54 protein-coding genes (1 of these 54 cut by a window edge) are annotated in these 55873 nt (G+C 62.9%); 30 read left to right on the forward strand and 24 right to left on the reverse strand.

What is annotated here, in order from left to right; all coding sequences use genetic code 11:
* A partial coding sequence (locus BQ8482_RS33940) for a co-chaperone GroES (protein WP_133254887.1) occupies positions 1–214 on the reverse strand: 214 nt, incomplete at its 3' end.
* A 267-nt stretch (positions 215–481) separates the two neighbouring features.
* Positions 482–1546: a hypothetical protein gene (locus tag BQ8482_RS33945; RefSeq protein WP_123151541.1), complete on the reverse strand. Its 1065-nt coding sequence runs from the start codon at positions 1544–1546 to the stop codon at positions 482–484.
* Between the two features lie 359 nt (positions 1547–1905).
* Here BQ8482_RS33945 and BQ8482_RS33950 point away from each other — a divergent pair, with 359 nt between their 5' ends.
* Complete coding sequence (locus BQ8482_RS33950) at positions 1906–2841, forward strand: bifunctional helix-turn-helix transcriptional regulator/GNAT family N-acetyltransferase (RefSeq protein WP_123151542.1); 936 nt, start codon at positions 1906–1908, stop codon at positions 2839–2841.
* 213 nt (positions 2842–3054) lie between these two features.
* Here the strand turns inward: BQ8482_RS33950 and BQ8482_RS33955 are convergent, their stop codons facing one another.
* Together BQ8482_RS33955 and BQ8482_RS33960 are read right to left on the reverse strand one after the other, a co-directional pair.
* On the reverse strand, positions 3055–3888 hold the full coding sequence (locus BQ8482_RS33955) for an AraC family transcriptional regulator (RefSeq protein WP_123151543.1): 834 nt from the start codon (positions 3886–3888) through the stop codon (positions 3055–3057).
* A 237-nt stretch (positions 3889–4125) separates the two neighbouring features.
* Positions 4126–5571, reverse strand: a complete 1446-nt coding sequence (locus BQ8482_RS33960) for an FAD-binding oxidoreductase (RefSeq protein WP_342211008.1) — start codon at positions 5569–5571, stop codon at positions 4126–4128.
* A 69-nt stretch (positions 5572–5640) separates the two neighbouring features.
* Between BQ8482_RS33960 and BQ8482_RS33965 the strand changes: the two genes are divergently transcribed.
* The 4 genes from BQ8482_RS33965 to BQ8482_RS33980 all read left to right on the forward strand — a co-directional run bounded on the left by BQ8482_RS33965 (position 5641) and on the right by BQ8482_RS33980 (position 10419).
* Positions 5641–6549, forward strand: coding sequence for a LysR substrate-binding domain-containing protein (locus BQ8482_RS33965; protein WP_123151545.1), 909 nt, complete (start codon positions 5641–5643; stop codon positions 6547–6549).
* A gap of 201 nt (positions 6550–6750) precedes the next feature.
* Positions 6751–7230 (forward strand): MarR family winged helix-turn-helix transcriptional regulator, encoded by a 480-nt coding sequence (locus tag BQ8482_RS33970; RefSeq protein ID WP_123151607.1) that lies wholly within the window; start codon positions 6751–6753, stop codon positions 7228–7230.
* Positions 7227–8405, forward strand: coding sequence for an HlyD family secretion protein (locus BQ8482_RS33975; protein ID WP_123151546.1), 1179 nt, complete (start codon positions 7227–7229; stop codon positions 8403–8405). The genes BQ8482_RS33970 and BQ8482_RS33975 overlap by 4 nt, the downstream gene beginning before the upstream one ends.
* Before the next feature lie 478 nt (positions 8406–8883).
* Complete coding sequence (locus tag BQ8482_RS33980; protein WP_123151547.1) at positions 8884–10419, forward strand: DHA2 family efflux MFS transporter permease subunit; 1536 nt, start codon at positions 8884–8886, stop codon at positions 10417–10419.
* Positions 10420–10453: 34 nt separating this feature from the next.
* Here the strand turns inward: BQ8482_RS33980 and BQ8482_RS33985 are convergent, their stop codons facing one another.
* Both BQ8482_RS33985 and BQ8482_RS33990 read right to left on the reverse strand, forming a co-directional pair.
* Complete coding sequence (locus BQ8482_RS33985) at positions 10454–10969, reverse strand: CAP domain-containing protein (protein ID WP_123151548.1); 516 nt, start codon at positions 10967–10969, stop codon at positions 10454–10456.
* Between the two features lie 187 nt (positions 10970–11156).
* Positions 11157–11720, reverse strand: coding sequence for a TetR/AcrR family transcriptional regulator (locus tag BQ8482_RS33990; protein ID WP_123151609.1), 564 nt, complete (start codon positions 11718–11720; stop codon positions 11157–11159).
* A gap of 110 nt (positions 11721–11830) precedes the next feature.
* On the opposite strand from BQ8482_RS33990, the gene BQ8482_RS33995 reads away from it, so the two are divergent.
* From BQ8482_RS33995 to BQ8482_RS34005, 3 genes are all read left to right on the forward strand, one after another.
* Positions 11831–12619 (forward strand): SDR family NAD(P)-dependent oxidoreductase, encoded by a 789-nt coding sequence (locus BQ8482_RS33995; RefSeq protein WP_123151608.1) that lies wholly within the window; start codon positions 11831–11833, stop codon positions 12617–12619.
* A gap of 60 nt (positions 12620–12679) precedes the next feature.
* Positions 12680–13774, forward strand: a complete 1095-nt coding sequence (locus BQ8482_RS34000) for an alkene reductase (RefSeq protein WP_123151549.1) — start codon at positions 12680–12682, stop codon at positions 13772–13774.
* Between the two features lie 76 nt (positions 13775–13850).
* Positions 13851–14300 (forward strand): DUF2147 domain-containing protein, encoded by a 450-nt coding sequence (locus BQ8482_RS34005; protein WP_123151550.1) that lies wholly within the window; start codon positions 13851–13853, stop codon positions 14298–14300.
* A gap of 247 nt (positions 14301–14547) precedes the next feature.
* On the opposite strand, the gene BQ8482_RS34010 is transcribed toward BQ8482_RS34005, so the two are convergent.
* Complete coding sequence (locus BQ8482_RS34010) at positions 14548–15183, reverse strand: TetR/AcrR family transcriptional regulator (RefSeq protein ID WP_123151551.1); 636 nt, start codon at positions 15181–15183, stop codon at positions 14548–14550.
* 71 nt (positions 15184–15254) lie between these two features.
* Between BQ8482_RS34010 and BQ8482_RS34015 the strand changes: the two genes are divergently transcribed.
* Positions 15255–15665, forward strand: a complete 411-nt coding sequence (locus tag BQ8482_RS34015; RefSeq protein WP_123151552.1) for a DUF1761 domain-containing protein — start codon at positions 15255–15257, stop codon at positions 15663–15665.
* A gap of 232 nt (positions 15666–15897) precedes the next feature.
* On the opposite strand, the gene BQ8482_RS34020 is transcribed toward BQ8482_RS34015, so the two are convergent.
* Positions 15898–16263 (reverse strand): winged helix-turn-helix transcriptional regulator, encoded by a 366-nt coding sequence (locus tag BQ8482_RS34020; protein ID WP_123151553.1) that lies wholly within the window; start codon positions 16261–16263, stop codon positions 15898–15900.
* A 107-nt stretch (positions 16264–16370) separates the two neighbouring features.
* Between BQ8482_RS34020 and BQ8482_RS34025 the strand changes: the two genes are divergently transcribed.
* Together BQ8482_RS34025 and BQ8482_RS34030 are read left to right on the forward strand one after the other, a co-directional pair.
* Positions 16371–17075, forward strand: a complete 705-nt coding sequence (locus BQ8482_RS34025; protein WP_123151554.1) for a glutathione S-transferase family protein — start codon at positions 16371–16373, stop codon at positions 17073–17075.
* 171 nt (positions 17076–17246) lie between these two features.
* Entirely contained in the window at positions 17247–18071 is an 825-nt protein-coding gene (locus BQ8482_RS34030; protein WP_123151610.1) for a DUF2189 domain-containing protein, read from the forward strand.
* Positions 18072–18159: 88 nt separating this feature from the next.
* Here BQ8482_RS34030 and BQ8482_RS34035 read toward each other — a convergent pair whose 3' ends face one another.
* Together BQ8482_RS34035 and BQ8482_RS34040 are read right to left on the reverse strand one after the other, a co-directional pair.
* Positions 18160–18792 (reverse strand): LysE family translocator, encoded by a 633-nt coding sequence (locus BQ8482_RS34035; protein ID WP_123151555.1) that lies wholly within the window; start codon positions 18790–18792, stop codon positions 18160–18162.
* A gap of 339 nt (positions 18793–19131) precedes the next feature.
* The gene (locus tag BQ8482_RS34040) at positions 19132–21090 is read right to left on the reverse strand and encodes a pilus assembly protein (protein WP_123151611.1); all 1959 of its coding nucleotides are present in this window, start codon (positions 21088–21090) and stop codon (positions 19132–19134) included.
* Between the two features lie 340 nt (positions 21091–21430).
* Here BQ8482_RS34040 and BQ8482_RS34045 point away from each other — a divergent pair, with 340 nt between their 5' ends.
* Positions 21431–22291, forward strand: coding sequence for a TIGR01459 family HAD-type hydrolase (locus tag BQ8482_RS34045; RefSeq protein WP_123151612.1), 861 nt, complete (start codon positions 21431–21433; stop codon positions 22289–22291).
* Positions 22292–22300: 9 nt separating this feature from the next.
* The gene (locus BQ8482_RS34050; RefSeq protein ID WP_123151556.1) at positions 22301–23284 is read left to right on the forward strand and encodes a bifunctional riboflavin kinase/FAD synthetase; all 984 of its coding nucleotides are present in this window, start codon (positions 22301–22303) and stop codon (positions 23282–23284) included.
* A 58-nt stretch (positions 23285–23342) separates the two neighbouring features.
* Here BQ8482_RS34050 and BQ8482_RS34055 read toward each other — a convergent pair whose 3' ends face one another.
* On the reverse strand, positions 23343–23897 hold the full coding sequence (locus tag BQ8482_RS34055; protein ID WP_123151613.1) for an HdeD family acid-resistance protein: 555 nt from the start codon (positions 23895–23897) through the stop codon (positions 23343–23345).
* A gap of 207 nt (positions 23898–24104) precedes the next feature.
* On the opposite strand from BQ8482_RS34055, the gene BQ8482_RS34060 reads away from it, so the two are divergent.
* Entirely contained in the window at positions 24105–24917 is an 813-nt protein-coding gene (locus tag BQ8482_RS34060; protein WP_123151557.1) for a MipA/OmpV family protein, read from the forward strand.
* A gap of 3 nt (positions 24918–24920) precedes the next feature.
* Here the strand turns inward: BQ8482_RS34060 and BQ8482_RS34065 are convergent, their stop codons facing one another.
* From BQ8482_RS34065 to BQ8482_RS37915, 3 genes are read right to left on the reverse strand one after another with little or no spacing between them, the layout of a single operon-like run.
* Positions 24921–25355, reverse strand: a complete 435-nt coding sequence (locus tag BQ8482_RS34065; protein WP_123151558.1) for an RES family NAD+ phosphorylase — start codon at positions 25353–25355, stop codon at positions 24921–24923.
* 3 nt (positions 25356–25358) lie between these two features.
* Positions 25359–25781 carry a type II RES/Xre toxin-antitoxin system antitoxin gene (parS, locus tag BQ8482_RS34070; protein WP_123151559.1) on the reverse strand — a complete coding sequence of 141 codons (423 nt, stop codon included), beginning with the start codon at positions 25779–25781 and terminating at the stop codon, positions 25359–25361.
* Positions 25782–25784: 3 nt separating this feature from the next.
* Complete coding sequence (locus BQ8482_RS37915; RefSeq protein ID WP_133254888.1) at positions 25785–26033, reverse strand: hypothetical protein; 249 nt, start codon at positions 26031–26033, stop codon at positions 25785–25787.
* A 58-nt stretch (positions 26034–26091) separates the two neighbouring features.
* On the opposite strand from BQ8482_RS37915, the gene ileS reads away from it, so the two are divergent.
* Together ileS and BQ8482_RS34080 are read left to right on the forward strand one after the other, a co-directional pair.
* Positions 26092–29076, forward strand: a complete 2985-nt coding sequence (gene ileS / locus BQ8482_RS34075; protein WP_123151560.1) for an isoleucine--tRNA ligase — start codon at positions 26092–26094, stop codon at positions 29074–29076.
* Positions 29077–29267: 191 nt separating this feature from the next.
* The gene (locus tag BQ8482_RS34080) at positions 29268–29945 is read left to right on the forward strand and encodes a hypothetical protein (protein WP_123151561.1); all 678 of its coding nucleotides are present in this window, start codon (positions 29268–29270) and stop codon (positions 29943–29945) included.
* A 133-nt stretch (positions 29946–30078) separates the two neighbouring features.
* Here BQ8482_RS34080 and BQ8482_RS34085 read toward each other — a convergent pair whose 3' ends face one another.
* On the reverse strand, positions 30079–30531 hold the full coding sequence (locus BQ8482_RS34085; RefSeq protein ID WP_123151562.1) for a nucleoside deaminase: 453 nt from the start codon (positions 30529–30531) through the stop codon (positions 30079–30081).
* A 176-nt stretch (positions 30532–30707) separates the two neighbouring features.
* Here BQ8482_RS34085 and BQ8482_RS34090 point away from each other — a divergent pair, with 176 nt between their 5' ends.
* The 5 genes from BQ8482_RS34090 to BQ8482_RS34110 all read left to right on the forward strand — a co-directional run bounded on the left by BQ8482_RS34090 (position 30708) and on the right by BQ8482_RS34110 (position 37482).
* Positions 30708–32855 carry a pseudouridine synthase gene (locus BQ8482_RS34090; RefSeq protein WP_123151563.1) on the forward strand — a complete coding sequence of 716 codons (2148 nt, stop codon included), beginning with the start codon at positions 30708–30710 and terminating at the stop codon, positions 32853–32855.
* Positions 32836–33390 (forward strand): 16S rRNA (guanine(966)-N(2))-methyltransferase RsmD, encoded by a 555-nt coding sequence (rsmD, locus tag BQ8482_RS34095; RefSeq protein WP_123151564.1) that lies wholly within the window; start codon positions 32836–32838, stop codon positions 33388–33390. Before BQ8482_RS34090 ends, rsmD begins: the two co-directional genes overlap by 20 nt.
* 285 nt (positions 33391–33675) lie before the next feature.
* The gene (locus BQ8482_RS34100; RefSeq protein ID WP_123151565.1) at positions 33676–35040 is read left to right on the forward strand and encodes a M16 family metallopeptidase; all 1365 of its coding nucleotides are present in this window, start codon (positions 33676–33678) and stop codon (positions 35038–35040) included.
* Between the two features lie 301 nt (positions 35041–35341).
* Positions 35342–36592, forward strand: coding sequence for a M16 family metallopeptidase (locus tag BQ8482_RS34105; protein ID WP_425294163.1), 1251 nt, complete (start codon positions 35342–35344; stop codon positions 36590–36592).
* A 20-nt stretch (positions 36593–36612) separates the two neighbouring features.
* Positions 36613–37482: a patatin-like phospholipase family protein gene (locus tag BQ8482_RS34110; RefSeq protein ID WP_123151567.1), complete on the forward strand. Its 870-nt coding sequence runs from the start codon at positions 36613–36615 to the stop codon at positions 37480–37482.
* 196 nt (positions 37483–37678) lie between these two features.
* Here BQ8482_RS34110 and BQ8482_RS37920 read toward each other — a convergent pair whose 3' ends face one another.
* The gene (locus tag BQ8482_RS37920) at positions 37679–37876 is read right to left on the reverse strand and encodes a hypothetical protein (RefSeq protein WP_133254889.1); all 198 of its coding nucleotides are present in this window, start codon (positions 37874–37876) and stop codon (positions 37679–37681) included.
* A gap of 43 nt (positions 37877–37919) precedes the next feature.
* Between BQ8482_RS37920 and BQ8482_RS34115 the strand changes: the two genes are divergently transcribed.
* Entirely contained in the window at positions 37920–38618 is a 699-nt protein-coding gene (locus tag BQ8482_RS34115) for a cation diffusion facilitator family transporter (protein WP_123151568.1), read from the forward strand.
* A 242-nt stretch (positions 38619–38860) separates the two neighbouring features.
* Here the strand turns inward: BQ8482_RS34115 and BQ8482_RS34120 are convergent, their stop codons facing one another.
* Both BQ8482_RS34120 and BQ8482_RS34125 read right to left on the reverse strand, forming a co-directional pair.
* Positions 38861–39574 carry a response regulator gene (locus tag BQ8482_RS34120; protein ID WP_123151569.1) on the reverse strand — a complete coding sequence of 238 codons (714 nt, stop codon included), beginning with the start codon at positions 39572–39574 and terminating at the stop codon, positions 38861–38863.
* Positions 39571–42225: a hybrid sensor histidine kinase/response regulator gene (locus BQ8482_RS34125; RefSeq protein WP_123151570.1), complete on the reverse strand. Its 2655-nt coding sequence runs from the start codon at positions 42223–42225 to the stop codon at positions 39571–39573. The genes BQ8482_RS34120 and BQ8482_RS34125 overlap by 4 nt, the downstream gene beginning before the upstream one ends.
* Before the next feature lie 286 nt (positions 42226–42511).
* Between BQ8482_RS34125 and BQ8482_RS34130 the strand changes: the two genes are divergently transcribed.
* Positions 42512–43213, forward strand: a complete 702-nt coding sequence (locus BQ8482_RS34130; RefSeq protein WP_123151571.1) for a response regulator transcription factor — start codon at positions 42512–42514, stop codon at positions 43211–43213.
* An 11-nt stretch (positions 43214–43224) separates the two neighbouring features.
* Here BQ8482_RS34130 and BQ8482_RS34135 read toward each other — a convergent pair whose 3' ends face one another.
* Complete coding sequence (locus BQ8482_RS34135) at positions 43225–44376, reverse strand: helix-turn-helix transcriptional regulator (RefSeq protein WP_123151572.1); 1152 nt, start codon at positions 44374–44376, stop codon at positions 43225–43227.
* A gap of 374 nt (positions 44377–44750) precedes the next feature.
* On the opposite strand from BQ8482_RS34135, the gene BQ8482_RS34140 reads away from it, so the two are divergent.
* Both BQ8482_RS34140 and BQ8482_RS34145 read left to right on the forward strand, forming a co-directional pair.
* On the forward strand, positions 44751–45110 hold the full coding sequence (locus tag BQ8482_RS34140; RefSeq protein ID WP_123151614.1) for a hypothetical protein: 360 nt from the start codon (positions 44751–44753) through the stop codon (positions 45108–45110).
* Positions 45111–45197: 87 nt separating this feature from the next.
* On the forward strand, positions 45198–45605 hold the full coding sequence (locus BQ8482_RS34145; RefSeq protein WP_244603104.1) for a c-type cytochrome: 408 nt from the start codon (positions 45198–45200) through the stop codon (positions 45603–45605).
* Between the two features lie 27 nt (positions 45606–45632).
* On the opposite strand, the gene BQ8482_RS34150 is transcribed toward BQ8482_RS34145, so the two are convergent.
* On the reverse strand, positions 45633–46784 hold the full coding sequence (locus tag BQ8482_RS34150; protein WP_123151573.1) for a CapA family protein: 1152 nt from the start codon (positions 46782–46784) through the stop codon (positions 45633–45635).
* Positions 46785–46899: 115 nt separating this feature from the next.
* Between BQ8482_RS34150 and BQ8482_RS34155 the strand changes: the two genes are divergently transcribed.
* Positions 46900–47718: a phosphosulfolactate synthase gene (locus BQ8482_RS34155; RefSeq protein ID WP_123151616.1), complete on the forward strand. Its 819-nt coding sequence runs from the start codon at positions 46900–46902 to the stop codon at positions 47716–47718.
* 404 nt (positions 47719–48122) lie between these two features.
* On the opposite strand, the gene BQ8482_RS34160 is transcribed toward BQ8482_RS34155, so the two are convergent.
* A complete protein-coding gene (locus BQ8482_RS34160; protein ID WP_208867950.1) occupies positions 48123–49019 on the reverse strand; it encodes an MBL fold metallo-hydrolase in 897 nt (298 codons plus the stop codon).
* A 176-nt stretch (positions 49020–49195) separates the two neighbouring features.
* On the opposite strand from BQ8482_RS34160, the gene BQ8482_RS34165 reads away from it, so the two are divergent.
* Complete coding sequence (locus tag BQ8482_RS34165; RefSeq protein WP_123151574.1) at positions 49196–50083, forward strand: LysR family transcriptional regulator; 888 nt, start codon at positions 49196–49198, stop codon at positions 50081–50083.
* 406 nt (positions 50084–50489) lie between these two features.
* On the opposite strand, the gene BQ8482_RS34170 is transcribed toward BQ8482_RS34165, so the two are convergent.
* Positions 50490–51032 carry a dihydrofolate reductase family protein gene (locus BQ8482_RS34170; RefSeq protein ID WP_123151575.1) on the reverse strand — a complete coding sequence of 181 codons (543 nt, stop codon included), beginning with the start codon at positions 51030–51032 and terminating at the stop codon, positions 50490–50492.
* A 205-nt stretch (positions 51033–51237) separates the two neighbouring features.
* Here BQ8482_RS34170 and BQ8482_RS34175 point away from each other — a divergent pair, with 205 nt between their 5' ends.
* Positions 51238–52137, forward strand: a complete 900-nt coding sequence (locus BQ8482_RS34175; RefSeq protein ID WP_123151576.1) for an HNH endonuclease — start codon at positions 51238–51240, stop codon at positions 52135–52137.
* 218 nt (positions 52138–52355) lie between these two features.
* On the opposite strand, the gene BQ8482_RS34180 is transcribed toward BQ8482_RS34175, so the two are convergent.
* Complete coding sequence (locus BQ8482_RS34180) at positions 52356–53219, reverse strand: alpha/beta fold hydrolase (protein WP_123151577.1); 864 nt, start codon at positions 53217–53219, stop codon at positions 52356–52358.
* Entirely contained in the window at positions 53216–53860 is a 645-nt protein-coding gene (locus BQ8482_RS34185; protein WP_244603105.1) for a glutathione S-transferase N-terminal domain-containing protein, read from the reverse strand. Before BQ8482_RS34185 ends, BQ8482_RS34180 begins: the two co-directional genes overlap by 4 nt.
* A gap of 526 nt (positions 53861–54386) precedes the next feature.
* On the opposite strand from BQ8482_RS34185, the gene BQ8482_RS34190 reads away from it, so the two are divergent.
* Positions 54387–55427, forward strand: a complete 1041-nt coding sequence (locus BQ8482_RS34190) for a LacI family DNA-binding transcriptional regulator (RefSeq protein WP_123151579.1) — start codon at positions 54387–54389, stop codon at positions 55425–55427.
* A gap of 123 nt (positions 55428–55550) precedes the next feature.
* On the forward strand, positions 55551–55873 hold the 5' end (the start) of the coding sequence (locus BQ8482_RS34195) for an ABC transporter substrate-binding protein (RefSeq protein ID WP_123151580.1). It continues 934 nt past the right edge of the window; 323 of the gene's 1257 nt are visible here — the first part of the coding sequence; its start codon is at positions 55551–55553; its stop codon lies off the right edge, out of view.

Below are 55873 nucleotides of genomic sequence, written 5' to 3' on the forward strand. Positions count from 1 at the left end.
TGCCGAACAGGATGCGGTCGCCGGCCTTGACGTCCAGCGGGACGAGCTTGCCGGCTTCGTCGCGGGCGCCGGAACCGACGGCGATGATCTCGCCTTCCTGCGGCTTTTCCTTCGCCGTGTCGGGAATGATGATCCCGCCGGCAGTCTTGGATTCGGATTCAACCCGGCGTACGACCACGCGGTCATGAAGCGGGCGGAACTTCGACTTTGCCATTTTTTATTCCTCGATGAGAATGGTGAGAACAGTTCCTCCGTCCGGCGGCGCCGGACAACCTATAAGCCCGGCGACGCCGGACCTACGCTTAGCACTCACCAATGGCGAGTGCTAACGTGGCGGTGAGATAAGCTGATGGCTGGCGAGAGTCAAGGCGAGAGAGAGGGTACCGCCGCGCGAAATTATTTCCATCCCGCAACGCGATTGTGGAAAATCTCAATTGCCACCTGAGATCTGGTCGAATCTTACTGACAGTTAGAACGGAAGTCAGTGTCCGAGACGCAAGCCGATCTCCCGAGTTTCAAAATCAAACAGCAGGCTGTTCTTCTCGAAATATCGGATGCCGACAATGTTGTGCTCGAGCCCAGGAACGATCTCTACCTCAGGATTGTATGTGGTCGTGAAGTTCCAATCCTCCTGGCCGTCAGTTTTTACCAAGACCTTCGTGCCGGTCTTCAATGACGTGCGAGGCTTCGAGGCGTCGGTTACGACCATAATCGTTGAGTTGCCTGTGTCGTAGAGCGTTGGCCGGCAAATGGGTTCAGATCCCCAAGAGAGACAGGAGTCGAGGGTGGGAAAATTGTATCGCCAATTGGTCTGTTTCCACCTTTGCACCCTGAAGTCTTTTTTAACATCTTTCGGCACGCCGATGTGGAGCGCCTCTACTTGCGGACAGTTGCCGTCCTCGTTCGTGCAGACCGTCCACTTGGTGCCGATCGGAGAGAGATAATAGCCCCTGTGCAGGCCGGGCCCAACGCTGACGTACGCCATCGGGGACTTGATCATCTGGTCTGGTCCGCCTCCGCCAACAGGAGAGATACCGAAATTGCCCTTGGGCCAAAGCGGGCCGCCAACGATTTCTCCGGTACTCCGATTGACTGTTTTGTAGCGGATGAGGAATGGGATCGAGGTGATGGTGGAGACCGGGGAGTCCGGCGAACCAAAAGTCACGCGAGCGTAGGCAACGTTGCCGTACTCATCGTAAGTTCCATAGTTCATGACCGCTGCTTCTGTGGTCACCATTATCCCGTCTATCTGCTGATCCTGCGTAATCTTTATTCCTGTGTCTGAACAGGTTTCGGCGGGCAGCACCGATTTGCAATCGATCGTCATTCCGCTCGATCCGGTATCGAGCAGCAACGGTTGGTTGACCGTCCGATTGCCCAACGAAAGAATTTTCACATAGAGCATGCGAATGTTCTTTGGCTTTCCTGGGTATTCCAATTTGATTAAGGGCACCTTAGTTGGAAGCCCTTCGGCGTCGACTGAGGCAGGTAAAAAGCACGACTGGACTGCAAAAATTAGCAGTAATGTCGTCAAAAAATTCTTCATTACCCCCGCCCGTGTTACTGGCCAGCGCAGTTCCAACAATCCGGAATGCGCGGACACGATGATCTTTGCGATTGGATCGCCTCACCCGATGAAGCTAAATTCAAGATCTCCGGGTCGTGCGAACGTGTCTATGCTCTTCTCCTCAGCGCCCCCTGCGAACCAAGCACCAAAGTGAGCATCCGCGCCAGCGGATAGGAGCCGCTCGCCCGACGCGCACTTCGTCGAAACTGAGCATGCCAAGTGTCGCGAAGCAATAAGTCGTTCGAAGGCTCATCCGCCGAATTGGACAATGCCCTGCTTCGAACAGATACTTGACTGAGTCAAATAAGTGGTTGATCTTGTGCGGGCAGGAGGATGCCATGACGATTCATCATCAACCCGGCAAGGAGCGGATCGATGCGGTGCGGGGCTTCAACCGCTTCTACACCCGCCAGATCGGCCTGCTCGACGAAGGACTGCTGAACAGCGCCTTCTCGCTGACTGAGGCTCGGGTGCTTTACGAACTGGCGCATCGCGATGGCCTGACCGCCACCGATCTTGCGCGCCATCTCGGTCTCGACCCCGGCTACCTCAGCCGGTTGTTGAAAAAGTTCGAGGAGCGCGGCCTGGTCGAGCGCGCCGCGACGCAAGCCGATGCGCGGCGCTCGTCGATCGCGCTGACGCCGGCGGGAAGGGCGGCCTTCGCGCCGCTGAACCAGGGTTCGCACGATCAGGTCGCGGCCTTGCTCGACCGGCTTCCCGCTCAAGAACAGGACAGGCTGGTCAACGCCATGCAGACGGTGCAGCGCCTGCTGGGCGAGAGTGCAGAGCCCAAGGTTCCCTACATGCTGCGGCCTTTGCAGGTCGGCGACATCGGCTGGATCATCCATCGCCAGGGCCTGCTCTACGCGCAGGAATATGGCTGGGACGAAACCTACGAGGCTCTGGTCGCCGAAATCCTCGGCGCCTTCGTCAAATCCTTCGATCCGAAATGGGAACGCAGCTGGATCGCCGAGCGGGAAGGGGATGTCGTCGGCTCGGTCTTTGTCGTGCGCCAGTCGGACGCGGTGGCGAAGCTGCGCCTGCTCTATGTCGAACCCTCGGCGCGCGGTTTCGGCATCGGCAGGCGGCTGGTCGAGGAATGCATCGGCTTTGCCCGTGCCAAGGGCTACAAGACGTTGACGCTGTGGACCAACGACGTGCTCACCTCAGCGCGCCGCATCTACGAGGCGGCCGGTTTCAAGCTGGCCGACGAAGAGCGCCACCACGCCTTCGGCAAGGATCTGGTCGGCCAGAACTGGAACCTGGAGCTGTAGTGCTCTTCCCTTCTCCCCCTTGTGGGAGAAGATGGATCGGCGCGCAGCGCCGAGACGGAAGAGGGGTGTTGGACGGAGTGGTGCCGCTGCCAAGCTGGAGCCCCCCTCATCCGTCGCCTTCGGCGACACCTTCTCCCACAAGGGGAGAAGGCAAGATAAGGCGGAGCCGGCTTCGACACTAATCTCCAACACAAGTTGAAAACTGGCCCTTCCTCATGCCTTGACCGGTATCCAGATTTCCAACCCGCCATTGCCGCTGCGCGGATCGAATTCGGGGCCGTAGCGCTCGAATTCGGGCGCATCGGCGACTTCGTGCCCGGAGGCCGGCAGCCATTTGTTCCAGATCGTGTTGACCGTGCGGCGGATGGTCGAGATGTGGTCACGATGGGCGAACACGGCGTATTTCTGCGCCGGCACGCGCACGCGCGAAAACTCCCTCGGCAGGTCCGAAAAATCGGACACCTCGACGCCGGCGATATAGTCGAAATTGCCTGCATCGTCGCCGTTGACGCAGACGCCATAGGCGACGTCGCCGACCTCGCCCGGAATATTGCCGATATAGGGGCCGAACCGCTGCCATTGCATCGGGATGCCGGCGCTGGTTTCGCAGCTGTAGCGTTCGCCGAGACCGGCGATGAGAAACGGCCGGCTGGTCTCAAAACGCGGCGGCTCGAGATTGGTGAGGAAGGACTGGTCCATCAGGATCGGCTCCACGAGATCGAGATTGTCGAGCGAGCCTTGCGCGCGCACCAGTTCCGGCGTGGTGCCGAACTGGTCGCGGAAGGCGCGGGTGAAGGCCTCATGCGAGGCGTAGCCGACGTCGAGCGCGACCGAGAGGATGTCGGGTGCGCCGGCGGCGAGCCTGCGAGCCGCTTCGGTCAGCCGGCGAGAACGCACGTAGCCCATCACCGAACGGCCGGTCGCCGCACCGAAAGCCCGCGTCACGTGAAAGCGCGACACGCCGCTGCTCTTGGCGACATCGTCGAGGGAGACGGATTCCGGCAAATGGCTTTCGACGAACCATAGCGCTTTCTCGGTCGGGTTCATGTCTCTCCGCGTCTCGCGATTGGCGCAGCCATGGTGCCGCTTCCTTGCAGGACCAGTTTGATCGAAATTGCGCCCGGCGCAAAATTGAAACGATGATGATCGTCAGCGCTGCCGGCGTTGAATTGAAGTTGTAGTTGATGAAGTCGGGCGTGTTGCCAAAGCGTGTCGCCTTGTCGATCGGGTTACCAATCGACGTGCTAAGTCCGCTTTCGGACCCGAAGCCGCGGCGGAAATCGCTCAGATCGTCGGCCTGATGTTCTGATTCAAACGGAAGAAATTGGTAGGATCATATTTGTTTTTTAAAGCAACCAATCTCGGGTAGTTCTCGCCATAAGCTGCCAGAACCCGGTCCGTGCCCTCTTCGCCGAGATTGTTGGCATAGACGCCGCCGGTCGAGAACGGTCTCATTGCATCCCATAGGTCACGCGCCCATCGGATGTGCATTTTGTCATCAGCCGGATTATCCCAGATCGATATCGGGAAGCAATCGTAAAGCGCATCTCTGTTGGCGTAGGGAGTTTCGCCTATTGGCACACGCGAGATTGCGCCGCCAACCTGCTGCAGGACAAGAAGCGACTCGCTGGGTGCGGTCGCGTAAGCTGAGAGCACTGTGTCGATTGCCTGGTCTGAAATTTCGCGCATGAACTGCGCCTTCCAGTAGTAGCGCCGCCCGCGCGGAAAGATGCTGTCTCCGGCCGACTGGATTTGAAGATACGGGACGGGAGCAATCCGGTCTTCAACCGGCGTGCCGTATTCTCTCAACGGTTGGACGATTTGCTCGCCCTCGCCGAGCGGGCCGATGTAACACGCCGAGATGCTGAAGAAACGTTCACCTGAGGGCGCAGTCACAAGCGCCGCGTCCAGGCTCAGCTCATCGGGAGCCTTGCTCGAAAACGTGCGGTAGAACCGCATTGCTTCGCGCGCATGTTCGTAGCGGTGCAGAACTGACCCCGCGATGAGAAGGGGACCCACGGGATGAAGCCTGTATTCGAAAGCTGTAACGATTCCGAAATTGCCGCCGCCGCCCCGAATGCCCCAGAAAAGATCCGCGTTTTCAGCCGCGTTTGCCTTGAGCAGCCGGCCGTCCGCCGTCACGATTTCGACTGCTATGAGATTGTCGCAGCTCAGTCCATGTTTGCGGCCAAGCTTGCCGAACCCACCACCGAGTGTCAGTCCGGCAATGCCGGTATCGGCGTTGACGCCCATCGTCGTCGCGAGACCATGAGCCTGCGTGGCGGTGTCGAACTCTCCCAGGTTCAAGCCAGCCTCGGCGCGCGCAACCCGGCGGACCGGGTCGACCTCGATCCGCTTCATGCGCGACACATCAATGACCACGCCGCCATCGCAAACCGAACTGCCGGCGACGTTGTGACCACCGCCGCGAACGGCGACCAGAAGGTTTTGCGATTTGGCAAAGCTGACAGCTGTGACGACGTCGCGGGATTCGGCGCAATAGATCACCGCTGCTGGTCGCTTGTCGACCATTCCGTTCCAGACTCTGCGTGCCTGGGCATAGCCAGGATCGTCCGGGAGGACCAAATCCCCGCGAATTGCCTGCCTGAGCCGCGCAATATCCGACGCCTTCAGGGCTGACCCGGTTCCGGGATCCTCCGCAAGCTTGAGCGTGCTCATCGAGGGGGTTCCCTTCGTGATCCGAGGACAGGCTGTATGCAATAATCTCATGGGCCTTCATTCGCCGCAAAGTCGAATATCTCAGTCGCTAGATGAGTTGGATTCATCTAAACTGCGTGAATGAGAAAACTTCCGCCGCTCGGATCCCTCCGCGCCTTCGAGGCTGCTGCCAGGCGCATGAGTTTCAGGGAGGCCGCGATCGAACTCGGCGTGACGCCCACGGCCATCAGCCACCAGATTCGGTTGCTCGAGGGCATCTGCGGACAACCCCTGTTTCGGCGGCGCCCACGGCCGCTTGTGCTTACGGACGTGGGCGAACGGCTGTTCCCGGTCATTCGCAACGGCTTCGACGCCTTTGCCACCGCAATTGCGTCAGCTTCGGCCGGCGTCGGCCAACGCCCGCTACGGGTGACAAGCCCGAATGCATTTGCCAGCCGGTGGCTGGTACCGCGTCTGCCAAAATGGCGGGAAGAGCACGCGAAGATTCCTCTGGAGATTATCGGAACCGACTCGGTGCTGGACCTGCGCGCCGGCAATGCCGATGTCGCGATCCGCTACGCGCGCAGGATGCCTCAGGACCTTGCCGCCCAGGAAATTTTTCGGGACACGTTCTTTCCGGTGTGCAGCCCTGATTTGCTCGCCAAGGGCACCCGACAGATCGAGCGGGCCGCCGATGTGCTGCAATATCCGCTCATCCATTTTGATTGGATGAACCGTGATCGCGAAGCGCCTACCTGGTCGCGATGGCTGGCGGCGGCACGCTCTGTCGATCCTGGCATCCCGGATACCAACAAAGCGTGGGACCTAAGCTTTCGCGAAGAATTGCATGCGATCGACGCGGTCGTGGCAGGCCAGGGTATCGCTATCTGCAGCGACGTGGTCGTCAGCCGCGAACTCAAAAGTGGAGCGCTGGTCAAGGCACACGATCTCTCTCTGCCAGGCTACGGCTTCTATCTCGTCTACGTCCCTAACCACCCCTTGCAGCCGCACATCGAGGCCTTTTCTGCCTGGATGGGATCGTTGGTGTAGAATTAGCTCAAGCATGATTATCAGGTTCGATGGGTGGTCCGGTGTCGGTGCAAGGCAGAAGCCGATGGGAACGCGGCTTCCTTCATTGCCATTCAGCAATCGCTAACCATGACCGCATTGCATAACTGCCATGCAGCTTTGCCGGCTTCTGGCATAATGCCGCGTCTTGAATAGTAAGCACGCTTATAATATATGCAGCTCATGGTTTCCGACGGCATCGACAGATTGGGCTTTTTGATCCACGACGTGCAGCGCCTGATGCGCAAGCGCTTCGAGGCGAGGGCCGGCGGGCTCGGCCTTTCCTCGGCGCAATGGCGGCTTATGGTCCGCGTCGCCAAGGAAGAAGGCATCACCCAAGCGCGGCTCGCCGAACTTCTCGAGATCGAGCCGATCAGCGTGTCGCGCCTGGTCGACCGCATGGAGGAGAGCGGCTGGATCGAGCGCCGTTCCGACGCCGCCGACCGCCGCGTTCGCATGATCTTCCCGACCGCCAAGGCGAGCGAGGCCTACGCCGAGATCAAGAGCCTCGCCGGCGAAGTCTATGAAGAATCGCTGACCGGCGTGTCGCCGCAAGATCGCCGCATCCTGATCAAGGCACTGGAGGCGATGGCCAGGAACCTGGCGGACGGCGAGACGGCGTCCTCCGAAAAAGTCGAGAGTGCAGAAGGCGCAGCAGCATGAACGCGGTAGCCAAGGTAGATGAGAATGCGACCAAGCTGGAGATGGAAGCTCCCGTGCAGCCGGCGGCAGCCCCGGTTACGGACGCTCCGCAGGTAGAACCGGCGGCGGTGGCGCCGAAGAAGAAGCGCCGTGCCGGCCGCTTCCTTTTGATGTTTGCGCTCCCCGTGGCACTGATCGCTGGCGGCAGCTACGTCTGGGTGACCGGCGGCCGTTACCAGGAGACCGAGAATGCCAATCTGCAGCAGGCCAAGGTCTCGATCGCCGCCGATACGGCAGGTCGCATCGTTCAGGTCGACATTTTCGACAATCAGTCCGTCAAGCAGGGCGACGTGTTGTTCGCCATCGATTCCGAGCCCTACCGGATCGCACTGGCCCAGGCCGATGCGACGGTGGCCGGCGCGCGCCTCAATGTCGAGCAGTTGCGTGCGGCCTACAGCCAGGCGGTAGCGCAGGAGAAGTCCGACGCCAGCCAGGTCGACTACGCGCAGTCGCAATACGACCGGGCCGCCGACCTTGCCCGCAAGGGCATCAACGCCGAGTCGTCGCTGGACGAGGCCAGGAACGATCTCGACAAGGCCAAGCAGCAAATGGCGGTGGCTCAGCAGGGCATCCTCAGCGCCAAGGCGGCACTCGGCGGCAATCCCGATATCGAGACCGACAAGCATCCGACCGTGATGGCGGCGCTCGCCGCGCGCGACAAGGCTGCCTACGATTTGGCGCAGACCACGGTCACGGCGCCGGCCGACGGCATCATTAGCCAGGCTGCCTCGTTCAAGGTCGGCCAATATGTCGGCTCCGGTACGCCGCTGTTTTCGCTGGTCGAGACCGGCGATACCTGGATCGATGCCAATTTCAAGGAAACCCAGCTCACCCATATGAAGCCCGGCCAGAAGGCTGAAATTGTCGTCGACACCTATCCGGGCAAGACGTTCGAAGCCACGGTCGAGGCGATCGGCGCCGGCACCGGAGCCGAGTTCTCGCTGTTGCCAGCCCAGAACGCCACCGGCAACTGGGTCAAGGTCACCCAGCGCATTCCGGTGCGCCTGCAGCTGGCCGATGCCGACGCCAAGATGGTGCTGCGCACCGGCATGAGCGCGACCGTCACGGTGGACACCGGCGTTTCCCGCGGGCTTCCGAGCATATTCGGCCACGCCACGGCGGGTGAGGCGCAATAGAGCAATTCCAGGAAAAGTGTGAAACGGTTTTCCGTCCGGAATTGCGCAAAAACAAAGAGATAGAGCGGTTCGGCGTTTCCGTGAAACGATGAACCGCTCTAGACCACCTCGTTCCATTGGATGATGAGGTCTGAGACGCAACAAGTAGAATGCAGGCCGCGCAGGGAGAGGAATGCAGCTGACAGGATTGGTTCGATCGGGGATGCGGTGAGGGTTGGGGTTCGGACCAGGCTGCGTCGCAGCCAGATCGAAGCCTGGACAACCCGACGCAGGCCCCTTCGGTCCTCAGGTTTCCGGGCGGCAGGCGCCCGTCATCGAGACGCTCGGTCGATGTAACCCCCACATCGATTTCGCGTCCCACCGCGATGAGGGTCTCTCCACACGGAAGGCCTCGCCGCCCGGAAGCTACTTTGTGCGTCCAAATGGACGCACGTCGCTCTGGTTACACGTTTTTCTTACCTGCCGGAAGTTCCACATCATGAGCACGCCAGAATCCTTTCGCGAAGTGCCGCATCGCGGCCTGATCACCGTGGCACTCATGCTGGCGACGATCATGCAGGCGCTCGACACCACGATCGCCAACGTCGCGCTGCCGACCATGACCGGCGACCTCGGCGCCTCCCCCGACAACATCAACTGGGTGCTGACCTCCTACATCGTTGCCGCGGCGATCATGACGCCGGTGACCGGCTGGCTGGCCGACCGCTTCGGCCGCAAGGAGCTGTTCCTGACGGCGGTGGTCGGTTTTACCATCTTTTCCATGCTGTGCGGTCTGGCATGGAGCCTTGAGACCATGGTGCTGTTCCGCCTCATGCAAGGCGTGTTCGGCGCGGCGATCGTGCCGCTGTCGCAGACCTTCCTGCTCGACATCAATCCGAGGGAACGCCACGGCCAGGCGATGGCTATCTGGGGCGCCGGCATCATGCTGGGACCGATCCTTGGCCCGACTCTGGGTGGCTGGTTGACCGAAAATTTCAGCTGGCGCTGGGTGTTCTTCATCAACCTGCCGGTCGGCATCATCGCCTTCCTCGGCATGGCCGCCTACTTGCCGGCCGTTGCAAGGCGGATACGCAGCTTCGATTTCTTCGGCTTCGCCATGCTCTCGCTTGGTGTCGGCGCGCTTCAGCTGATGCTTGATCGCGGCGGCGAGGTCGACTGGTTTTCCTCGGTCGAGATATGGATCGAACTCGGTCTGTCCATCACCGGCTTCTGGGTGTTCCTCATTCACACCTTGACGGCGGAGCAGCCCTTCATCGACCCGAAGATATTCCTCGACCGCAATTTTGTCACCGGACTGGCGTTCATCTTTGTCATGGGCGTGCTCATTCTGGCGAGCATGGCGCTGCTGCCGCCAATGCTGTCGACCATCTTCGGCTATCCGACCCTCACCATCGGCATTGTCTTAGGACCACGCGGCGTCGGCACGATGATTGCCATGCTCGTCGTCGGCCGCATCATGCACAAGGTCGATGCCCGAATCCTCGTCGTCATCGGCTTCCTGCTGACCGCGCAATCGCTCTACACCATGTCTAGCTTTTCACCGCAGATGGACAACTGGCTCATCCTCAGCTCCGGGGTCATCCAGGGCCTTGGAATGGGAATGGTGTTCGTGCCGCTGTCGACCGTGGCCTTCGCCACGCTGGACGCACGCTTCCGCACCGATGCCACGGCGTTGTTCAGCCTGGTGCGCAATCTTGGCTCGTCGATCGGCGTATCGGTGGTGACGGTTCTGCTGGTACGCAACACGCAGGTCAATCATGCCGAGCTCTCGGCCTACATCAATCCGTTCAATCCCAACCTCTGGGCGGCGTCACCGGCAGCGGCGGGCGGCGATCCGACGGCGCTTTCCCAAGTGGACGGCATGGTCAATATCCAAGCGATGATGATCTCTTACGTTAATGACTTCAAGCTGCTGATGATGATGACGCTGATTGCCATCCCGTTCGTGTTTCTGCTGCGCAAGCCAAAGGCCGGTCCGACCGCCGGCGGGGCGCCTGCCGCGCATATGGATTGATGAGTAGGGATCGGTCGACGTGCCGGTCACCCTTCTATTTGCCGAGAACAAGGCTCCAGTAGCGCAGCGAGCTGTCGCGGCCGTCCCGCACATAGGCCAGGCCAAAGCGGGTGAAGCGCGGGTCGAGCATGTTGCGGCGGTGGCCGGCCGAGTGCATCCAGATGTCGAACAGCTTCTGCTGATCGAAACGGCCCTCGGCGATGTTTTCGGCGGCAGCACCGGCAATACCGTTGCCCTTGACGCGCGAGGCAAATCCCTTGCCCCAGCCGGTGGAGTGGGTCATGCGGCCGCCGCGCGCCATATAGCCGGACTGCTGCAGGGCTGCCTGTTCGAGCTGAGGGTCGGGGACAAGCGATTCGAGACCGGCTGAGGCGCGGATGCCCGCCAGTGTGCCGACGGCGGAGGCGGAGACCCCGGCGCCTTCGCCGGTGGGCAGCACAGTGGCGCAAGCGGCAAGCCCGGCCAGCGCGGCAAGGCCGGCAGCTCTAAGCAGCATTCGCCTGTTAAAGTTTGATCGGGCATCGGAATTTTCGATTTTGGCAACGGTCATGCCCGCCTGAGATAGCGGTGATGATGGCTTTTGCCGGGCAGGTGCTCAAGAATCTCGCTCGCTGCGCCCCTAGCCGTCCGCGAGCCCCGCTGATTGCACGCTACGGCGCGATATTCTCCAAGATAGTCACCCAACCACCGCCGATGGCCGCATTGCTCTCGACAAGAGCATTCCTGCCGCAGACCGCCTATCTGGCAGACACTTGGCTGATCCCGGTATCGATCCAGGCACGCGTCTGTTCCAGAACTTCATCCGAAAGCGCGGGATCGTCGATGGCCCGGGCGAGGATCACTGCCCCCACCATCGCTGCCCAGCATCCGATCGCCGCGCGGCGTCTGTCTGCCGGGGCCAACTCCGGGAGCGCCTTGCCGATACGGTCGATTTGCGAGCGAAGGCCTTCGGTCATGGCCGAGCGTGCGGCCGGGGTCTGATGGCGGATGGCCGCGGCAAGGCCTGCTGTCGGGCAACCACCGGCGGCGTTGTCGCGATGCCGGGGCGCAAGATAGGCATCCATGTAAGCGCGAAGATCGCCGCCTCCGCCTGAGTCCGCGGCGAGGACATGGGCAAGGGTCTGCGCGATCAGGTCGTCCTTTGAGCTGAAATGGCCATAGAAGCCGCCATGGGTGAGCCCGGCGGCTTTCATCACCTCCGCCACGCTGACCGCGTCAAAACCCTTGTCGCGAAACAGCCGGCTGGCAACATCCAGAATTCGGCGACGGTTCTCCGCCATCTGTTCTCGACTGACCTTCATTTCAAAATTCTCCGCCGGCGCCGTTGACATTTACATGATGGTTATCATATTTAGGCACAATCATGATGATCGTCATGAATATAGGTTCCATCAGAGAAAAGAGCAATGCCATGACCACCATTCCGTCAGTCCTCATAACCGGCGCCTCCACCGGCATCGGAGCCGCCTATGCCGAGCGCTTCGCGCGCCGCGGGCACGACCTCGTGCTGGTTGCCCGTGACATGGCACGAATGGAGACCCTGGCGGCCCGTCTGCGTCAGGAAAACGGCGTGGCGATCGACATCATCCAGGCTGATCTTACGCAGCCTGCCGAGCTTGCAGCGGTAGAGACGAGGCTGCGCGATGACGCCCGCATCGGGATCCTCGTCAACAATGCCGGAACGGCCATCGGCGGAAGCTTTATCGAGCAGAGCACCGATGACGTCGCGCGGCTGGTGGCGCTCAACACGACCGCGCTTCTGCGGCTTGCCAGCGCCATCGCCCCACGTCTTGCGGCGGCCAGCGAAGGGGCAATCGTCAACATCGGCTCCGTGGTCGGCCTGGCGCCGGAGTTCGGCATGACGGTCTACGGCGCAACCAAAGCCTTCGTGCTGTTTCTGTCGCAGGGACTCAGCCTCGAGCTCGCGCCGAAGGGTGTCTACGTCCAGGCCGTGCTTCCCGCCACGACGCGAACGGAGATCTGGGGACATGTCGGCGCCGACGTCAACACGCTTTCCAACGTGATGGAGGTGGGCGATCTGGTTGATGCGGCGCTGGTCGGCTTCGACCGCCGCGAACCGGTGACCATCCCGCCGCTACCCGATGCCGGGCAGTGGGACGCGCTTCAGGCCGCACGCCAGGCCATGCTTCCGAACTATCGGAACGAACATCCCGCCGAGCGGTACCGCACGGTCGCCTGAGCACCAACGAAGCCGTTTCGATAAACGACCCGCCGCGGCGGGGACAAACAAAGGTGACCCATGACGAGCACAACGCTGTTTGAGCCCTATACTCTCGGCTCGCTGACCCTCTCCAATCGTATCGTGATGGCGCCGCTGACGCGCAATCGCGCTGGCCCGGGCTTCGTTCCAGGCGACCTCGCCGTGGAGTACTACGGCCAGCGCGCGTCGGCCGGCCTGCTGATTTCCGAGGCCACGCAGATCTCGCAGCAGGGACAGGGTTACCAGGACACGCCCGGCATCTACTCCCAGCCGCAGATCGACGGCTGGCGCAAGGTCACGACCGCCGTGCACGCCAAGGGCGGGCGGATATTCCTGCAGCTCTGGCATGTCGGCCGCGTCTCGCACGTCGACCTGCAGGAGAACGGCGCCGCCCCCGTCGCGCCCTCGGCGATCCGGGCCGCGACCAAGACCTTCGTCAGCAACGGCTTTGTCGACGTTTCGAAGCCCCGCGCGCTCGAGCTCGACGAGCTTCCGGGGATCGTCAACGATTTCAGGCAAGCGGCCGCGAACGCCATCGAGGCCGGCTTTGATGGCGTCGAGATTCACGGAGCCAACGGCTATCTGCTGGACCAGTTCGCCAAGGACAGCGCTAATGTCCGCACCGATGCTTATGGCGGATCGGTCGAGAACCGCGCCCGGCTGATGCTGGAGGTTGCGACTGCGGTGGTCGAGGAGATCGGCGCTGAGCGCACCGGCATCCGGATTTCGCCCATTTCGCCCGCCAACGGTGTCTCGAGCGGCGCCCCCCAGGCGCAGTTCGACTACATCGTCGACCAACTCGACGCCTTGGGCATCGTCTACATCCATGTCGTCGAGGGCGCCACGGGCGGACCGCGCGATGTCGCGCCCTTCGACTTCGGATCGCTCCGCCGGCGCTTCAACAACACCTATATCGCCAACAACGGCTATGACCTCGAACTCGCGGCGTCGCAGCTCGCCGACGGCAAGGCGGACCTGTTCGCCTTCGGACGCCCATTCATCGCCAATCCCGACTTTGTGGAACGGCTGAAGACGCGCGCGCCGCTGGCGGAGTTCAACCCGGCGACGCTCTATGGCGGCGGCTCCGCCGGCTATACCGACTATCCCGCGATCACCGCCTCAAGCCACCCATGAGCCATCGGAGGGCCGCGCCTGCGAGGCAGCCATCCCACATCGGCAGCAGCGCCTCGTACTCTCGGAGATCATCGCCATGCGTATACTGAAACAATCGGCCGTTTTCGCGCTCACCGTGGTGGCGTCACTCTCCTCGGCAGCGTGGGCGGACAATGCCTCGCCAGTTGGCTTGTGGAGGAACATTGACGACGTCAGCGGCAAGCCAAGGGCGTTGATCCGCATCACGGAATCGAACGGCACTTTGCAGGGCAAGATCGAAAAAGTCTTCCTTGCCCCGAACGAAAGCCCGACCTGTACGAAGTGCGACGGCGCCTTGAAGAATGCACCCGTCATCGGCCTGGTGATCCTATCCGGCCTGAAGAAGGACGGCGCCGAATATACAGGCGGCCGGATCCTCGATCCCGACAGCGGTAAGGTCTACAGCAGCAAAATCCAACCGACGAAAGGCGGCAACAAGCTCAACGTGCGCGACTACATTGGTGTCTCAATGCTGGGTCGCTCGCAGATTTGGGTGCGTCAGGAATAAGCTGCCTGGCATCGACAGGAAATCTGTCGATGCAGAGACAATCATCTGGGAAGGAAAACCTGTTCAAGCCGCTGTCATGCGGCCGCCACGCGCCATATAGCCGGCCTGCTGCATGGCTGCATGTTCGAGCCGGGGATCAGGGAGAAGCGGTCCAGACCGGCTGAGGCGCGAGCTGACGTTTGGAGCGGTGTGAGATGAGCGCCGCCGGGCCATGAAATTGATCTCCACGCACTGATCAGAGCGCAATTTAGTCTCGCCCCATCAGCGTTTTGATCAGCGTCTCGGCGAGCCAGCTTTCATATTCGTCCGAAGACCAACCCCGCTCCAACACGAGCATGCGATAGACGTCGCGGCCAGTATACATCCACAAGATGTCGCGCACCCGGGCCAAGCCGAGTTGGCGCGCCACAGTGACGGATGCAACGAGAAGCTTGGCACGCGCTTCCTGGAGCTTGAAGCGGACGGTCTCCAACTCCGTCTCGATCGCCTTCAGCTCGGGAGACAGGGCTGAGACGCCGCGCATAAGGCCGATCTCCTCGCGTTCCGCATCAAGGATGACCCGAGAGATCGAGGCAGTAATACGCAGAATCTCCTCGGCGTCTCTCGCGTTCTCGGCCTGCCTGGCTATTTCCGCATAGCGCGGGCCGAAGAAGGAACGCTCGACCACGGCCCTTAGAATGCCGGTCTTCGACTGGAACAGGGCATAGACGGTCGATGCCGAAACACCGGCGGCTGATGAGATGTCATTGATCGTGACCTTTTCCACTCCGCGCGCAGTAAAGAGCTCTTTCGCCACATCGAGAATGCGTTGGCGCGTGCCGGAAGCGCGCTCCGACCGCAGCCGTACGTCGTAGCGCCTGCGGGTCTTTGAATTGTCATTCATATTGGATATAGTAAGCTATACCCAATATAACCGCCAGATCATTGAATCAGTAGGCTGGAAGGAGGAGCAGCATGATCGAGTTTGTGCCGATAAACCTCTGGGGGATTGGAACTGCGGTCCTGGCGGCCTGGGTTGTCGCTGGGCTTTGGTATTCGCCGCTGCTCTTCATCCGACCGTGGGCCGAGATGTCGGGCGTCGACGGCGCGAAATTCGCCGCCGGCCTGCGGCGGGCGATTGCGGTCGACCTTGCCTCGTTTGCGGTCATGGCGTTTATCCTCGATCAGGTACTTCACGCCTGGGGCGCGCTGACGATCGTCTCGACTGTCCTCTGCACTTTCCTGCTCTGGCTCGGCTTCGTCGCTGTCACGCTGTTGCATTCGGTGACCTATGAGCACCGGCCTCTGCGCTTTTATGCGATCAATGCCGGCTATCGCTTGGTCAGCATGGTGGCAATGGGCGTGATCCTGACCGTGTTGCGGTAACAAAGGTGCCTCACCCGGCAGGACGCGGAGCGCCGCAAAGCTTGCCGCCGTCACTCGGCGGCCGCTCGAATGTCCGCTCGTTGAATATTCACAGCCCGAATCTGCCGGTCTGCACCACATGACCCGCACTCGACTGGCCGTCTCCGGCGCGCATCCGGTATCCGGCCCGGACGGCAGATCCAACCCAAGGCGGTTGTCCAGCCTCGGGCAAGCGTCGGATTTTCCCCACTGTTTATTCCGCCGCCACGAGCCTTGTTTCCGCCGTCGATGAGACCCCGCCGGCCCGATCGTCCTCGGTATCTTGCCACCAGTCGCCCAGGGCGTCGATGAGCGGCACAAGCTTGAGACCCGCTGCCGTGAGATCATAGTCCACGCGTAGCGGATAGCCGGCATACGCCGTTCGACGCACGATCCCGGCTTCCTCCAGCTTGCGCAGTTCCAGCGCCAGAATGCGGTGCGACACGGTCGGGTTATCACGCCTCAGGTCGCTGAAGCGCTTGGTCCCGTCCTTGAGATAGTAGAGCAGCAAGGTAGGCCAGCGACCGCTGAGCACACGCATGGTCTCTTCGATCGGGCAGCTTGAGACGACATCTTTCATGGCGGGTCCCTGGTTACAGAATAGTGCGTAATTTACATGGGACGACCAGCGTTTAGGGTCAAGCTTCGCTGCGCAGCGTGATCCCTAAACATGGAAGAGACAAAGAAATGGAACCTATCCTCCTTTACGGCGTCCCGGCGGGAAGTTCGATGGGGCTTGTCGCTGCTTTTGAACGCGTCGGACAGCCCTACCGCCTGTGTCGCGTCGACATGCTCACCGAAATGAAGAACGACGCCTATGCCCGCATCAACGGCCGTCAGGAAACGCCGGTGTTGATCACGGACGAAGGCAGAGTGCTCACCGAGACCATGGCGATTGGCGCCTGGCTCGAAGCCCGCGACACGCAACGTCGCATCAGCTTCGATCCTCGCTCGCCGGAAGCTGACCGGGTGCATCAGCTGATGGCTTTCGTGAACACTGGTTTCACCGCCGCTTTCACCCCGCTCTGGGCTGCATATGAAATGGAATCGGCCGAGCCGGTCCTGCTGGCGACCTTGCGCGACTTCGGCCGCAAGGCCGTTACTGAGCGCCATGACCGGCTTGAGGCGATGATCGTCAACACCGCCTTTCTGGTCGGCGATCGACTGACGCTTGCCGACACCACGCTGATTGGCGTGGCGCGCTGGGCGGAATTCCACCAGGCGGTCGACGGGGCGGCTTACCCCAAACTGGCCGCCTTGCGCCGCCGGATCGAAAGCGATCCGGACGTGCGATATGCGCAGGCCATCGAGGACGGCGAAAAGCCGGCGGGTTCGGGCGCCTGCCTTGGCCATATTCCGCTGGCCGGGGTCCTTGAACGATTTGGTGCCTAGCCTCTTTTCAGCCGCGCGGCACGAACACGCCCTATGCCGCGCGGCGTTCGCTTCAACACCACCCGATTCGCGACAAGCACATCAAATTCGGCTATCATGCCATCGCTCTTGAAGTGGCAGCTACGGGCGGCCATCCTGGCGGTGGCCGCCCCCGGATACGGGAGAATGGTTATGGCCAGCTTTCATGTCATGTCGGACGCGCGTGGGATGCACGTGCAGCCCAGGGTGCGGCGCATCACCACGGCGGATCTGATGGATGTGCTGCGGCTCGGCGTCGAGGATTTCTGGGCAAAGCCATCGCATTACGTGTTCCTATGCCTGATCTATCCGGTGGTCGGATTGATCTTGGCGCAATGGACATCCGGCGCCAACGCCATCCAGCTCATCTATCCCTTGATGTCCGGCTTCGCCCTGCTTGGACCGTTCGCCGCGATTGGTCTCTACGAGATCAGCCGCCGCCGCGAACTCGGCATGGACACGTCCTGGTGGCACGCGCTCGACGTGCGCCACTCGCCGGCGCTGCCGGCGATCGCGGTCATCGGCGCTATGCTGGTGGCACTGTTCCTGCTCTGGCTGTACACCGCGCAATCGATTTACACCGGCCTGTTCGGCAATCAGCCGCCGGCCTCGATCGGCGGCTTTGTGCGCGAGGTGCTGACAACGCCCAAAGGCTGGACGCTGATCCTGCTCGGCAATGCGGCCGGTTTCGTCTTCGCCGCGATCGTGCTGGCGACCACAGTCGTCGCTTTCCCACTGCTGCTCGACCGCGATGTCGGCGCGGTCTCGGCAATCGAGACATCGGCAAGGGCGGTGATGACAAACCCGCTGCAGATGGCGCTGTGGGGCCTGATCGTCGCGGTGCTGCTGGTCATCGGCTCGATCCCGGTGTTTGCCGGGCTCGCCGTCGTCATGCCGGTGCTTGGCCATGCCACGTGGCATCTCTATCGCAGGGTGGTCGAACCGGAGCGGGCGCAGCAGGACCGGCGGCCGATGTAGGCTAGCGCGGCGGTGCCGCCGCCTTATCTTTTTGTTTGAGCATCGGATTTTCCCAAAACCGTACCCACTTTTGGGTCCGATGCTCTGGTTAACGCTGCGCGTCGGTCGCCATCTTTAGGGCCAGTGCGGTCAGCACCGTGCCCATCATCCAGCGCTGGATCACCAGCCATAGCGGCCGGCCGGCAAGGAAGACGGCGATCGAGCCGGCCGTAACCGCGATGATCGCGTTGACGGTGAGGCTGATCGCGATCTGCGTGGTGCCGAGCACCAGAAGCTGCGACAGCACGTGACCCTTGCCGGGGCTGATGAACTGCGGCAGCAGCGACAGATAAAGCACCGCCACCTTCGGGTTGAGCAGATTGGTCATCAGGCCCATGGCGAACAATTTGCGCGGCCCGTCCTTCGGCAGTTCCCGGACCCGGAACGGCGAGCGTCCGCCTGGCCTCACTGCTTGCCAGGCAAGCCACAAAAGGTAGAGCGCGCCGGCAAAGCGCAGCGCATCATAGGCGTAAGGCACGGCAAGCAGCAGCGCGGTGATGCCGAATGCCGCCGACAACACGTAGAAGACAAAGCCGAGCGCCACGCCACCGAGCGAGATCAGGCCGGCCTTCGGTCCCTGTGACAGCGACCGCGAGATCAAATAGATCATGTTCGGGCCAGGCGTCAGCACCATGCCGAAGCAGACCAGCGCGAAGGCGAGATGGTTGGTGGCTTCGGGCACAGGTGCATCTCCGGATGGCGGTGGGGACACTCACCATGTCCGTTCGACCGCCGCAAGGGCAAGGTGGCGATAGCCTTTGCGCCAGCGTTGACAATTGGCGAAAGCGGCGACGTTGCCAATCTCCCCCCGTGCGGGCCTGTGCGGGGGAGATGCCCGGTAGGGCAGAGGGGGGTGCTGTCCCGCCGGCCTATCAGACAATCGCATCAACGCCACAAGGCCGGTTTCCAGTTGGAAATGGATCCCACAAAAAGTCTGCGATCCTTCCCACCCCCTCTGGCCTGCCGGCCATCTCCCCCCTTGTGGGCAAGGGGGAGATCGGCAGCTTCGGCGAGGTCATCCTCAGCCGACGATGCGCAGGTTCGACAATTCGTTGGCGATTTCCTTGAAATTGTCCGACAGCGTCGCCCCGGTCGCGTTCCAGAACAGCTTGGCCGGTTTGGTCGGATCGGTGGGATCCATGCGGAAGCGAGAGTCCGACGAGCATGCCTTCAGCGCGTCGAGTGCTTTCTTGTCGCCGGCATCGCTGGTCGACAGGTCGAGCGCGACGGTCATGACGAGAATGTTCGAATTCTTCGTGTTGGCGCAAAGGGTCTGCATCTGCTCGTCCAGCGCGGCGGTGTAGTTGGCGCCGGTGTAGGTGATCTTGCCGATGTCGGTGCTCGTGTTCATGAACAGGCGCGTCAGGCTTCCAGACCCCGGATATGTCAGACCGGTGTAGCCGTAAGCGGCGTAGGTCGACCTGTTGTTGGCATAGCCGCTGTCGCTGACGGCGCTGTAGGTATTGGCGCCGTCAGTCAGCACGATCACCACTTTGTCGTTGCCCCTTTCGGTGTTCGGCCGGCCCTCGGTGAAAGGTTCGTTGCTCGATACCGTCCGCCAGCCCCAGGCAAGGCCTTCCGGCACGTTGGTGTTGCCGTTCGGCGCCATGGCGTCGATGGCGTTCTTGATCTCCTCTTTCTCGGCAAGCTGGCTCACGTCCTTGAGCGTCGTGATCGGGTTGGTCGTGCAGGACGCATTCGGGCCATCGCCCGAGGCGGCCGACGTCGAGCCGTAGGGCTTGACCAGGAAATATTTGCGCATGTCCGACTGCCGCTGGGAAGCGGTCGGATCTGCGGCGAAGGGCCAGTCAGCCCACCAGTTGTTGCCGTAATTATACAACGTGCTGCCGACGTCGTTGACACCGTCGTGGTTGAAATCGAGCCAGAGCGTGCCAGGCTCGTCCGGTGCAAACATCGGCACGAACAGCGTCGCAGGCGTGGCGGTGTTCGGGGTGGTGTCGTCGTTGTTATACGGGTGCGGCCTCGCCTCGACGCAACCCTGCCAGCTCGCATAGCGGCTGGTGGTGTAGATATATTCCGGGGTGGTCCAATGGCCGGTCCGGCAAGTGCCGTTTCTCCTGTATTCGTCGCAGATATATTGCTTGCTGTTGGGCACTTCTTCGCGGCCGGACTCGACGGTCATGTCGGCGTAGAGGCTGAAACGGGTCAGTGGTTGATCCTGGGTGTCGCCCCAGCCGGTGCCGCGCTTGTACCAGACGCCGCTGAATTTCTCGGCGTATTTGTCCGGATCGTCGGCGGGGGTCATCATCGTCCAGTCGAAATCCTCGTGCTGGATCGGGGAGATGCCGTCCTGGTCCATCCAGCTATCCTGGTCATGGGTGGGACCGACATTGACCGCAGCAGCGAACGGCACGAGGGAGAACTGCACCGGTTTGGTGACCTGCTTCATCTGCTGTGCCTGCAGCGCCAACGTATCGACAAGCTGCTTGGCGGCAGTCTTCAGCAGGTCTATTCGCTTCGCGCCGGTGCCGGAGCCCAGATTATTCATCGAGCCGGAATTGTCGAGCACAAGGGCTACTTCCAGCGTGTTCTTGAGGCGGATTTCCGAGCACGCCGTGAAGGTTGTATCGCTGGTGGTCCCGCCGCCCATCAGCATGGCGGCGGCCGGCAGAAAATAGGGGTGGTACGTCAGGGCGCTGCAGAGCTTCAACGTGCCGCCACCCGCATTGTTGTTGGGCAGGGTGACGGTAAGCAACGTATTGGCCGGATCGACAGGGCCGAGATTGGCTTCGAAGAAAGTCTTGGCATAGGCCTTGGCGTCGTCGTCGCTTGCGCCGGAGACGATCTTATGAGCGGTGGCGAGGCCGGCGCCGTCCAGGGCATTCAACGTAGCGTGCTTCTGGCGGAGCAGTTCCGAGTAGTCGACGCTGAGCGCCAAGCCGCCCATGAGCGGCACCATGGTGATGACCGTCATCAGCGTATAGTTGCCACGCCGGTCCCTACCGAATTTTCGGATCATTGCCTTCAGCACCCCGCCAGTCGGCGAGTGATGCCACCAATCCTTAAATTTCAGATTGCTAAAATGCGTCCAAGACCGACACGTTTTTTCAAAGCTCGTTAACCACGCCGCCGCTGGAGGCAATGCCGCCCGCGATCGGACCGCCGCGGAACCCTCCAGAATCGGCTAAAGCTCTGGAAAACGAGAATTTTTGTGCCGTGCGATCGTGCCTTCATTTCGGGGCGGCGATGCTGAATGCGGCGAAAGCCTGGTGACAGGGTCAAGAGCTTCGGTTAATGCGGTCCGGTCGCTGCGGATCGTCGGCGGCGGCGCTCGCAACCATCATGACCTGGGAAACGATATGGCGGATTCGCCCGATATCATCGGCTCGCTCGCGGATTTGTCGACAGCCTATTCTGCCATTCTTTGCGATGTCTGGGGCGTGGTCCACAATGGCGAACGGCATTTTCCGGCCGCGGCTCTGGCGCTGGCGACCGCACGCGAAGCCAAGATACCTGTGGTGCTGATTACCAATTCGCCACGCCGCAGCGCCGATGTGGTGGCGCAGATGAATGCGATCGGCGTTCCCTCGGAGGCCTACGACCGCGTCGTCACCTCCGGCGATGTGACCCGCGACCTGATCATCGAGGGCCCGCGAAGGATCTTCCATATCGGCGCCGATCGCGATTTCACGCTCTATGACGGGCTTGATGTCGAACTCGTCGAGGAGTTCGAGGCATCCGGCGTGGTCTGCACCGGGCTGTTCGACGACGAGGTCGAGAAGCCGGAAGACTACGCCGATCTTCTGCGGCGGCTACGCGCCAGGAACCTGCCCTTCATCTGCGCCAATCCCGACATCGTGGTCGAGCGCGGCGAGCGGATGATCTGGTGCGCCGGGGCCTTGGCCCGCGACTATGCCCAGCTCGGCGGGCGGACGCTGATCGCCGGAAAACCTTATGCCCCGGTCTATGACGTCGCGATGAAGGAGATCGCCGACCTCCTCGGCCACCCGGTCGAGCGCGCGGACGTGCTGGCCATCGGCGACGGCATGATGACCGACATCAAGGGTGCTGCCGACAATGGCTTCGACGTGCTCTACGTGTCGGGCGGCATCCATGCCCGCGACTACGGCGATCCGCTACAACCGGATCCGGCCAGGCTAATTGCCTTTCTGGAAAGGCACGGCTACTGGCCGGTCGCGGTCATTGCGAGACTGCAGTAGGGTCGATCGATGACGGAAGCCTTCGAACGCGTTTCTGCAATCTCGCCGCTGCCGGCCCATTTGCGGGGTGGCGTGGTGGCGATCGGCAATTTCGACGGTGTGCACCGCGGCCACCAGGCGGTGCTCGAGCGCGCGCTTGCCGAGGCCTGCCGGCGCGGCGTGCCGGCTCTGGTGCTGACCTTCGAGCCGCATCCGAGAAAGGTGTTCCGGCCTGAGATACCGCTGTTCGTGCTGACGCCGCCGCCGATGAAGGCACGGTTGTTGTCGTATCTAGGCTTTGCCGCACTCGTCGAACAGCCGTTCACGCGCGACTTCGCCGCACTGTCGGCGGAAGCGTTCGTGACCGACGTGCTGGACAGGAATCTCGGCATCATTCACGCCGTGACCGGCTTCGACTTCCACTTCGGCAAGGACAGGCAAGGCGGCCCGGCCTATCTGATGGCGGCCGGCGAACGCCACGGCTTCGGCGTCACCCTGGTTGACGCGTTTCGCGACGAGGGCGCCGAGGTGGTGTCGTCGAGCCGGATCCGCGCGCTGCTATGCGAAGGCACGGTGGGCGAGGCGGCCGGCCTGCTCGGCTACCGCTTCACGGTGGAAAGCGAGGTGATCGGCGGCCAGCAGCTTGGCCGGACGCTCGGCTTTCCAACCGCCAATATGAGGCTTTCGCCGGAAGCCACTCTGAAGGAAGGGATTTATGCCGTCCGCTTCCGTCGCGCCGACGGTACGCTTCATGATGGTGTTGCCAGCTTCGGTCGCCGCCCGACCGTCGATGACAACGGCGCGCCGCTTCTGGAAACTTTCGTTTTCGATTTTTCCGGCGATCTCTACGGCGAGATATGCGCGGTGTCCTTCTTTGGTTTCCTGCGCGCCGAGGTGAAGTTTGACGGGCTCGACGCGCTGGTCGGGCAGATGAAGCGCGACGAAGTCGAGGCGAGGGCGCTGCTTGCCGGCGTCAGCCCGCTTTCCGAGCTCGACGCGGCCATTGCTTTCTAAAGCATGATCCCGAAAAGTGGGAACCGGTTTTCGGACAAGATCATGCTAAAACAAGGACCTATTTTTTCAGCGCCAGGCCGACCGCAATGAAGGCCCAGCCCTGGAAGATCAGGTCGACGGCGAGAAACAGCCCCAGCACCCATACGCTGTTGACTGGCCAGCCCATGGCGATGACCAGGCCTGCCAGCGCGCTGATGATGCCGGCCGCCACCAGCCAGCCCCAGCCTTTTTCCGGTCTGTGCTTGTACCCGACCCAGGCCCTGAGCACGCCTGAAGCGAGAAGGGCGACCGCCAGCAGGAAGGTCAGCACCGCCGAGGCCAGCAGCGGATTGTAGAAGGCGAAGAACCCGGCGACGGCATAGAGGAGACCGCTGAGCAGCCAATAGAAGAACCGGCTCCAAGTCTTCACACCGAAGGCATGCATGATCTCGATGACACCGGCCATCAGCATCAGCCAGCCGACGACGTAGACCGAGGCGACCGTGGCGATGAACAGATTGCCGAAGGCGATGCCGCCGAGGATCAGCAGCAGCACGCCGAGCCCGACGAACCATCCCCATTTCGCCCGCGTCTGACCGATTGCATCCTTTAAAGCATCGCCCTGCAGGGTCATTGCCGCCATCTCCATCGTCGCCTGGCAACTTGCCAAATTTGGAGGGTAGCGCCGAAGGCCTTGCTCGTCCAGCGAGCAGCACGCGCCGGACGCACGCCAAAAAAGCGAGGCAGCGTTTCGAATTTAAATCAAAGTTTACTGAACCGGCGCCATGGCTCTTGGCCAGGCTGGTTGTTCCCGCCTGTGTTTTGTGCGCATGGAGTGACGATGCGTTCTGTCAGGGTGTTTCAGGTGGCCTTGGCCAGCTTCATGCTGGGCGCGCCCGGTGCCGCCGAAGCCGGCGAGGGCGCCTTGGGCTGGCTGTCCGGCGACTGGTATTTGACGGTCGGCGCCACCGGCATGGTCGCGCCGAACTTCGAGGGCGGCAAGAAGTACCTGCTCAGCGCCTCGCCGATCATCTCGTTCGGCAAGGCCGGTCCTGCGGCCCGCTTCACCTCGCGCAACGACAACATTTCGCTGGGGTTGATCGACGACGGCGGCCTCCGCGCCGGCCTGACCGGAAAATTGCTGTTTTCGCGCGATGGCGACGACGCCGACGAGCTGAAAGGCCTCGACCCGGTGCGCTGGGGTGGCGAGGCCGGCGGCTTCTTCGAATTCTATCCTTTTGACTGGTTGCGCGCCCGCGCCGACCTGCGGCATGGCATTCGCGCCCATAGCGGCTTTGTCGCCGACATCGCCGCCGACGCCTTCTATGATGTGACGCCGGACGTCAGAATTTCGGGCGGGCCGCGCGTTTCGTTCGCCTCGTCGGACTATTTCGACGCCTATTACGGCGTTAACGCCGAGGAAGCCGTGGCTTCGGGCCTCAGCCAATACCGTCCGGGCGGCGGCGTGAAGTCGGCGGGCCTCGGCGGCGCGGTGACCTGGAAAGTGACCGAGCCGATGACGGCCAGCCTGTTCGGCGAATATTCGCGCCTGATGGGCCCGGCAGCCGATTCCAGCCTGGTCAAGGAGCGCGGCTCAAGAGATCAGTTCATGATCGGCGTCTCGACGACGTATCGCTTCGAATTCTCGATGTGAGTGCTATCCCAGCAATCGCGTATCGACCGGACGGTTCGTGACCCCAACGATACGGATGCAGTCGCGGGCCAGCAAATCCGGGTTGAGGAGATAGTTTCTTGTGAACGGGACAATTGCACAAGGAACTTCCATGACGGCGTGGGTGGCAGCAGCGACAAAGTTCGTCCCGAGCCGTTGTGTCATGGCCAGATCGTCCTTCCAGTCATCAGGCAAACCAGGAGACGTGATGGCAACGTCATCCGGCATTTCGATCTCCAGAAGCTGATAGGTCTGGGGCATGTCTTCCGCGTCGACATGCACAAGTATCTCGAGAAGTGCCGTGGCCGGGTGATCGGCGCAGTAGACAATTGGTGTTCCCATGGCATGCCAACGGCCGCCGCTGACCAAACCACCGACACCCAGCAGGTCGGCGTAGCCGGAAATGCGCCAGAGCCGCATATGTCAGGCGAAGATGCCATGGTCGATGCGATGGAGCTCTTCTTCCACCAGCGCTGCACCCGTTTCTGACTGCAAGAGGTTGATCGGTGTCTCGTTAAGCACCCTGCTGTGCTTGCGCAGCCAACGCTGCGCTTTTTCGTGATTACCGAAAACCCGATCCGCCATCGTCGAAATCCGTTCAAGCCGCATGACGCGGTCGGACTCGGCGATCGTCAGTGTCTCGTTTCGCTCCCTGCGGCGCGCCAATGTCCGTCGCGGGCCGACGATCCTATAGATTTCGTCATTGCTGAAGCCACGCTGGCGAAGTCCTTCGACCCTGGTGACATGAACGAGAAACCGTTCCGTTGCGGTGTCCGGGATTGCGGCGCCGATACGCTCGGCCTTTGGATTTGGGCTCGGCTGACCCTTGATGTGCAAGCTGGACATGTTTTAGCTCCGCTGCCATATGCCCAAAGATGTAGGCGCAATTGGCACATGATGCAAGGAAACCACTAGAGTTCGGGGCTTTTCAATATCGCCTGTCTCGGTTAAAAGCCCAGCCATGACGAGCTTTTCGCGCCTTTTCGCGCTGACGATACGAATTACGAGCCCGGTGTTCCGGGCGGCCTGACCGCCGCCGGAGCCGCCGGGAATTTTGCGCGCGGCCTCTCGCGCTTTTTCCAGATCATGATAGTTCAACGCCCGGGCTCTTTTGCCGCCGGGCAATGCATATGGCAGACCAATGACCGATACCCCAATGACCGACACTGTTGAAACGATCGACTATTCCAAAACGCTTTATCTGCCCCAGACGGATTTCCCGATGCGCGCCGGCTTGCCCGAGAAGGAGCCGCTGCTGGTCAAGCGCTGGCAGGACTTGGACCTCTACCGCAAGCTGCGCGACAACGCCGCCGGCCGCGAAAAATACGTGCTGCATGACGGCCCGCCCTACGCCAACGGCAACATCCACATCGGCCACGCGCTGAACAAGATCCTTAAGGACGTCATCACCCGCTCGTTCCAGATGCGCGGCTACGACTCGAACTACGTGCCCGGCTGGGATTGTCACGGCCTGCCGATCGAATGGAAAATCGAGGAGCAATACCGCGCCAAGGGTAAGAACAAGGACGAGGTTCCGGTCAACGAGTTCCGTAAGGAATGCCGCGAGTTCGCCGCGCACTGGATCAAGGTGCAGGGCGCAGAATTCCAGCGGCTCGGTGTCGTCGGCGACTTCGACAATCCCTATACGACGATGGCGTTCCGTGCCGAGGCGCGCATCGCCGGCGAACTGTTGAAATTCGCCATGTCCGGCCAGCTCTATCGCGGCTCCAAGCCGGTGATGTGGAGCGTTGTCGAGCGCACCGCGCTGGCCGAGGCCGAGGTCGAATACCAGGACTACGACAGCGATACGATCTGGGCGAAGTTTCCGGTCGTCAGCCTCGCTCGTCAGGTCACCAACGTCGAAGATGGGCAGCCAGCCTTGGATCCAAAGCTGACGCAGACGTCACTGGACTTGCTGGAGGCCCACGTCGTCATCTGGACGACCACGCCGTGGACCATCCCCGGCAACCGCGCCGTGAACTATTCGCCCCGCATCAACTATGGCCTCTACGAGGTCACGGCAGCAGAGAATGCTTTCGGCCCGCAACCTGGCGAAAAGCTGATCTTTGCCGACGCGCTGGCCGAAGAGGCTGCGGTCAAAGCCAAAGTGACGATAAATCGTCTCCGTAACGTTTCGGCCGAAGAGCTTGGAAGCCTTACGCTTTCTCATCCCTTCAACGGTTTGAACGGCGGCTACGAATTCCCCGTGCCGATGCTCGCCGGCGACCACGTCACCGACGATGCCGGCACCGGCTTCGTTCACACCTCGCCTAGCCACGGCCGCGAGGACTTCGACGCCTGGACGGACGCTGCGTCGGAACTGCGCCAACGCGGCATCGACACGGCGATCCCGTTTCCTGTCGACGATGCCGGCTTCTTCACCAAGGACGCGCCGGGCTTCGGCGCGGACCGCGAGGGCGGAGCGGCGCGCGTCATCGACGACAACGGCAAGAAGGGCGATGCCAACCAGGCGGTCATCGACGAGCTGATCAAGCGCAACGCGCTGTTCGCGCGCGGGCGGCTGAAGCACTCCTATCCGCATTCGTGGCGATCGAAGAAGCCGATCATCTTTCGCAACACGCCGCAATGGTTCGTCTATATGGACAAGGATCTGAGCGACGGCACGACGCTGCGCAGCCGTGCCTTGAAGGCCATCGACGACACCCGCTTCGTGCCGGCCGCCGGCCAGAACCGCATTCGCGCCATGATCGAGGAGCGTCCCGATTGGGTGCTGTCGCGCCAGCGCGCCTGGGGCGTGCCGATCGCCGTCTTCGCCGATGCCGACGGCAATGTTCTGCACGACGAGGCGGTCAACCAGCGCATCGTGGACGCCTTCGAGAAGGAGGGCGCCGACGCATGGTTCGCGGCCGGCGCCAAGGAGCGTTTCCTCGGCAACCACGATGCTTCGAAATGGCAGCAGGTGATGGACATCCTCGACGTCTGGTTCGATTCCGGCTCGAGCCATGTCTTCACTCTCGAGGATCGCCCGGACCTGAAATGGCCGGCCGACCTTTACCTCGAAGGTTCCGACCAGCATCGCGGCTGGTTCCACTCCTCGCTGCTTGAAAGCTGCGGCACCAGGGGCAGGGCGCCTTACGACACCGTCGTCACTCATGGGTTCACCATGGACGAGGAGGGACGGAAAATGTCGAAGTCGCTCGGCAACACCGTGGTGCCGCAGGATGTCATCAAGCAGTCGGGCGCCGATATCCTGCGGCTATGGGTGGTGACGACCGATTACTGGGAAGACCAGCGGCTCGGCAAGAACGTGCTGCAGACCAATATCGACGCCTACCGCAAGCTGCGCAACACCATCCGCTGGATGCTGGGCACGCTTGCTCATGACGATGGCGAGGAAGTGCCGCTGGATAAGATGCCGGAGCTGGAGCGGCTGATGCTGCATCGGCTCGCCGAACTCGATGAAATCGTGCGCGCGGGCTATGACGCCTTCGAGTTCAAGCGCATCACCCGCACGCTGCTCGACTTCATGGTGGTCGAGCTGTCAGCCTTCTATTTCGACATCCGCAAGGACGCGCTCTACTGCGAAGCGCCGTCCAGCGTGAAGCGCAAGGCGTCCGTGCAGGTGGTGCGCCATCTGTTCGACTGCCTGGTGAAATGGCTGGCGCCAATGCTGCCCTTCACCATGGAGGAGGCCTGGCTCGATCGCCATCCGGACGCCGTTTCGGTACATCTCGACCAGTTCCCGCAAATCCCCGTCGACTGGAAGAATGAGGTGCTGGCGGAAAAATGGCGCAAGGTGCGGCAGGTTCGCCGTGTCGTCACCGGCGCGCTGGAGATCGCACGCGCCCAGAAGGTCATCGGGTCGTCGCTGGAAGCGGTGCCGGTCGTCACGCTCGACGATGCGGCGCTCGAAGCAGCGATATCAGATGTCGACATGGCCGAAATGGCGATCACCAGCGATCTGGTCATTGCGCAGGGCAACGCGCCTTCTGGTGCCTTCACGCTGGACGAAGTCAAGGGCGTCGCCGTGGTGATCGAGAAGGCCGAGGACCGGGGCCTGGTCAAATGCGCGCGCTCATGGCGCTACACGGCCGATGTCGGGCAGGACAGGGAATTCCCCGACGTTTCCGCGCGGGACGCGGCGGTTCTGCATGAATTGAAGGCGCTTGGTCGTATATAAGGCGGTGCACAAATGCCACGGCGGGCGGCTGATCAGCCCCCGCTCGTTGCCCTTAACGAGTGGTTGAGGTAAACACGCGAAACTCCGGACGACAAATTGTCGCCGGATTTCCGTCGGAAGAGCATAGGCGATGGGGACCGGACCTTTGGCCGGTGGCGATCGAGAGGCTGTCTAGAGTGGGACTTTTTGGCATGACCGAAAGAACTTGCGCGCGCGTTGCGCTGCTGGCGCCGCTTGTCGTATCCGGCTTGGCCCTGACCGGCTGCATGGGCTCGCCGACTTACGGGACCGACAAGACCGCCTCCGCCCAGCTTGCCGGCGATCTCACCAGCGCTTTTTCCGTCACGCCGAAGAACAAGGAAAAGATCGACTACAAGCCGCGCCCCGAACTGGTGAAGCCGGCGCCGGGTCAGAAGGAACTGCCGCCGCCGCAGGACAGCATCGCGACGGCAAGCGCCGATTGGCCGGAATCGCCCGAGCAACGCCGCGCTCGCCTGCGTGCCGAGGCCACGCTCAATCAGGACGATCCGTCCTACCAGGCGCAGATCGTCGATGACGTGCAGACGGATCCAACCGCGATCAAGGCTGCATTGAAGGAGTCGGGTTCCAGTCATCCGCCGGCCTGGAAGCCGGCGGATTCGGACAAGGGCCGCGCCGCCGAGGTCAAGCGCCGCCTCGCCGAACAAAAGCAGGGTGACCCGAACACCCGCAGATATCTGAGCGAGCCGCCGGTGCAATATCGCGCCGCTGCCGGCACCGCGCCGGTCGACGACCTCGGCGAGGACGAGTACAAGAAAGAACGCCGCCTCAAGAAGGAAGCGGCCGCCAAGAACAAGAGCGGCGGCATGTTCGACTGGCTGCCGTGGTAAGCTGCCGGCGCTAATGCATGTCGCGCAAAAGTGTGCAGCGGTTTTGCGATAACGACATGCATAAAACGGCAACCTAAAGCGCGTCGCATGAGGCCGGTCAAACGCGACGCGCTTTAGGGGAAAGCTGCCGACGCTACGGTTCGCGTCGCTCCCTGAAAAAATCCTTCAGAAGCAGCGCTGCGTCGCTCTCGGCCATGCCTGGATAGATGTCTGGCACGTGGTGGCAGGTCGGTGAGGCGAAGAAGCGCACGCCGTTGACCACAGCGCCGCCCTTCTCGTCGGCGGCGCCGAAATAGAGCCGGCGCAGCCTGGCGAAGGAAATGGCGCCGGCGCACATGGCGCAGGGCTCTAGCGTCACATAGAGATCGTGGCCGGTGAGCCGCTCGCTCGACAGCTTGCGGCAGGCCTCGCGGATCGCCAGCATCTCGGCATGGGCGGTGGGGTCGGAAAGCTCGCGGGTGCGGTTGCCGGCACTGGCAACGACCGTATCGCCGCTGGCGATGACCGCGCCGACCGGCACTTCGCCGCGCAGGGCGGCGGCTTCGGCCTCCTTCAGCGCCAGCGCCATGAAATCCGGCCGCTTCAAGCGGTTTCCATTCCTATTATCTCCTCGCTACTCCGGCGTGATCCTGTTATCTAGCGCATGACCCCGAAAACCGGAATCGGTTTCGGAGGGGATCATGCGCCAAATCAAAGTCCTACAGCGTCCTTTGCGCGTCCGTACGGACGCGCGGCGCTGTAGTGCAAACGAGCAAAAGCCACATGGACGACAAAGACAAGAAATTCCCGCGCCAAAAGGGCCCGCGCAAGAACGGCCCGAAACCGTCGAGCCCGCGTGGTCGCGATGCCGCTGCCGGCAAGGGCGGCAAGCCGTCCTTCGGCGCAAGAAAACCTTACGCGCCGCGTGGCGACCGTCCGATGGCGGCTGACGGCGAGCGGCCGAAGCGTGACTTCAAAAGCGGCGATAGGCCGTTCAGCAAGGGGCCGCGCCCTGAAGGCAAGCCTTATGAAAAGCGCGAGGGGCCGCGCAAACCATACGCGCCGCGTGGCGACCGCCCGATGGCGGCTGACGGCGAGCGGCCGAAACGCGACTTCAAGAGTAGCGACCGGCCGTTCAGCAAGGGGCCGCGCCCTGAAGGCAAGCCTTATGAAAAGCGCGAGGGGCCTCGAAAACCCTATGCGCCACGCGGCGACCGGCCGATGGCGGCCGACGGCGAGCGGCCGAAGCGCGACTTCAAGGCCGGCGACAGGCCGTTCAGCAAAGGGCCGCGTCCGGAAGGCAAGCCTTATGAGAAGCGCGAAGGTCCGCGCAAGCCCTACGCGCCGCGCGGCGACCGCCCGACGGCTGCCGAAGGCGAGCGCAGCGAAAGGCGCTTCGACCGTCCCAAGCACGACTTCGGCGATCGGCCCAAGCGCGATTTTGGCGCTGCCCAAGGGGCATCGGGCGGCGGTTTCAAGCCGCGTCCACGTCCGGCCGAAGCGACGGAAGAGCCAGGCGAGCGCATCGCCAAGCGGCTGGCCCGCGCCGGCCTTGCCTCGCGCCGCGATGCCGAGGAACTGATCGCGGCCGGCCGCGTCAAGGTCAATGGAAGGGTGCTGTCCTCGCCCGCCTTCAATGTGATGCCCGGCGACATCATCCATCTCGACGGCATGGAGATCCCACCGATCGAGCGCACCCGGCTGTTCCTGTTCCACAAGCCGGCCGGCGTCGTCACCACCAACCGTGATCCCGAGGGCCGCAAGACCGTCTTCGACGTGCTGCCGGCCGACCTGCCGCGGCTGATGACCATCGGCCGGCTCGACATCAACACCGAAGGCCTGCTGCTGCTCACCAATGATGGCGGGCTGGCGCGCGTGCTCGAACTGCCGGCGACCGGCTGGCTCAGGCGCTACCGCGTGCGCGTGCACGGCAAGGTCGAGGAAAGTGCGCTCGCCGGCTTGCGCGAAGGCATTGCCGTCGACGGCGTCTTCTACGGCGCCATCGAGGCGACGCTCGACCGCGAGCAAGGCACCAACGCCTGGCTGACGCTCGGCCTGCGCGAAGGCAAGAACCGCGAGGTCAGGAATATACTGGGCTCGCTTGGTCTCGACGTGACACGGCTGATCCGCATTTCCTACGGGCCGTTCCAGCTCGACGACCTGCCCGAGGGCCATGTGCTGGAGATCAAGGGCCGCGTGCTGCGCGACCAGCTCGGCGAACGCCTGGTCGAGGAGTCCGGCGCCAATTTCGACGCTGAGATCACCAAGCCGTTTTCTAACAGGCCGGTGCGGCGCGAAGCGGTGCGGGAAGAGGAACCGGAGCGGCCGAAGTTCACCCGCGACGGCGAACGCCGTCCGATCGGCGAAGGCGGGCTGATCAAGAACCGCAAACGCCGCGAAGGCAGCCGCGACGAGGCGCTGGGCAAGCTGTCGACAAGTCCCGGCAGAAGCGTTGGGCCGGAAAAGAGCTTTGGTGAGCGTGGCCCCAAATCTGAACGCAGCGGCCCCGAACGCGGCGGCTTTGGCGATCGCGGCCCCAAATCTGAACGGAGTGGGCCGGGCGGCTTTGGCGGCAAACCGGGCGGCGGGAAAAAGTCCGAACGCGAGCAGCGCCCGATCGAGCCGCCGGGCCAGCGCAAGGCCAATGTCTGGATGGCGCCGGGCGCGCGGCCGATCGGCAGGGGCAGGGCGGACGCGGATGCCGCCAAGGCGGCCGAAGCCAAGGAACGCAAGGCTTCGTTCAAGCCGTCTTATGGCAAGCCCGCCCATGGAAAACCGGGAGGGGGAAAAGCCGGAGGCGCAAAGCCGTTCGGCAAGCCGCGTGGCGAACGCCCAAATTCGGGCAGCAGTGATAGCGGCGGCAAAGGCGGCGACCGGCCGCGCAGTGGTCCCAAGGGATCAAGGGGAGGCAATGCGGATCGTCGGCGGTGAGTTTCGCGGGCGTCCGCTGGCGACGCCCCGCTCAAGCGCCATCCGTCCGACCACCGACCGCACCCGCGAGGCTGTCTTCAACGTGCTGGCGCATCGCTTTCCCGATAGGCTGGTCGGCGCGCGCGTGCTCGACCTGTTCGCCGGCACCGGCGCGCTCGGCCTCGAGGCGCTGTCACGCGGCGCATCTTATGGCGTCTTCATCGAAGAATCAGCGGAAGGGCGCGGCCTGATCCGCACCAATGTCGAGGCCTTCGGCCTCACCGGGCGTACCAAGATATTCCGTCGCGAAGCGACGGCTCTGGGCGAGGCGGGCACGATGGCCGCGTTCAGCCTGGTGTTCGCCGATCCGCCCTATGGCAAGGGCCTGGGCGAGCGTGCCTTGCGTTCGGCCAAGGCCGGCGGCTGGCTCGCCCGCGGCGCGCTCTGCGTCGTCGAGGAGGCGGCAGTGGCGCCGTTCGAGGCAGGGCCGGGCTTTTCGGTTGTCGACGAGCGCAGCTATGGCGAGACGGTCATCCGGTTTATCGAGGTTGGGTGATCGCGGCGGGCGCTTGCTCGCCCCCAATCCTTCATTGGGGGAGAGGTGGCCGCGAAGCGGCCGGAGAGGGGGACGGTTGTGCGACCCTCCACCATTCGAGACGTTCAAGTCAGCTCCTCCTCGGTTTGTCGGCGCAGACCCCCTCTCCGTCTCGGCTTCGCCGAGCCACCTCTCCCCCGCTTCGCCGGGGCGAGGAACAGAGCGCCTCGAAAATGACCAACAAATCAATTTGCCTGTGGCAACACCCCCGCCTATCGTCCCACCCCATGACAACCGGAGCCATTGATGACATCTCAGGCTGAATGGCTGCGCGGAACGCTCTTGGCGCTGGCTCTCGTGATGACCGGCCCGGTTCTGGCCGACAACAAGCCGGACGACGGCAAGGTGACGAATTTCCTGCTCGACAACGGCATGGAGGTTGTCGTCATTCCCGATCACCGGGCGCCGATCGTCACCCATATGGTGTGGTACAAGATCGGCAGCGCGGATGAGCCGCCCGGCAAATCCGGCATCGCCCATTTCTTCGAGCATCTGATGTTCAAGGCGACGACCAATCAGGCGGCCGGCGCGTTCGACCGCGCCGTCTCCGCCATCGGCGGTTCGAACAACGCTTTCACCTCTTATGACTACACCGCCTTTTACGAGGCGGTGGTGCCGCAAGCGCTCGAGCAGATGATGGATTTCGAGGCCGATCGCATGCGCAACCTCATCCTCAACGACGACGTCATCGCCACCGAGCGCGACGTGATCCTCGAGGAACGCCGCTCGCGCATCGACAGCAATCCGCAGGCGGTGCTCGGCGAGGAGGTCGACGCGACGCTCTGGCAGAACCAGCCCTATCGCATTCCGGTGATCGGCTGGATGCAGGAGATGGAGAAGCTGAACCGCGCCGACGCCAAGGCTTTCTACGACAAATATTACACGCCCAACAACGCCGTGCTGGTGGTGGCCGGCGATGTCGACCCCGAGGTGGTCAAGGCGCTGGCCGAAAAGACCTACGGCAAGATTGCGCGTGGTCCAGACCTGCCGCCGCGCATCCGTCCGGTCGAACCCGAGCAGAACACCAGGCGCACGGTGACGCTCACTGATGCGCGTGTCAGCGTGCCGAACTTTTCGACGCAATGGGTGGTTCCCTCCTATCACACTGCAAAGCCGGGGGAAGCCGAAGCGCTGGACCTGCTGGCGGAGATCCTCGGCGGCGGTAGCCGCAGCCGGCTCCACCAGCAGCTTGTCGTCAAGCAGGGCATTGCCGCCGAGGCCGGCGCCTTCTTCCAGGGCACCATGCTCGATGCCACCAACTTCACCGTCTATGGCGCGCCGCGCGGCGACGCCAAGCTGGCCGATGTCCAGGCGGCGATCGAGGTCGAGGTTGCCCGCATCGCCAAGGACGGCGTCACATCAGGCGAGTTGGAGAAGGCCAAGGATCGTTTCGTCCGCTCGATGATCTTTGCCCGCGACAAGCAGGATTCGATGGCCAACATCTACGGCGCGACGCTCGCCACCGGCGGCAGCGTCCGGGACGTCGAGGGATGGCCGGGCCGCGTCCGCAAGGTCACAGCCGACGAAGTCAGGGACGTTGCCGCGCGCTATCTCAATCTCAACCATTCGACATCAGGCTATCTCTTGCCGCAGACACAGGCAGGGAATTGATGTGATGACGAGGAACCAGCATAGCGGCGCGTTTTGCTTTCTCCCCTTGTGGGAGAAGGTGGATTGGCGCGAAGCGCCAAGACGGATGAGGGGTGTTGGCCGGAGCGCCATCGGTGCCAAGCTGGAACACCCCTCATCCGACCGAGCGGAGCCTGTCCTCGGGCTTGCCGGAGGCAAGACCCGTGGGCTCGGCCACCTTCTCCCACGGGGGGAGAAGGGAAGGTCACGCATAGCCCCTTTGGCCACCCTGTTCCTCTCATTGCTCTTCCTCGTCCTGCCGGCGCTTTCCGCTCGCGCGGCAATGAGCATCCAGGACGTGACCTCGTCAAAGGGCATCACCGCCTGGCTGGTGGAGGATTATTCCGTGCCGCTGGTCGCTATCCGCTTCGTCTTCGACGGCGGCACGACGCAGGATCCCGCCGGGAAGGAAGGGCTTGCCAATCTGATGAGCGACCTGTTCGACGAGGGCGCCGGCAATCTCGACAGCGAGGCCTTCCAGATAAAGCTGGACGACGTCGGCGCCGAGATGAGCTTCGAGGCGGCGCGCGACGGCACCTACGGCTCGATGCGCATGCTGGCCGAGCAGCGAGACGCGGCGTTCGACCTGTTGCGGCTGGCAGTCACCGAGCCGCGTTTCGACCAGGCGCCAATCGACCGCATCCGCGCCCAGGTCCTGTCCGGCATCATCGCCAACGAGCTTGACCCCGACACGCTCGCCCAGCGCAAATGGCTGGAAGCACTATACGGCACCCATCCCTACGCGCGGCCAGACCAGGGCACCAGGCAAAGCATCGCCACGATCACGCCGGACGATCTTATCGCCTTTCACAAGGCGAACTTTGCTCGCGATGGCCTGCATGTGGCGGTGGTCGGCGCCATCGATGCCGAGACGTTGAAGAAAAAGCTCGATATGGTCTTCGGCGGCCTGCCGCAACATCAGGCGCTCGCGCCCGTCGCCGATGTCGATCCGAAACTCAACCAGCAGCTCGAGGTCAATTACGACCAGCCCCAGACTTGGCTGCAACTGGCCTATTCCGGCGTCAAGCGGAGTGCGCCGGATTTCTTCGCCGCGGTGCTAATGAACGAGATCCTCGGCGGCAGCGCCTTCACCTCGCGGCTGTTCGACGAGGTGCGCGAAAAACGCGGCCTGGCCTACAGCGCCAGTTCCGACCTGGTCGACCACCAGCACGCCAACGCCCTGGCCATCACCACGGCGACCCGCGCGGACCGGGCGGCGGAGACGTTGGCTGTCGTGCGCGAGGTGGTGAAGCGCATGGCGCAGGAGGGGCCGACCGAAGCGGAACTGGCGGCGACCAAGAAATACTTGATCGGCGCCTATGCCATCAACAATCTGAACTCCTCCGGCGCCATCGCCGCGACGCTGCTCGAACTGCAGCTCGACAAGCTCGGCATCGACTACATGCAGCGCCGCGCCGCCCTCATCAACGCGGTGACGCTGGATCAGGTCAAGGCGGCGGCAAAAAAACTGCTCTCCGCCGAGCCGGCCATCATGATCGTCGGGCCGAAGCACGGCGAAGCCAAGCAGGAGTGAGCCCAAATGGGGGGCAAGGGATGAGCCCGAGCTTCGGCATCGCCTTCGGCGGCGGCGGCGCGCGCGGGCTGGCGCATATCCATGTCATCGAGACGCTGGACGAGCTGGGTATAAGGCCGGTCGCGATATCAGGCTCATCGATCGGCGCCATCATGGGCGCCGGCATGGCTTCGGGCATGGCCGGCAGCGACATTCACGACTACATGCGCTCGATCCTCGGCCGCCGCGCCGAGGTGGCGGCGCGCATGTGGCGGGCGCGGCCAGGCACCTTTGCCGAGGCGCTGCAGGGCGGGCTGCGTGTCACCCAGTTCAATGTCGAGCGCATCCTCAAGGCATTCATGCCCGACGCCATACCCGAAAGCTTTGCCGAGCTGAAAATACCGCTGAAGGTGACGGCGACGGATTTCTTCGGCCATAAGCTCGCCGTGCTTAGCGACGGCGACCTGCATTCGGCGCTTGCCGCCTCTGCGGCTATTCCCGCGGTATTCCGCCCGGTGATGCGCGACGGCAGGCTGCTGATCGACGGCGGCATCTACAATCCGGTGCCGTTCGACCTGATCGAGCACGACGCCGACATCATCATCGCCGTCGACGTCGTTGGCGCGCCGACCAAAGGCGGGCGCAAATACCCGACCTCCGTCGACCTGATGTTCGGCGCCACGCAATTGATGATGCAGTCGATCATCGCCGCCAAGCTGAGGCAATGCCAGCCGGACATACTGGTCAGGCCGGCGGTGTCGAAATACCGCGTGCTCGATTTCATGAAGATCGACGCCTTGATGGCCGAAACGGTTGATATCAAAGACGAGCTGAAGCGGGAGATCGAGAAGGCGGTGGAGGCGCGCGCCAAGGTCGACACGGGCAAGCGCACCAAGCGCGTGGGTGGGTGAGGCGCGGAAAGTCTGACGCCTGGCGGCCTCAATCCAACGAGCGCAAGCTTTTGATCATCTGGAGCATTCGCACTCCGACGAGCCCAGTAGACCTTCCGCGGTATGACTATTCCGCCGCGGCCTGAACCGTGCGCGGGTCGATCGAACGATTGAGGATCAGCGCCCCGGCATGGTTTTCGCAGGCCGCTGTTCGCGGCTATTGCCGCACACCCGGACAGACCGCCGCCAGCCCTTCCATCGAGAGCAGGTCGGGCATTCCGGTGCGGCTGACGCAAAGCGCACCGTCCGCACCCCACGCCGCCTGCACGCCCCAATGACGACAATTGCCGTGCACACACGGCTCGACGACACAAAGGAAACCTTCAGCCGGCAAATCGGCAAATCCGCGCAACATCCCTGCCTCATCGGTGACGCCAGAAACGAGGAGATTTCTGGCGATGCAACCTCTGCGAAAAACCAACGAACGATCGAACGGCGAGGCGACGGCGGCGCGGACCGCACGCCTGGCGGTGCTGGCGGGCACTCCGGGGCTTCTCTTGACGGCATACGCGGCGGCGACGTCGACGTCGCTGACCATCCGCGCCGATCTCGCACTGACGCTGATGGACATGCTGGTGCTGGTCACCGTCGCGATCGTGGCTGGCGGACGCAAGGGCGAGGGCATCGGTCGCAAGCGTCAGGCGGCCTTGGCCGAGACGCTCGCCAACGCATTCGCTGCGCTGGGCATGTGCCTTTCAATGGCTGTCGTCGCCAGCATCGCGGTCCAGCGGATCGCGGCCGGCGGTGTCGAACCCCACGGCCAAGGCGTTTTTCTCGCCATGAACCTGAACCTGGCCTATGCGGTGGTCAATTTCTGGATCCTGCGCCGATGGAAGGCCCGCAACAGGCTTGCCGCCTCCGCGCTGGCCCGCGCGCAAATCTGCCTGTTCTCGGACAAGCTCTCGTCGAACCTGCTCATCGCCGCGTCGCTCGCAACAGCGATGATTTGGCAAGGCACGATGGTTGCCCGCGTCATCGATCCGATTGCCGGGCTGTTGATCGCGACAATGACCGCGCGCTGGACCATTCCCGTCGTGCGGGACACGGTGCGAAGCCTGCGACGGGAATATCGCCGGGCGCGCAAGCCGATCGCGTAAGGCGAGGCAATGGACGGCTCTGATCCGTCCTGGCTGGAGGCCTTAGCCTCTTCTGTTCTGTTGAGATTCAGGTCGAGCCAAGGAGTGGCGCGCAATCAGTCGCCGGATCGCTGCACTCCTCGGCCACTGTAACGGCATGGATTGATCCATGCCGTAATATTCGGGCGCTGCTGCGTTGAACAGTAGGGGCAGCACCTCACCTGGCCCTTTTGGCCCTCACCATCTTCCCTGAGCATCTTCTTCTAGCGGCGCCGTGCCTCATCGTAAGCAGGCTCGTAGACATAGCCTTCGCCGCGAACCGTCACCAGGACCACCGGAGCGTCGGGTTCGGTCTCGAACTTCTTGCGCAGTCGCGTGATGCGGATGTCGATGCTCCGGTCGCCCGGCTCGAGGTCGCGGTTGTGGGCCAGCCTGCACAGCTGGTCGCGCGACAAGATCTGCCGGGGATGGCGCGCGAAGACGCACAGCAGGTCGAATTCCATGGACGTCAACTGCACGTCGGCGCCGTCAGGGTCGACCATCGTGCGGCCGTCCATATCGAGGATGCAGCCGCCGAAACGGATGCGGTTTTCCGGCGTCCGCTCTTCCTCGCCCAAGCGCCGGATGACGCTTCTGACACGCGCCAGAAGCTCGCGTGGCTCGAACGGCTTGGCCATATAGTCGTCGGCGCCTGCGGCAAGACCTTCGAGCCGATGCGGCAGGTCTCCGACTGCGGTCAGCATCAGGATTCCCGTGCGGCTGCGTCTGGCGATTTCGCGGGCGAGATCATAGCCGCTTTCGCCGACGAGATTGACGTCGAGGATGACCAGGTTGGGGCCAAAGCGATCGAGCTCGGTCAGCATTCCCGTCCCGTCCGGAACGGAACGGACATCGAAGCCGTGAGCGAGCAGGTAATCCGACAGCATCTCGCGCAACGGCGCTTCGTCGTCGACGATGAGCAATTTCTGTTTTGTCACGCTTCGGCCTCTTCCATTGCGCTGGTCTTCATCGCCCTTAGGCGTTCCATCACGAGCCTGCGAAAGGTCTGTGGATCGAGCGGTTTCTCGATCACCGGCGCGCCCGTCTCGCCGATGAAGCGGTCAATCTCGGGTGCCAGCGTGTCGCCGGTCACGAACAGCAGCCGGCGAGTGAGCCCGGGGCGCAATTGTTCCAGCGCGCGGTAGAGGCCGGGGCCGTCGAGGCCGGGCATGCGTATGTCGCTGATCAAAAGGTCGATTCCTCCCTCGCGCACAGCTTTGAGGGCAGCATTCGCGTCGTCGGCGATGGTGACGTCGTCGTGGCCATCGCGGCGCAGCATCTCGGCGATCATCGAGGCAATGTCGGCATCGTCGTCGACCACCAGAATTCGTGCGGCCGAGGGCGTGGGCGGCATCCTGCCTGCAGCTTCGGGCGCAGGAACCGTCTCGGCTCGACCGCTCGGAAGCCGGATCGTAAACCGTGCACCGCCGCCCTCCGTCGAATCCAGTTCTATGTTGCCGTCGTGCGCCGTCACGATGCCCTGGCAGACAGATAGCCCGACCCCGGTGCCTTCGCCGGCCATTTTGGTCGTGTAGAAAGGCTCAAAAGCACGCGCGCGGACCGTCTCCGGCATGCCCGGACCATTGTCAGCGACAACGACCTCGACGGCATCGTCTTCCCCGGTGGTGACGATGGTCAGCCGCCGCGGGTGCGGAACCTGCAGCAAAGCCTGCTGCGCGTTCACCACCAGGTTGGTGACCACCTGATGAAGCTGGTCCCTGTCGCCCCAGATATTGGGAAGCGGTTCCGCCAGTTCGGTGCGGATCTCGATCCCGGCCGAGCGCAGGCTGTAGGCGGCAAGTTCCAGCGAAGCGACGACGACTTCGTTGATGTCGACGGCGCCCCTTGTCGGCGGCTTCTTGCGGGCCATAGCCAGAAAGGTGCGGACGATGCGCGAGCATCGCTCGGCCGCCGCATGGATCTTGTCGGCGCGTCCCACGGTCGCCTTGTCCGTCGAGAATTCCTTCAGCATCGAACTGTAGCCGATGACGACGGACAGCGGATTGTTGAGTTCATGCGCCACGCCGGCCAGCAGCGAACCGAGAGCGGCGAGTTTTTCCGACTGGTACAGCGTCTCGCGCTGGCTAGCGATCTCCGCCTCGGCCTCGCGCTGGCGGGTGATGTCGGTGACGGCGGCAAGCATGGCCGAACGGCCGGCCTGCGTGATCAGCCGTGCCGAAACCAGCGTATCCATTCTTGAGCCCTGCATATTGGTCATGCCGGCTTCGAATGCATCGACAATTCCATCTCTCAGCAAAAGCCGCAGGAGATCATCTCGCCGAGAGAGATCCTCCCAGGTCGCCGTCGCTTCGGCTCCGATCTGGCCGACCTCGACGCCGAGCGTCTTGCGCGCCGGCTCGTTGACGAACAGGATTTCGGGCCCATCAAGTGCCGAGATGATGATCGGCAGCGGCACGCCTTCGGCGACGGCGCGAAACTGCGCCTCCCTTTCGGCCAACAGCTTCTCGGCTTCCAGCCTGGCTTGCTCGGCCAGGACGCGGTCCGAGATATCGCGGCCGACGGACTGCACTTCGACAAGGCGCCCCTCGCTGTCGAAAATGCCATGATCGTTCCAGGCGAGCCATCTGCGCGCGCCATCCGGCATCGCATTGAGAAGTTCCATGCTGGCATCCGGCGCTTGCGGAGTGAGGCGGGCAAGGTGATCCAGGAACCTGCGCCTTTCGTCGGGCGGCAGCACATCGAGTTCGCACCAGGACGGGTCGAGAAGCTCTTCGCGCGTCATCCGGCACGCCCGGCAATAGGCGTCGTTGACGAAGCTCAAATGACCCTCCGGCGACATCCGGACGACGAACTCGGTCTGCAGCTCGACCACGCTGCGGTAGCGCTGCTCGCTGGCCTCGAGTGCCTGACGGGCGAGTTTCTGTTCGGCAACATCGCGTCCGATGGACTGTATTTCGATGAGCTTGCCGCTTTCGTCGAAGATGCCGCGATCGGTCCAATGGATATGGACCTCGCGGCCATCACTCAGGGCGCCGGCCTCATCCACTTCGCAGACAGGCCGTTCGGGGGTCACTCGACCGATGATCTCGTCGAAGCTGCCGAAATCGGCGGAAAACGAGTTGAAATAGTGCCAGTCCGGGCTGAGCAACTCTTCGCGTGTCTTGCCGACAAGGCGGCAATAGGCGTCATTGGCGAAGCTCATGCGCCCATCCGGCGCGACCCGGATGATATACTCCGTCTGTGCCTCGACAACATTGCGGTAGCGCTGTTCGCTGTCGGCCAGTTCGCGCAGGGCCGTGCGGTTTTCGGCAAAGATGCTCGAGACCATGTCGATCCAGGGCTGCCAAAGCGCCGAGGTTTTGACGGTGGCCCCGGGCTCGCCGGCGGCGCCGGAGCGGATATGGTCGACGAGCGAGGTCGCAGGAACGACGATCTCTCTCAGAAGCACTCCGTGCAAAGCGAATACGCAGACAAGCGATCCGACCAAAATGAGCGCGTAAGGAAAAAACGACTGTTGCAGGGCGTAGGACTGATAGAAGCCAATACCGGCGACAAGCACGAGCAGCGGCAAAACGCAGGCCGCCATCAGCAACGCGTAATGCCTGGACAGCTTCGAGGAGGTCGGCACGGCGAGATCTCCACAGACGGATGCGCCGTCACGACGGTTGCTGTTCCCGTGCGGGCCAGTGGACTGAACGGCCCGCGGCCTGTCAAGCCGGCCTGCCCGGCCATCTGCCCGCGCCGTTGGACAGATACCGCGTGGATGTTTCACGATGATGCCGTGAGCCGGGTTTCCCGGCTTCTATTGTTTCAATTGTGTCGAACCAGTCCGAAATCGGCAGCAGGCGGGGCCGATTGACCCGGAGTGAATGCGCCCTGTAGGTTTGGAGCGTCGCTCGCCGCGGGGGAAACGCATGGCCGACATCATTGTCGTGGACGACGAGACCGACGTGGCGTTCATGATCGCCGACTATTTGCAGGCGAAAGGCTATCGCGTTCGCATGGCATCCGGCGGCGCCGAATTGCGCGAGGCGATCGCGGCGGCGAAAGCCAATCTCGTCGTTCTCGACCTCAACATGCCGGGCGAGAACGGCTTTAGCCTGGCCCGCTGGCTTCGCGAGCATCACGACACCGGCATCCTTATGCTGACGGGTGCCGATTCGGTGTTCGACAAGGTGGCGGGCCTCGAGATCGGCGCCGACGACTATCTGGCAAAACCGTTTTCACCGGTCGAGCTGGAAGCGCGGATCGCTGCGGTGTTGCGCAGACGCAGGCCGAAGGGAACGGACAATGCCGACGCTTTGCCGGCCGGGCATTTCGCCTTCGGAAACTATGTGTTCGAGGCCCGCGCGAGAAACCTCATCGACGCCGACGGCGTGGCCATTCCGCTGATGCCGATGGAGCTCGATCTGGTGGCGGCCTTCGCCACCCGGGCCGGCCAGGTCATCGGTCGCGACGAATTGCTCGATCTGGCGCCGCCCAGGGGCGACGAGCCGTTCGACCGCAGCATCGACAGCCGCATCACAAGGCTGCGCCGCCGGCTCGAAAAGGACCCGGCCAAGCCGGAACTGATCAAGACGATCCGCGGCGTTGGATACCTGTATCCAAGGCGGTGAATGAGCGTGGTTCAGGGACCGGGCTGTCCGGCGGGCGGAACGATCTGCATGACAAGGCGCATCAGATCGGCCTGGCGGGAGGCGCCGGTCTTCTGGAAGATATTGTCGAGATGCGTCTTGGCGGTCGCGTTGGCAATGTGAAGGCTGGCGGCGGTCTCGGCCAGGGTGTGCCCGGCCACAAGGCTGGCGAGCACGCGGGTTTCGGCCAGCGTAAGCCCAAAGGCTCTCGCCAGCATTCCAGCGGCGTCATGCTCGTCCGGTGCATTGCCGATGAACACCGCGGCTACCGCCGCGGGTTCCATGCCGGCGCGCAGGTCGCCGCCGGCCATCGGCAGCACGCGGGCGAAGACCGGCGGCAGGCCGGATTCGCTGAGGAGGACGGCAAGCCCTGTCTTGCCGATGCTGACCTCATCCTGAGCCGCAAGCATGATGGCGCTGTGAAGCTCCCTGGAAGCCGACGGGATCTTCGCCTGCAGAATGCCCCGGACATCCTGGATCGGGCCGCCGCTCCGCAGCATGTGCTTGGCCGAGCGGTTGGCGTGCAGGACGGCGCCACGTTCATTTGTCAGGACCACGGCGCATGTGAGGGCATCGAGCGCCTCGGCCGTCCGTGCGCGCTCGATCGTGCTGATGTCCAGCATGTTGCTGATCATCACCGAACGGCGCACATGCGGCAGCAACAGTCCGCCAAGCTTGATTTCACGCTCGGTGATAATGCCTTGCCGCTCATGTCGGGCAACGGCGAGGCCGGCAAGGCGGGTAGGGGTGTGGATCAGGAAGAACGACATGACGTCGATCAGGCCTTGCGGCTTCAGCCACTCCTGAAAATATCGCGAGGTCTCCCGATAGGTTTGAGGGATATCGCGCGAGGCCACATGCGGCATTTCGAGCGAAGGCCATGTCGAGAGGTCCTCGATCAGCCTGGCATGGATCTCGGGGATATGTTTCGCCTGTTGCTCCAGCCAGTATGGCTCTATTCCAACGGTCCTGTAGATCAGCAGCCGGTCGTTGGCGAGGTCGTCAAGGTGCAGGACCGCAGTCTGGGCATCGAGCGCATCCCTGATCCCAGCCAGCGCGTGCACCCATCGTCCCGGGTCGAGTGCGCAATCGTAGATCGAGCCGATCAGCTTCGACAGTTCATGATGCGACAATGCCTTGGCCATCGACGGCCCCCCGCATGTCGACAGCGCGCCCGACGCGGAAAGCCGCGCGCTCTCACCGGTGCTCTCGCCTCTCCAAACTTTAGCGATCGCTTAAATTCCGATTATCTCCCCCAAACAGGGGATGCGCAAGCACCCGGGCGGTGAAATACTCGCCCAGAAGATAAGGTCACACTTAACTGTGACAACCAGTGGGGTTCAGCGCGTTCTCGGCTCGCGGGCCTTCGCCACTGTGATGCAGCCGGGGGCACTAATCAAGAATTCTGCCTGCGTGCGCCGACTATCACGGCGTGAGCGCCTATTGCTGAAACTTAAGCCGGGCTCGGCCCGGACAATTCGGGATGGAGCAGCATTATGATTCGGGATGGAGCAGCATTATGAACAGGTACATTGCTTTTGCAGCACTTTGCATGGCGGCGATGCCCGCCCATGCCGGCGAGCTTGGAGCCATGAAGGCTGAAAGCATCGATCTCGCCGGCTTTCTTGGTGTCGTCTATTATACGCCCGAGGAGGACGGTTATCGGGTGGTCACCACAATCGCGCAGGGCGAGGCTGGCCTGCCCGTGCGTTTCGTGGCGATACTGACCGAGAACCAGAAGGTCGCGCTCTCCGTGCCGGGAAAACTGGGAGAGTCGGACCAGATCGTCGAGATATTGCGCGTTGGCGGCAAGCTTGTCGTCAGCCCGCATCCGATAGACGGGATCGTGGTTTCTTCTCCGAAGCCCGCCGTCGACTGATCCAAGTCGAGTGATCCAAGGTCGAGTGATCCGGGGGCATGCGCGTTGCGGCGGTGCTGGATGAGCCTGCAACGTGGGCGACAGACGATGTCCCTGTGGCTCGTCCTCCCGTCTGTCGTCGTCTTTACCGTCGGCGCCGGTTTCGGCGTGTCTTCGCAAGCTGACCTGGCCACAGGCAAGTTCTACGAAATTGTCGGCGGCAAGGTCGATGCGCGAACCTATAACGGCTTCCGTCGCTACCATGGCAGCTGCAATCATTGCCACGGGCCCGACGGCATGGGCTCGACCTTCGCCTCGGCCCTTGTCGACCGGCTGCCCGGCATCGAGGTCTTTCGGCGCAATGTTCGCGACGGCGTGCGCAGCGGCCCTTCGGTCATGAAGGGCTTCGCCGACGACCCCAACGTCGCTCCTTACATCGACGACATCTACGCCTACCTGCAGGCCCGCGCCGACGGTGCGCTTGGCCGAGGACGGCCTGAGCGGCTTGAAAATTAGTGCCATTGCCTGCTGACCGCAGGCGCCTCACCAAAGGACGGCGAGACGGCCGTCGCTCCCGAGCGCCACATGAGTGCCGAAAGGCGAGCACTCGCGCTCAAGCATGGCCGCGAGCCAGGCGGCATCTTCGGGCGAGGCGCGGTTTAGCCGGAACTTGGCGAGCTGGAACGGCACGACGTCGAGCGAAACAAGCGTACCGTCCGGTATCGCGAGCCGCGGCAGGTACATCAGCGCAAGCTCACCGCGAAAGGTTTTGTACCCTGTTATCCCCTCATAGTCGGTGAGGAAGTCGCCGCATCCATAAAGGATCAGCCGGCCGTTGTGGGCTTCGATCGGCTTGGGATGGTGGGAGGAGTGCCCATGCACGACGTCGAACCTTGCAACATCGATGAGAGCATGAGCAAGCGCGCGTTCTTCCGCCGGGACTTGGTAGCCCCAGTTGCCGCCCCAGTGGATCGAGGCCACCGCAAGGTCGCCAGGCTGTTTTATGGCCTGCACGGATCGGGCGATCTGCGCGAGCGACCGGGCCGAGACATCCGCCAGCAAATTGACCCCTGGCTTATATGCTCCGGCTGCCCATGAAGCTGGAACGCCGCTCGTCCCGAGCGCGAAGCCGAAGACGAGCACGCGGCCGCCGCCGGCCAGTTCAAAGACGGCAGGCGCCGCCGCCTCATCCGCGTCAAGCCCGGCCCCGGCATAGGCGAGGCCGGCAAGCCGGAGCGTATCGAGGGTTTCGACGAGGCCAGGCTCATCCCAGTCGAGCACATGGTTGTTGGCGAGCACGCAGCAGCTTACCCGCGCCGCCGCCAGGCAGCCGATGTTTGCCGGGTTCATTTTGTAATTGATGCCCTTGGGCGCCAAAGACAGGCTGGTGGTGATGCTGGTCTCGAGATTGATCATCCGCGCGTCCGGTGCTTCACGGTCCAGTTCGGCGAGCGCATCGCCCCAGACATACGTGTCGTCGACCTTTCTCGGGATCGGTCCATTGATGCGTTCGGCAAGCTCGACATAGGTCGTCGCCGATTTGACATAGCGCTCGCCAAGGTGCGGATCGCCCGGACTGGCGAGGATCTGGTCGATGCCGCGCCCGAGCATGACGTCGCCGCACAGGAACAGTTTTGCGCTGCTTCGAACGGGCCGTTCAGATCCTGCGGCGGCGTTGTTCGCGATCTGCGGCATCCCAGACCTCCTTCCCCGCCAACAACCAGCGAGGCCGAGGGTTCCAGCCCAATTTGCGCGGATCGGATCGCGGGCCCAGTCGTTAATGCAGGAGAACCGACCGCCGAGGCCTGAAATGACCGACACCGCCTTTTCTTTCATCCCGCGCGCCGCGCGCTCTTCCAAGCCGCGCAAGACCGGCCTGACCGAGATTCGCGGGCCCTACTACAGCGCCTATGGGCCGCGTCATCTGGCCGACGTCCTGGAAATCATGGGCAACTGGATCGACGGCATCAAATTTGCCGGCGGATCATTCGCGCTGATGCCGCCCGAAGCGGTGAAATCGATCAACAAGCTGGCGCACGATCACGACGCCTATGTGTCGACCGGCGGCTGGATCGAGAATGTCCTCCGCTTCGGCCCCGACGCCGTCGACCGCTACATCGAAGAAGCCAAGGCGCTGGGGTTCGATGTGATCGAGATCTCCACCGGCTTCATCAGCCTGCCGACGGAAGCGCTGCTGCGTCTGGTCGAAACAGTGAAAAAGGCCGGTCTCAAGGCCAAGCCGGAGCTCGGTATCCAGTTCGGGGCCGGTGGTGACACATCGGCCAGGGAGCTCGAAGCCGAAGGCACCAGGGATGTCGGCTGGCTGGTCGCGCAGGCCAGGCGCGCCCTCGATGCCGGCGCCGACATCATCATGATCGAGAGTGAAGGGATTACCGAAAACGTCACGTCCTGGCGCACCGATGTGGTGGCCCGCATCATCAACGAGCTCGGCCTGGAGGCGGTGATGTTCGAAGCCGCCGACCCCGCGGTCTTCGAATGGTACGTCAAGAACTACGGCAACGAGATCAATCTGTTTGTCGACCACAGCCAGATCGTGCAGCTCGAAGCGCTTCGCTCCGGCATCTGGGGAACCAAGAGCACCTGGGGGCGGATTCAGAATATTGGGTGAGGGGCGGCGCGGCTTCTTTCCAGCTTGGGTTCCTCGCCCCACGAAAAGTGGGGAGAGGTGGCTCGGCGAAGCCGAGACGGAGAGGGGGACTGCGCCTTACGAAAGCCCCGCTTCGCGGTGGGCGAGGAACCCAGGTCCTGACAGGTCGGAGGGACAGCACCCCCCTCTGCCTTGTCGGGCAGATGTTGGGTGAGAGGCGTGGCTTCATTCCAGCTTGGGTTCCTCGCCCCACGAAAGTGGAGAGAGGTGGCTCGGCGAAGCCGAGACGGAGAGGGGGACTGCGCCTTACGAAAGCCCCCTCTCCGGCCGCTTCGCGGCCACCTCTCCCCCGCTTCGCGGTGGGCGAGGAACCAGGTCTTGACTCACCGACCGCGCGCCCCTGCGGATCAGATCGAGATTGGTCCTCAGCCCCACTTCATCTCGCCGGTGGCGACCTTGGAGCCGATGTCGAGCGCAACCCCCATGCCGAGGCCGGGGAAGCGGGCTTCCATGGCGCCCTTGAGCGCAGCCGCGTCCTTGGCCTTGGCCAGCTCTTCTTCGAAGGCGATGAGATAGGTTTTGGTGTGCTCGACGCCCGAAAGGTCGGTGGCGGACTGCGGTGTAATGTGGCCGGGCACGACGATTTCAGGCTTGGCGGCGGCGATCTTTTCGAGATTGGCGAGCCAGGCGGCGCGCTGCTCCTTGGTCGGCGTGTCGGCGGTCCAGACATGCACGCCGGAAAAAATCATCACCCCGCCGAACACCGCATTCAGCGACGGCACCGAGAGATAGCGCCGGTTGGCGAGGCCTTCCGCGTCGACGATTTCGATGGTCTCGCCATCGACAGTGAGCGTCTTGCCGTCGAAGACGTCGGGGATGACGATATCGGCGAGCGCCTGCGGGCCGTTCTCCTTGAGCTGCGGCCCCCAAACGGCGATTTTCCTGTCGACGCTGCTATTGATGGCGGCCACCGTCTCGGCCGCGGCGATCACCCGTGCCTGCGGAAAAGCCTCCTTGATCGGCTTGAGGCCGAAATAATAGTCCGGGTCGGACTGGCTGACATAAATGGTGGTGAGCGTCTTGCCGGTCGCCTTGATCGCCTCGGCCACGGCTCGGCCGTCGGGGTAGGTGAAGCCACCGTCGATCAGCAGCGCCTCGGAGGCGCCGGTGATCAGCACGGGGGAGCGAAAGAAGCCGTTTTCCCCGGCCGGGAAATGTTTCCAGGAAAGGCCCGCGGCCGCATGGCCAAGCCCGGCGGGAGCGAAGACGGCAACGGCGCCGGCGGCGAGGGTGGTTTTCATGATGGCTCTCCGTGTGAACATGATTGTCTCCTGGGGCTTTAGAATGCGGAATTCGGGCGGGCGCATCTCCCGCGCAGCCTCGATCTCAGGAAGATGGCAAAAGTGGAATGCGTATTGAAGGCCAACAAAATAGACGTAATGTATGCCATTGCCTGACAATTGCCTGACAATGAGGTCGCACCTGCCATGAGCAGCGCATGAACCTGAACCGGCTGGCCTATTTCGCCGCGGTGGTCGATGCCGGCTCCTTCACGCGGGCCGCCGAGCGGCTCGGCATTACCAAGGCGGTCGTCAGCCAGCAGGTGGCGCGGCTGGAGCGCGATGTCGGAACAACGCTGCTGATCCGCACGACGCGGCGGGTCCATCCGACCGAGGCCGGCCGGACATTCCATGCCCGCTGCCTGCAAGTCCTGCAGCAGGCCGAGGATGCCTTCGACGAGCTCGCGCAGGCGGCCGCCGAGCCGACCGGCACGCTGCGCATCGCGGCGTCCAATGACTACGGCACCTCGGCGGTGGTGCCGGTGGTAGCCGCCTTCAGCGCGCGCTATCCCGCCTGCCGGGTGGAACTGACGCTGGGCGACGAGACGATCGACCTGGCTTCTGGTGGGATGGACGTGGCGATCCGCGTCGGCTGGCTGGCCGATTCCAGCCTGCAGGCGCGGCGGATCGGCACTTTCCGGCAATTCATGGTGTGCGGCGCCGAGTCTGCCGGCCGCTTCACGGCCGGCGAACCGCAAGACCTTGCCGGGCTGCCCTTCGTCGCCAACATGGCGCTGCGCGAACCGCTGCTATGGCAATTTTCGCGCGGCGACGACGAGCACCGCGCCGTGCGCATGCAGGCCACGATCGCCATCGACGCGACGCCGGCAGTGCTGGCGGCCGTCCGCGCCGGCGCCGGCCTGTCGGTCCTGCCGGACTTTTTGGTGCGAGATGAGCTGGCCGCAGGGCGGCTCGTCCACATCCTGCCCGAGTGGCAGCTGCCCTCCGGAGGCATCTACACGGTCTACCCCGCCGCACGCTTCCGCCCGCCCAAGGTGACGAGGTTTGTCGAGATGCTGATCGCGGCTGAGCAGGAGAAGGGGTGAAGCGGGGAGGGACGGGCGCCGTAAGATCGGGGCGAGGCGCTGCTTTACGCGCCGAGGCCGAAGCTGCCGATCTCCCCCCTTGCGGGCCCTTGAGGGGGAGATGGCCGGCAGGCCAGAGGGGGTTGTCTCGCGTAGTGCGCCAACCTCCACTGTCGCAAGAGAGGAGGTCGCGCCCGGTCGAACCGACCCCCTCTGCCCTGCCGGGTATCTCCCCCTCAAGGGGGGAGATTGGCTGTCATCTGCGCCTTCGCCAATCACCCAGCGTTGCAAGATGAGCGCCAAGGCCCGAACTGCCGATCTCCCCTCTTGTGGGGGAGATGCCAAGTGGTGGCAAAGGGGGCAGGGCAGAGGGGGGGGCTGTCCCGTCAACTCATCAACGAAATCGTACATTGCACCGTTACGCGTCTCACGACTTCCCCACGACAGGCGCATACCCGAGCGCCACCACGCCGTTGCTGAATGGCGTGGCCGATATCAACTCGAGCGGCACTTGCTCGCCGGCCGGGAACAGCGGCTTGCCCTGGCCGACGGCACCGGGATAGCTGAGCAGCCTGACGCGGTCGACCAGGCCGTGGCGTAGCAATTCCTGCGCGACGCTGAGGCTGCCATGCACATAGATGTTGCCGCCGCTGCCTTGCTTCAATTCCCTGACCGCTTCCGGCAGTGCGCCCTGCAGCAGCTCGGCCGGTTTCCAGTCGAGCGCCTTCAGGCTCGTCGACACGACATATTTCGGCAGCGCGTTGAACCGCTCGGCGAAGTCTCCGGTTTCCTCAGGCCACGAGCCGGCAAAAATCTCATAGGTCGTGCGCCCCAGAAGCATGGCGCCGCTGTCGGCAAGCTCGTCTTCCTTGAACTTTTGCATTTCATTGTTCCAGGTCACGTCGGGCAGCTTCTCGACCTCGGCGATGCCATCGACGCTGATGAATTCGGTGACGATGAGTTTTCGCATGGCGGGCTCCTTCAGTCAGAGGACGGACGGCGCGGGCCTTTTACGACAGCTTGGTGAAAAATAGCGCGGCGCTTTGTTAGGGCTATTCGCCTCCAAAGGACCGATACCATGGGGAAAAGCTTCTCCGACCTGGACTAAGTTCCCAAGATCGGATTGGTGTTACATCCGAGGCAGATATTCCCAAAGGACGCATTGCAGGAAGATCATGGGATTCGGGGTCTTCATTCACCGCTCAGATTCGATCTACAATGACCGTCCCGCAGAACAATACCAATTTCCTCGCCCGTACCTAAGCCGCGTCGAAGCGTGCGTCGGCGACTGGATCATTTACTACGAGCCTAGCAAGGTAACCGATACCCGTGGCTATTACGCCGTAGCCAAAGTCCAACAGATCATTCCCGATCCTGTGACGCCTGATATGTACCTCGCTTTAATCGAGCCCGGCACCTATCTCGACTTCGTCAATCCTGTTCCATTTAACGGACCTGATGGTCTCATTGAACGAGGCTTATTCAACGACCAAGGACGGATTTCCGGTCGCGCCCAATCGGCCGTCCGCCCAATCAGCCCAGCCGATTTCAACCGCATTATTGATCTCGGCCTGGACACGCATGAGTTGTTGCTGCCGCGCGTTGATGAGGTCGAAACATCTGCTGGTTTTCAGGATGAGCAGGCGCCATTCGATTTCGAGCAGAGCCGTGATCGCGTAAACTACATCGGGTCGCGAATCGTGCGGGACCGAATTTTCCGTCGCATCGTCTTGCGCGCCTATGATGAGCGGTGCGCGATCACGGGACTGAAGTTGATAAATGGCGGCGGCCGAGCAGAGGTTTCTGCCGCACATATTAGACCGGTCGAAGCGAACGGGCCCGACGTCATCAACAATGGGATCGCTCTGTCCGGCACGGCGCACTGGATGTTCGATCGCGGGTTGATCAGCCTATCCGATGACTTGGAAATCCTGATCTCGCGACAGGTCAATGACCTCGATAGCGTGCAGGCATTCATAAACAAGACTCGCCGCGCGCTTCCGCCGGGCCGACGGTTTGAACGCCCGCATCCTCGTTTCTTGCAATGGCACCGCGAACACTGCTTTAAGCAGTGAGGCGGCGTCCGGCGTGTTGGTGGGTGAGTTGGAACGGCCACTTTTGACCCTTTCCGGCCGCTCTCGCCGCGCTTCGGGAACGACAGCTTTCGCCACATGGCAGTCATTACTACGGTCCCGTCGATTCACCAAAGGCGGACATCGCTAAATGCTCAGGCCAAAGGCCGCTTGTGCCCAAGCCCTGCCGTCACACGGCTCGCACCATGGAGGGAATCTTGTCAGCGCCGGTCGACCGCTCGCTTCGAACCCGTGTGTTCGGCGATCGCCTCGACGATCCGGTCCCAATGGCCGGGGTGCAGCTCGTGCCCACCGCCTTCGAGCTTCAGGAGCCGCGCGCCCGCGACCGCTTCGGCCAGTACTGCGCCGTGCTCAACCGGAAAGACCGGATCGGCGGTGCCGTGAATGACGAGCAGCGGTACCTTGATCTCGGCCAGCCTGCCCTGCCAGGCCTTGCCGATCTCGAAGAGAACACTGTGATTGGTGGCGCTGAGATAGCCGCCAGAACGGTCGAAGTCCCGCTCGATGAAGGCTCTTGTCTCGGCTTCGTCGAACGGGTGTGCTGTTCCTGCGATCAGGCGCGCGTCCTCGACGCAATATGCGACGGTCTCCGCCCGGTTCGACCAGTCCACGTCCACAGCCATATGTTCCAACCAGGCCTTACCGCTCTTGGGGAGGCTGGACCAGTCCACCCCGATCGGCGAGGTGCTGATCGCCGTCAGTGAAAGCACCCGCTCTGGATGTTTGAGCGCCGCACCCTGGCCGACCATTCCGCCTTGGGAGAAGCCCGCGACGTGCGCCGCCGTGATCCTGTAGCCGTCGAGCACGCGAAAGGCGTCGTCGACCGCATCGTCAAAGCCATAGCCCGGCCGACCGGGCGGATATTTGGTCGAAACACCGGAGTCTCGCTGGTCGTAGCGGATGACGAAGCGGCCCCGCGCGGCGAGTCGGCGGCAGAATTCCTCGGGCCACCAGAGCATCGAGGCCATCCCGCCCATGATGAGAAGTATCGGCGGCTGGGCCGGATTGGCGAAGCTCTGCGTTGCGAGCTCGACCCCATCGGCGCGGATCACCAGATCGTTCATGCCAGTCCTTCGCGGCGCAGAGCCGCTTGTACGGCAGGCCGCTCTTCGATGCGTGCGATGTAATCGCGAAGCGGCTCGGGCAGTTGAAATCCGAGCTCCGCCGCGCCGCGCGCCAGCTGGAAGAGATAGGGATCCGCGACGGTGAAAGTCTTTCCGAACAAATACCCCCGCTCCAGCCGGCCTGCGGCGAAGCGGAACCATCGCAGTATTTCCTGGGCGATCGGCTCCCTGACGTCTTCAGGAAGCATAAGGTAGGTGGGAAAGCGCTTGTGAATCTCGGTCGCGATGAAGCTCAGCATCTCAAGCAGGCGGTACCGGCCCAGATGACCCTGCGGCGCGAGCTCCGGCGCGCGATCCGCGACCCAAGCCAGGATAGCGACATTCTCGGTCAGCACCTCACCGTCTTCGAACACGAGAGCGGGCACATAGCCCTTCGGATTGATATCGAGATAGCGGCCACCCCCTTCGATCTGCTTGGTCTCGATATCGACCTTGACCACCTCGAACTGAATTCCAGCCTCCAGCATCGCGATATGGTCGGCCAGGCTGGTAAACCCGGGTGCAGAATAAAGCTTCATCGATCCGACTCCTTCTGCTACTGCTTGGTATTCACAACCAGTTGCATCTTCGTCTGCGTGCACGACAATTGGATACTCCCACCTCGGTTTGACCAAGAAACGAGCGGCGGGGAACGCGGTTCCACGATCCCCCTCAGCTGCTCGCTGATTGCTCGCACACGCAGAGGCACAGGACGGGACGCGAGTATCTTCCTCGACTCTGGTTGTCGGGGCGCATGCCAAGCACGACGATCACCGCTTTGGGGCGACGAATGAACCCGCTGCGCGGGATGGGCGCGCGCGGTGAGGTTGGGATCAAGATCCGGTTGCCGCGCCCATCCCGCGCAGCGGGTTCGTTCTCCGGCCCAATCAAGACGTTTGGCAGATTGGCGCCAAGCGTCCGCTGCTGGCGCAAAGCGGTCGTAGATCACAAGAAATCTTAGACACGCCCAAAACCAAATCTATCCCTCTTGCCATCCCCGCATCCTTCCCCTAGTTTCCTCTGAGAAAACCTTTTCCCAATCGCGCTACGCTCGCTGACCCACCAATCAACGCCTCGCAGGACGAATAAGAGAAAACCTTTTTCCAATTAAGGAATTCGCCGCGCACCATGGTTTCCGACGCCTCGCCAGCGCCCGCCAAGCAGCCCGTCACCCTGCGTGAGGTGGCCTCCCTTGCCGGCGTCAGCGTGGCCACGGCGTCGAAAGCGCTCAACGGGCAAGGGCGGATGACCGCCGAGACGCGCGAGCGCATTCGCGAGACGGCGCAGCGTCTCGGTTTTCGCCCGAACAGCCTGGCGCAGAGCCTGTTGCGCCGGCGCTCCTTCACCGTCGGGCTGCTCACCAACGATACCTATGGCCGCTTCTCGCTGCCGGTCATGTCAGGCATTTCGGATGCGCTGGTCGATGCCGGCGTCTCGGTGTTCCTGTGCAATGTCGAGGACGACCCGCGGCTCGCCCAGCTGCATGTCGAGGCCATGCTCGACAAGCGCGTCGACGGCATCATCGCCACCGGCAAGCGCATCGACCGCCATCTGCCGGTCGACCTCGCCAATCTGCGCATCCCCGTGATTTATGCCTTCACCCAGCCCGATCCCGGCGCCATCGCGTTTGTGTCCGATGATTCAGGCGGCGCGCGGTTGGCGGTCGAGCATTTCTGCCGGCTGGGCAGGAAGCGCATCGCCCATGTCACCGGGCCGGCGAGCTTTGCGGTGGTGCATGAGCGGGCACAGGCCTATCGTGACGTGCTGACCGAGAAAGGCTTGCCGGTCATGGAACCATTGCTCGGATCGTGGTCGGAGGCGTGGGGTCACGAGGCGGTGAAGAAGCTCTTCGATGGTAAGGTCGAAAAACCCGATGCCGTCTTCTGCGGCAACGACCAGATCGCGCGCGGCGTCATCGACGCGCTGCGCGAGCGCGGGCTTGATGTGCCGGACGATGTCGGCGTCATCGGTTTCGACAATTGGCAGATCGTGGCCGAGGCAACCCGCCCGCCGCTGACCTCCGTCGACATGAACCTGGCGGCACTGGGGCGCGAGGCCGGTCTTACACTTCTTTCGCTCGTCGGCGGCGAACCCGCCGAGCCGGGCATCCGAAAACTGCCGTGCCGGCTGGTGGTGCGTCAGTCATGCGGCCGTCCGCCGGACGGCTGAGACTATGCATGTCGCCCAAAAGTGCGCAGCGGTTTTGGGACAACGACATGCATCAAAGCGAAAGGTCGCGCGCGCCTGCACGGCAGCGCGGCCGAATGAGGAGAAAAACATGAGGAGGAGAACATGAGGACCATCGTTACCGGGCTCGCCTTTGCCGCGAGCATTTTTTCCACGCTGGCAGCAGTCGGGCTGGCCGCAGCCGCCGAGACCGCCAACATCTGGGTTCGCGCCGACGGCTCGAACTTCATGCCGCGCATCGTCGATGCCTTCAACAAGGGGCATGAGAACCAGGTCAAGCTGGACATCATCCCCAATGCCGAAATCATCCCGAAATATGGCGCCGCCGCCGCCGGCGGCACAGCACCCGACGCGCTCTCGCTCGACCTGATCTACACGCCGTCCTTCGCTGCCGCCGGCCAACTGGAAGACATCACCGACTGGGCGAA

It is taken from the genome of Mesorhizobium delmotii, assembly GCF_900149755.1.
GTDB classification, from domain to species: Bacteria; Pseudomonadota; Alphaproteobacteria; order Rhizobiales; family Rhizobiaceae; genus Mesorhizobium; species Mesorhizobium delmotii.

Bases quoted from the DNA above. Each gene is read 5' to 3' on its own strand.
- BQ8482_RS33945 (WP_123151541.1), bottom strand. From the start codon at position 1,546: ATGAAGAATTTTTTGACGACATTACTGCTAATTTTTGCAGTCCAGTCG.
- BQ8482_RS33950 (WP_123151542.1), top strand. From the start codon at position 1,906: ATGACGATTCATCATCAACCCGGCAAGGAGCGGATCGATGCGGTGCGG.
- BQ8482_RS33955 (WP_123151543.1), bottom strand. From the start codon at position 3,888: ATGAACCCGACCGAGAAAGCGCTATGGTTCGTCGAAAGCCATTTGCCG.
- BQ8482_RS33960 (WP_342211008.1), bottom strand. From the start codon at position 5,571: ATGAGATTATTGCATACAGCCTGTCCTCGGATCACGAAGGGAACCCCC.
- BQ8482_RS33965 (WP_123151545.1), top strand. From the start codon at position 5,641: ATGAGAAAACTTCCGCCGCTCGGATCCCTCCGCGCCTTCGAGGCTGCT.
- BQ8482_RS33970 (WP_123151607.1), top strand. From the start codon at position 6,751: ATGGTTTCCGACGGCATCGACAGATTGGGCTTTTTGATCCACGACGTG.
- BQ8482_RS33975 (WP_123151546.1), top strand. From the start codon at position 7,227: ATGAACGCGGTAGCCAAGGTAGATGAGAATGCGACCAAGCTGGAGATG.
- BQ8482_RS33980 (WP_123151547.1), top strand. From the start codon at position 8,884: ATGAGCACGCCAGAATCCTTTCGCGAAGTGCCGCATCGCGGCCTGATC.
- BQ8482_RS33985 (WP_123151548.1), bottom strand. From the start codon at position 10,969: ATGACCGTTGCCAAAATCGAAAATTCCGATGCCCGATCAAACTTTAAC.
- BQ8482_RS33990 (WP_123151609.1), bottom strand. From the start codon at position 11,720: ATGAAGGTCAGTCGAGAACAGATGGCGGAGAACCGTCGCCGAATTCTG.
- BQ8482_RS33995 (WP_123151608.1), top strand. From the start codon at position 11,831: ATGACCACCATTCCGTCAGTCCTCATAACCGGCGCCTCCACCGGCATC.
- BQ8482_RS34000 (WP_123151549.1), top strand. From the start codon at position 12,680: ATGACGAGCACAACGCTGTTTGAGCCCTATACTCTCGGCTCGCTGACC.
- BQ8482_RS34005 (WP_123151550.1), top strand. From the start codon at position 13,851: ATGCGTATACTGAAACAATCGGCCGTTTTCGCGCTCACCGTGGTGGCG.
- BQ8482_RS34010 (WP_123151551.1), bottom strand. From the start codon at position 15,183: ATGAATGACAATTCAAAGACCCGCAGGCGCTACGACGTACGGCTGCGG.
- BQ8482_RS34015 (WP_123151552.1), top strand. From the start codon at position 15,255: ATGATCGAGTTTGTGCCGATAAACCTCTGGGGGATTGGAACTGCGGTC.
- BQ8482_RS34020 (WP_123151553.1), bottom strand. From the start codon at position 16,263: ATGAAAGATGTCGTCTCAAGCTGCCCGATCGAAGAGACCATGCGTGTG.
- BQ8482_RS34025 (WP_123151554.1), top strand. From the start codon at position 16,371: ATGGAACCTATCCTCCTTTACGGCGTCCCGGCGGGAAGTTCGATGGGG.
- BQ8482_RS34030 (WP_123151610.1), top strand. From the start codon at position 17,247: ATGGCCAGCTTTCATGTCATGTCGGACGCGCGTGGGATGCACGTGCAG.
- BQ8482_RS34040 (WP_123151611.1), bottom strand. From the start codon at position 21,090: ATGATCCGAAAATTCGGTAGGGACCGGCGTGGCAACTATACGCTGATG.
- BQ8482_RS34045 (WP_123151612.1), top strand. From the start codon at position 21,431: ATGGCGGATTCGCCCGATATCATCGGCTCGCTCGCGGATTTGTCGACA.
- BQ8482_RS34050 (WP_123151556.1), top strand. From the start codon at position 22,301: ATGACGGAAGCCTTCGAACGCGTTTCTGCAATCTCGCCGCTGCCGGCC.
- BQ8482_RS34055 (WP_123151613.1), bottom strand. From the start codon at position 23,897: ATGACCCTGCAGGGCGATGCTTTAAAGGATGCAATCGGTCAGACGCGG.
- BQ8482_RS34060 (WP_123151557.1), top strand. From the start codon at position 24,105: ATGCGTTCTGTCAGGGTGTTTCAGGTGGCCTTGGCCAGCTTCATGCTG.
- BQ8482_RS34065 (WP_123151558.1), bottom strand. From the start codon at position 25,355: ATGCGGCTCTGGCGCATTTCCGGCTACGCCGACCTGCTGGGTGTCGGT.
- parS (WP_123151559.1), bottom strand. From the start codon at position 25,781: ATGTCCAGCTTGCACATCAAGGGTCAGCCGAGCCCAAATCCAAAGGCC.
- ileS (WP_123151560.1), top strand. From the start codon at position 26,092: ATGACCGACACTGTTGAAACGATCGACTATTCCAAAACGCTTTATCTG.
- BQ8482_RS34080 (WP_123151561.1), top strand. From the start codon at position 29,268: ATGACCGAAAGAACTTGCGCGCGCGTTGCGCTGCTGGCGCCGCTTGTC.
- BQ8482_RS34090 (WP_123151563.1), top strand. From the start codon at position 30,708: ATGGACGACAAAGACAAGAAATTCCCGCGCCAAAAGGGCCCGCGCAAG.
- rsmD (WP_123151564.1), top strand. From the start codon at position 32,836: ATGCGGATCGTCGGCGGTGAGTTTCGCGGGCGTCCGCTGGCGACGCCC.
- BQ8482_RS34100 (WP_123151565.1), top strand. From the start codon at position 33,676: ATGACATCTCAGGCTGAATGGCTGCGCGGAACGCTCTTGGCGCTGGCT.
- BQ8482_RS34105 (WP_425294163.1), top strand. From the start codon at position 35,342: ATGAGCATCCAGGACGTGACCTCGTCAAAGGGCATCACCGCCTGGCTG.
- BQ8482_RS34110 (WP_123151567.1), top strand. From the start codon at position 36,613: ATGAGCCCGAGCTTCGGCATCGCCTTCGGCGGCGGCGGCGCGCGCGGG.
- BQ8482_RS37920 (WP_133254889.1), bottom strand. From the start codon at position 37,876: ATGTTGCGCGGATTTGCCGATTTGCCGGCTGAAGGTTTCCTTTGTGTC.
- BQ8482_RS34115 (WP_123151568.1), top strand. From the start codon at position 37,920: ATGCAACCTCTGCGAAAAACCAACGAACGATCGAACGGCGAGGCGACG.
- BQ8482_RS34130 (WP_123151571.1), top strand. From the start codon at position 42,512: ATGGCCGACATCATTGTCGTGGACGACGAGACCGACGTGGCGTTCATG.
- BQ8482_RS34135 (WP_123151572.1), bottom strand. From the start codon at position 44,376: ATGGCCAAGGCATTGTCGCATCATGAACTGTCGAAGCTGATCGGCTCG.
- BQ8482_RS34140 (WP_123151614.1), top strand. From the start codon at position 44,751: ATGAACAGGTACATTGCTTTTGCAGCACTTTGCATGGCGGCGATGCCC.
- BQ8482_RS34145 (WP_244603104.1), top strand. From the start codon at position 45,198: ATGTCCCTGTGGCTCGTCCTCCCGTCTGTCGTCGTCTTTACCGTCGGC.
- BQ8482_RS34150 (WP_123151573.1), bottom strand. From the start codon at position 46,784: ATGCCGCAGATCGCGAACAACGCCGCCGCAGGATCTGAACGGCCCGTT.
- BQ8482_RS34155 (WP_123151616.1), top strand. From the start codon at position 46,900: ATGACCGACACCGCCTTTTCTTTCATCCCGCGCGCCGCGCGCTCTTCC.
- BQ8482_RS34160 (WP_208867950.1), bottom strand. From the start codon at position 49,019: ATGTTCACACGGAGAGCCATCATGAAAACCACCCTCGCCGCCGGCGCC.
- BQ8482_RS34165 (WP_123151574.1), top strand. From the start codon at position 49,196: ATGAACCTGAACCGGCTGGCCTATTTCGCCGCGGTGGTCGATGCCGGC.
- BQ8482_RS34170 (WP_123151575.1), bottom strand. From the start codon at position 51,032: ATGCGAAAACTCATCGTCACCGAATTCATCAGCGTCGATGGCATCGCC.
- BQ8482_RS34175 (WP_123151576.1), top strand. From the start codon at position 51,238: ATGGGATTCGGGGTCTTCATTCACCGCTCAGATTCGATCTACAATGAC.
- BQ8482_RS34180 (WP_123151577.1), bottom strand. From the start codon at position 53,219: ATGAACGATCTGGTGATCCGCGCCGATGGGGTCGAGCTCGCAACGCAG.
- BQ8482_RS34190 (WP_123151579.1), top strand. From the start codon at position 54,387: ATGGTTTCCGACGCCTCGCCAGCGCCCGCCAAGCAGCCCGTCACCCTG.